The sequence below is a fragment of the Rhodococcus zopfii NBRC 100606 = JCM 9919 genome, from assembly GCF_001895025.1.
In the GTDB taxonomy this organism is placed as follows: domain Bacteria; phylum Actinomycetota; class Actinomycetes; order Mycobacteriales; family Mycobacteriaceae; genus Rhodococcus; species Rhodococcus zopfii.
This window is the reverse complement of the sequence record NZ_BCXI01000040.1, coordinates 1-57,369: the sequence shown is the minus strand read 5'-3', so window position 1 is coordinate 57,369 and position 57,369 is coordinate 1. Positions and strand designations below refer to the sequence as shown.

General features: G+C 66.7%; 50 protein-coding genes. 18 read left to right on the top strand and 32 right to left on the bottom strand.

All coding sequences use genetic code 11. The annotated features are described in order from the left end of the window. The first annotated feature begins 304 nt into the window (after positions 1-304). On the top strand, positions 305-1,717 hold the full coding sequence (locus RZ1_RS22865; RefSeq protein ID WP_072814841.1) for a glycoside hydrolase family 183 protein: 1,413 nt from the start codon (positions 305-307) through the stop codon (positions 1,715-1,717). On the opposite strand, the gene aztD is transcribed toward RZ1_RS22865, so the two are convergent. Beyond that, entirely contained in the window at positions 1,718-2,941 is a 1,224-nt protein-coding gene (aztD, locus tag RZ1_RS22860) for a zinc metallochaperone AztD (RefSeq protein ID WP_072814811.1), read from the bottom strand. 162 nt (positions 2,942-3,103) lie between these two features. Between aztD and RZ1_RS22855 the strand changes: the two genes are divergently transcribed. Further along, the gene (locus RZ1_RS22855) at positions 3,104-4,291 is read left to right on the top strand and encodes a DUF8462 domain-containing protein (protein ID WP_072814810.1); all 1,188 of its coding nucleotides are present in this window, start codon (positions 3,104-3,106) and stop codon (positions 4,289-4,291) included. On the opposite strand, the gene RZ1_RS22850 is transcribed toward RZ1_RS22855, so the two are convergent. Together RZ1_RS22850 and RZ1_RS22845 are read right to left on the bottom strand one after the other, a co-directional pair. Continuing rightward, positions 4,245-4,829, bottom strand: a complete 585-nt coding sequence (locus tag RZ1_RS22850) for a sigma-70 family RNA polymerase sigma factor (protein WP_072814809.1) — start codon at positions 4,827-4,829, stop codon at positions 4,245-4,247. The two genes, RZ1_RS22855 and RZ1_RS22850, sit on opposite strands and share 47 nt — an antisense overlap. 80 nt (positions 4,830-4,909) lie before the next feature. Beyond that, entirely contained in the window at positions 4,910-5,605 is a 696-nt protein-coding gene (locus RZ1_RS22845) for a nitroreductase (RefSeq protein WP_072814808.1), read from the bottom strand. A 178-nt stretch (positions 5,606-5,783) separates the two neighbouring features. Here RZ1_RS22845 and RZ1_RS22840 point away from each other — a divergent pair, with 178 nt between their 5' ends. Further along, positions 5,784-7,745: an aconitate hydratase gene (locus tag RZ1_RS22840; RefSeq protein WP_072814807.1), complete on the top strand. Its 1,962-nt coding sequence runs from the start codon at positions 5,784-5,786 to the stop codon at positions 7,743-7,745. Here the strand turns inward: RZ1_RS22840 and RZ1_RS22835 are convergent. Both RZ1_RS22835 and RZ1_RS22830 read right to left on the bottom strand, forming a co-directional pair. After that, entirely contained in the window at positions 7,725-9,167 is a 1,443-nt protein-coding gene (locus RZ1_RS22835) for a flavin-containing monooxygenase (RefSeq protein WP_238071981.1), read from the bottom strand. The genes RZ1_RS22840 and RZ1_RS22835 overlap by 21 nt on opposite strands. A gap of 91 nt (positions 9,168-9,258) precedes the next feature. Further along, complete coding sequence (locus RZ1_RS22830; RefSeq protein WP_072814806.1) at positions 9,259-10,266, bottom strand: NAD(P)H-dependent glycerol-3-phosphate dehydrogenase; 1,008 nt, start codon at positions 10,264-10,266, stop codon at positions 9,259-9,261. A gap of 225 nt (positions 10,267-10,491) precedes the next feature. Here RZ1_RS22830 and rsgA point away from each other — a divergent pair, with 225 nt between their 5' ends. After that, positions 10,492-11,544, top strand: a complete 1,053-nt coding sequence (gene rsgA, locus RZ1_RS22825) for a ribosome small subunit-dependent GTPase A (protein WP_072814805.1) — start codon at positions 10,492-10,494, stop codon at positions 11,542-11,544. 401 nt (positions 11,545-11,945) lie between these two features. On the opposite strand, the gene RZ1_RS22820 is transcribed toward rsgA, so the two are convergent. The 4 genes from RZ1_RS22820 to RZ1_RS30655 all read right to left on the bottom strand — a co-directional run bounded on the left by RZ1_RS22820 (position 11,946) and on the right by RZ1_RS30655 (position 14,969). Then, positions 11,946-12,590: a dihydrofolate reductase family protein gene (locus RZ1_RS22820; protein WP_072814804.1), complete on the bottom strand. Its 645-nt coding sequence runs from the start codon at positions 12,588-12,590 to the stop codon at positions 11,946-11,948. A 64-nt stretch (positions 12,591-12,654) separates the two neighbouring features. Further along, a complete protein-coding gene (gene gvpJ / locus RZ1_RS22815; RefSeq protein ID WP_072814839.1) occupies positions 12,655-13,029 on the bottom strand; it encodes a gas vesicle protein GvpJ in 375 nt (124 codons plus the stop codon). A gap of 177 nt (positions 13,030-13,206) precedes the next feature. Continuing rightward, positions 13,207-14,766 (bottom strand): hypothetical protein, encoded by a 1,560-nt coding sequence (locus RZ1_RS22810; protein ID WP_072814803.1) that lies wholly within the window; start codon positions 14,764-14,766, stop codon positions 13,207-13,209. A 44-nt stretch (positions 14,767-14,810) separates the two neighbouring features. Next, positions 14,811-14,969 carry a hypothetical protein gene (locus tag RZ1_RS30655; RefSeq protein WP_169918065.1) on the bottom strand — a complete coding sequence of 53 codons (159 nt, stop codon included), beginning with the start codon at positions 14,967-14,969 and terminating at the stop codon, positions 14,811-14,813. 117 nt (positions 14,970-15,086) lie between these two features. On the opposite strand from RZ1_RS30655, the gene RZ1_RS22800 reads away from it, so the two are divergent. After that, positions 15,087-15,827 (top strand): DUF429 domain-containing protein, encoded by a 741-nt coding sequence (locus tag RZ1_RS22800; protein ID WP_072814838.1) that lies wholly within the window; start codon positions 15,087-15,089, stop codon positions 15,825-15,827. A gap of 47 nt (positions 15,828-15,874) precedes the next feature. Here the strand turns inward: RZ1_RS22800 and RZ1_RS22795 are convergent, their stop codons facing one another. From RZ1_RS22795 to benA, 7 genes are all read right to left on the bottom strand, one after another. Continuing rightward, positions 15,875-17,140 (bottom strand): benzoate/H(+) symporter BenE family transporter, encoded by a 1,266-nt coding sequence (locus RZ1_RS22795; protein WP_072814801.1) that lies wholly within the window; start codon positions 17,138-17,140, stop codon positions 15,875-15,877. Between the two features lie 8 nt (positions 17,141-17,148). Continuing rightward, a complete protein-coding gene (locus tag RZ1_RS22790; protein ID WP_072814800.1) occupies positions 17,149-19,833 on the bottom strand; it encodes a helix-turn-helix transcriptional regulator in 2,685 nt (894 codons plus the stop codon). Positions 19,834-19,844: 11 nt separating this feature from the next. Then, the gene (locus RZ1_RS22785) at positions 19,845-21,176 is read right to left on the bottom strand and encodes an MFS transporter (RefSeq protein WP_072814799.1); all 1,332 of its coding nucleotides are present in this window, start codon (positions 21,174-21,176) and stop codon (positions 19,845-19,847) included. A 105-nt stretch (positions 21,177-21,281) separates the two neighbouring features. Continuing rightward, positions 21,282-22,076 (bottom strand): 1,6-dihydroxycyclohexa-2,4-diene-1-carboxylate dehydrogenase, encoded by a 795-nt coding sequence (locus RZ1_RS22780; RefSeq protein WP_072814798.1) that lies wholly within the window; start codon positions 22,074-22,076, stop codon positions 21,282-21,284. Next, positions 22,073-23,683, bottom strand: coding sequence for a benzoate 1,2-dioxygenase electron transfer component BenC (gene benC / locus RZ1_RS22775; RefSeq protein WP_072814797.1), 1,611 nt, complete (start codon positions 23,681-23,683; stop codon positions 22,073-22,075). Before benC ends, RZ1_RS22780 begins: the two co-directional genes overlap by 4 nt. A gap of 32 nt (positions 23,684-23,715) precedes the next feature. Further along, positions 23,716-24,219, bottom strand: a complete 504-nt coding sequence (benB, locus tag RZ1_RS22770) for a benzoate 1,2-dioxygenase small subunit (RefSeq protein ID WP_072814796.1) — start codon at positions 24,217-24,219, stop codon at positions 23,716-23,718. Between the two features lie 14 nt (positions 24,220-24,233). Beyond that, positions 24,234-25,607, bottom strand: coding sequence for a benzoate 1,2-dioxygenase large subunit (gene benA / locus RZ1_RS22765; RefSeq protein WP_072814795.1), 1,374 nt, complete (start codon positions 25,605-25,607; stop codon positions 24,234-24,236). Positions 25,608-25,981: 374 nt separating this feature from the next. Here benA and RZ1_RS22760 point away from each other — a divergent pair, with 374 nt between their 5' ends. Continuing rightward, positions 25,982-27,064, top strand: a complete 1,083-nt coding sequence (locus RZ1_RS22760; protein ID WP_072814794.1) for an ABC transporter ATP-binding protein — start codon at positions 25,982-25,984, stop codon at positions 27,062-27,064. A gap of 43 nt (positions 27,065-27,107) precedes the next feature. Here the strand turns inward: RZ1_RS22760 and RZ1_RS22755 are convergent, their stop codons facing one another. Next, on the bottom strand, positions 27,108-27,788 hold the full coding sequence (locus tag RZ1_RS22755; protein WP_072814793.1) for an HAD family hydrolase: 681 nt from the start codon (positions 27,786-27,788) through the stop codon (positions 27,108-27,110). Then, entirely contained in the window at positions 27,785-28,657 is an 873-nt protein-coding gene (locus RZ1_RS22750) for a DeoR/GlpR family DNA-binding transcription regulator (protein WP_083583856.1), read from the bottom strand. Before RZ1_RS22750 ends, RZ1_RS22755 begins: the two co-directional genes overlap by 4 nt. Positions 28,658-28,969: 312 nt before the next feature. On the opposite strand from RZ1_RS22750, the gene RZ1_RS22745 reads away from it, so the two are divergent. The 4 genes from RZ1_RS22745 to RZ1_RS22730 are packed head-to-tail and all read left to right on the top strand — an operon-like array spanning position 28,970 to position 32,943. Next, entirely contained in the window at positions 28,970-29,932 is a 963-nt protein-coding gene (locus RZ1_RS22745; RefSeq protein WP_072814837.1) for a carbohydrate ABC transporter permease, read from the top strand. Next, complete coding sequence (locus tag RZ1_RS22740) at positions 29,932-30,759, top strand: carbohydrate ABC transporter permease (RefSeq protein ID WP_072814792.1); 828 nt, start codon at positions 29,932-29,934, stop codon at positions 30,757-30,759. Before RZ1_RS22745 ends, RZ1_RS22740 begins: the two co-directional genes overlap by 1 nt. A 52-nt stretch (positions 30,760-30,811) precedes the next feature. After that, a complete protein-coding gene (locus RZ1_RS22735; RefSeq protein WP_072814791.1) occupies positions 30,812-32,194 on the top strand; it encodes an ABC transporter substrate-binding protein in 1,383 nt (460 codons plus the stop codon). Continuing rightward, entirely contained in the window at positions 32,191-32,943 is a 753-nt protein-coding gene (locus RZ1_RS22730) for a glycerophosphodiester phosphodiesterase (protein ID WP_072814790.1), read from the top strand. The genes RZ1_RS22735 and RZ1_RS22730 overlap by 4 nt, the downstream gene beginning before the upstream one ends. An 18-nt stretch (positions 32,944-32,961) precedes the next feature. Here the strand turns inward: RZ1_RS22730 and RZ1_RS22725 are convergent, their stop codons facing one another. The 3 genes from RZ1_RS22725 to RZ1_RS22715 form a co-directional block, all read right to left on the bottom strand. Then, positions 32,962-33,453 (bottom strand): NAD(P)/FAD-dependent oxidoreductase, encoded by a 492-nt coding sequence (locus RZ1_RS22725; RefSeq protein ID WP_072814789.1) that lies wholly within the window; start codon positions 33,451-33,453, stop codon positions 32,962-32,964. Positions 33,454-33,534: 81 nt separating this feature from the next. Then, on the bottom strand, positions 33,535-35,151 hold the full coding sequence (locus tag RZ1_RS22720) for a 4-hydroxyphenylacetate 3-hydroxylase family protein (protein WP_072814788.1): 1,617 nt from the start codon (positions 35,149-35,151) through the stop codon (positions 33,535-33,537). 51 nt (positions 35,152-35,202) lie between these two features. Then, the gene (locus RZ1_RS22715; RefSeq protein WP_072814787.1) at positions 35,203-35,769 is read right to left on the bottom strand and encodes a flavin reductase family protein; all 567 of its coding nucleotides are present in this window, start codon (positions 35,767-35,769) and stop codon (positions 35,203-35,205) included. A gap of 191 nt (positions 35,770-35,960) precedes the next feature. Between RZ1_RS22715 and RZ1_RS22710 the strand changes: the two genes are divergently transcribed. Next, positions 35,961-36,896 carry an AraC family transcriptional regulator gene (locus RZ1_RS22710; protein ID WP_072814786.1) on the top strand — a complete coding sequence of 312 codons (936 nt, stop codon included), beginning with the start codon at positions 35,961-35,963 and terminating at the stop codon, positions 36,894-36,896. Positions 36,897-36,921: 25 nt separating this feature from the next. On the opposite strand, the gene RZ1_RS22705 is transcribed toward RZ1_RS22710, so the two are convergent. After that, positions 36,922-37,716, bottom strand: a complete 795-nt coding sequence (locus tag RZ1_RS22705) for an IclR family transcriptional regulator domain-containing protein (protein WP_072814785.1) — start codon at positions 37,714-37,716, stop codon at positions 36,922-36,924. A gap of 209 nt (positions 37,717-37,925) precedes the next feature. On the opposite strand from RZ1_RS22705, the gene catA reads away from it, so the two are divergent. From catA to RZ1_RS22680, 5 genes are all read left to right on the top strand, one after another. After that, a complete protein-coding gene (gene catA / locus RZ1_RS22700; RefSeq protein WP_072814784.1) occupies positions 37,926-38,777 on the top strand; it encodes a catechol 1,2-dioxygenase in 852 nt (283 codons plus the stop codon). A gap of 103 nt (positions 38,778-38,880) precedes the next feature. Then, the gene (locus RZ1_RS22695) at positions 38,881-40,008 is read left to right on the top strand and encodes a muconate/chloromuconate family cycloisomerase (RefSeq protein WP_072814783.1); all 1,128 of its coding nucleotides are present in this window, start codon (positions 38,881-38,883) and stop codon (positions 40,006-40,008) included. Between the two features lie 37 nt (positions 40,009-40,045). Then, entirely contained in the window at positions 40,046-40,330 is a 285-nt protein-coding gene (gene catC / locus RZ1_RS22690; RefSeq protein WP_072814782.1) for a muconolactone Delta-isomerase, read from the top strand. Positions 40,331-40,358: 28 nt separating this feature from the next. Then, entirely contained in the window at positions 40,359-41,516 is a 1,158-nt protein-coding gene (locus tag RZ1_RS22685) for an alkaline phosphatase family protein (protein ID WP_072814781.1), read from the top strand. Between the two features lie 77 nt (positions 41,517-41,593). Next, complete coding sequence (locus RZ1_RS22680) at positions 41,594-42,571, top strand: alpha/beta hydrolase (RefSeq protein ID WP_072814780.1); 978 nt, start codon at positions 41,594-41,596, stop codon at positions 42,569-42,571. Positions 42,572-42,579: 8 nt separating this feature from the next. Here RZ1_RS22680 and RZ1_RS22675 read toward each other — a convergent pair whose 3' ends face one another. The 10 genes from RZ1_RS22675 to RZ1_RS22630 all read right to left on the bottom strand — a co-directional run bounded on the left by RZ1_RS22675 (position 42,580) and on the right by RZ1_RS22630 (position 54,419). Beyond that, a complete protein-coding gene (locus RZ1_RS22675; protein WP_072814779.1) occupies positions 42,580-43,419 on the bottom strand; it encodes an alpha/beta hydrolase in 840 nt (279 codons plus the stop codon). 239 nt (positions 43,420-43,658) lie between these two features. After that, positions 43,659-45,122, bottom strand: coding sequence for an NAD-dependent succinate-semialdehyde dehydrogenase (locus RZ1_RS22670; RefSeq protein ID WP_072814778.1), 1,464 nt, complete (start codon positions 45,120-45,122; stop codon positions 43,659-43,661). Between the two features lie 169 nt (positions 45,123-45,291). Beyond that, complete coding sequence (locus tag RZ1_RS22665; RefSeq protein ID WP_072814777.1) at positions 45,292-45,702, bottom strand: RidA family protein; 411 nt, start codon at positions 45,700-45,702, stop codon at positions 45,292-45,294. Positions 45,703-45,852: 150 nt separating this feature from the next. Beyond that, a complete protein-coding gene (locus tag RZ1_RS22660) occupies positions 45,853-46,665 on the bottom strand; it encodes an SDR family NAD(P)-dependent oxidoreductase (protein ID WP_072814776.1) in 813 nt (270 codons plus the stop codon). An 81-nt stretch (positions 46,666-46,746) separates the two neighbouring features. Beyond that, complete coding sequence (locus RZ1_RS22655; protein ID WP_238071760.1) at positions 46,747-48,066, bottom strand: MFS transporter; 1,320 nt, start codon at positions 48,064-48,066, stop codon at positions 46,747-46,749. A gap of 197 nt (positions 48,067-48,263) precedes the next feature. Next, positions 48,264-49,079 carry an SDR family oxidoreductase gene (locus tag RZ1_RS22650; protein ID WP_072814774.1) on the bottom strand — a complete coding sequence of 272 codons (816 nt, stop codon included), beginning with the start codon at positions 49,077-49,079 and terminating at the stop codon, positions 48,264-48,266. A gap of 30 nt (positions 49,080-49,109) precedes the next feature. After that, positions 49,110-50,819, bottom strand: a complete 1,710-nt coding sequence (locus tag RZ1_RS22645) for a class I adenylate-forming enzyme family protein (RefSeq protein ID WP_083583855.1) — start codon at positions 50,817-50,819, stop codon at positions 49,110-49,112. Next, positions 50,816-51,787: a phosphotriesterase family protein gene (locus tag RZ1_RS22640; RefSeq protein WP_072814772.1), complete on the bottom strand. Its 972-nt coding sequence runs from the start codon at positions 51,785-51,787 to the stop codon at positions 50,816-50,818. Before RZ1_RS22640 ends, RZ1_RS22645 begins: the two co-directional genes overlap by 4 nt. 22 nt (positions 51,788-51,809) lie before the next feature. Continuing rightward, positions 51,810-53,303 (bottom strand): aldehyde dehydrogenase family protein, encoded by a 1,494-nt coding sequence (locus tag RZ1_RS22635; RefSeq protein ID WP_072814771.1) that lies wholly within the window; start codon positions 53,301-53,303, stop codon positions 51,810-51,812. A 354-nt stretch (positions 53,304-53,657) separates the two neighbouring features. After that, positions 53,658-54,419 carry an alpha/beta fold hydrolase gene (locus RZ1_RS22630; protein ID WP_169918063.1) on the bottom strand — a complete coding sequence of 254 codons (762 nt, stop codon included), beginning with the start codon at positions 54,417-54,419 and terminating at the stop codon, positions 53,658-53,660. A 238-nt stretch (positions 54,420-54,657) separates the two neighbouring features. On the opposite strand from RZ1_RS22630, the gene RZ1_RS22625 reads away from it, so the two are divergent. Further along, a complete protein-coding gene (locus tag RZ1_RS22625) occupies positions 54,658-56,400 on the top strand; it encodes an acetolactate synthase catalytic subunit (protein ID WP_072814769.1) in 1,743 nt (580 codons plus the stop codon). Between the two features lie 12 nt (positions 56,401-56,412). Beyond that, the gene (locus RZ1_RS22620) at positions 56,413-57,204 is read left to right on the top strand and encodes an IclR family transcriptional regulator (RefSeq protein WP_083583854.1); all 792 of its coding nucleotides are present in this window, start codon (positions 56,413-56,415) and stop codon (positions 57,202-57,204) included. The last annotated feature ends 165 nt before the right edge of the window (positions 57,205-57,369 follow it).

Below are 57,369 nucleotides of genomic sequence, written 5' to 3'. Positions count from 1 at the left end.
CAGGAGGCCGGAGTCGGTGGCGAGTCACATCGTCGCACGGATCGGCGGGTCGGCGCCGTGACTCCCGGCGGGGAGCGTCGCCGAGAACACCCTTGTATCCGGTTATCTACCACGTTTCCTAGAATCCGATAGATAGCCGGATGAACGAGGGAATCGGGGGATGCGCCGGGCAGTGGCAGACGCACCGCGTGACGGCCGGACCTCGCCGCTGCACCCGTCGGCCGGCTGTGTCACGATCTCGGACGTGATGCAGGCAGTGGACCGGCGGTCAGGACGGAACCGGCGCGGACTGCCCGGGGCGGTGATGCTGGCCGCGGTGGTCGTTGCAACCGGGCAACCGGTCGTTGCCGCGGCGGACGAACCGGACGGGACAACCGGAACCGGGCCCTGTGCCACCGACACGTGGAGCCACGAGTCGGTGGTGCCGTCCGAGCTGGACATCCCCGTGCCGTACCCGGTGATCACGACCGTGCCCTACCCGGCGCCGGAGCCGGTGCCGGTGCGAGTCGAACCGGACCCGCTTCCGGCGGACCCGTGCGCCGACCCCTGCCCGGACCTGACCGGCGAGCCCGCACGGACCTCGCCGTTGCTGCCGCGCATCGGCCTGATGCCGACCCCCTTCTACTTCGGCGCGCCGGTGCCCGGGCCCGATCCGGAGCCGCCCGCCCCCGAGCCCGGCGGCGCGCAGGCGCCGATCGAACCCGCCCCGCTCGCTCCGGCGCCGCCGGCCCCGAACGTCGTGGACGTCACCACCGTTGCCAAGCAGACCGGCGCCGGTTCGATCAACCGGACCGACAAGCGCTGGCAGGTGCACGGCACCGACCTCGGCGTCATGTGGGAGTCGGAGCCGGGACGGATCGCCGTCGCGTTCGGCGACACGGTCGGCCGGGGCTTTCACCCGCCGGGCGGGCAGGGCGAGGACTGGCGCAGCAACGTCCTCGCATTCAGCACCGACCGCGACCTCGCCGACGGCATGACGTTCGATTCGATGGTGCAGGATTCACGGTGTCACGCGGCCGAGGTCCTGAGCAGCCGCAAGCTCGACAACGTCGAGATCACGGTGATTCCCACCTCGGGGTTCGCGGTCGGGTCGCGTCAGTATCTGACCTACATGTCGATCCGCACGTGGAACAGCATCCCGGCCACCTGGTGGACCAACCACGGTGGCATCGCCTACTCCGACGACGGCGGGTCGACGTGGACGAAGGATCCGCATGCCCGGTGGGACAACATCTTCGGGGTGACGAACTTCCAGGTGGCGGCGGCGGTGCCCGCCGAGGGCTATGTGTATCTCTTCGGCACCCCGAACACACGGCTCGGATCGGTGGCGCTGGCGCGGGTACCCGAGGACCGGGTGCTCGAACCGGACGCCTATCAGTACTGGCGCGACGGCAGCTGGACCCACGTGGGTGGTTACACCGCGGCGACCCCCGTGGTACACGGACCGGCCGCGGAGTTGTCCGTCCGGTTCGACGCCGCCGCGGGGCGGTGGCAGATGGCGTATCTGGACACCGCGAAGGCCGCGATCGTGCTGCGCGAGTCGGACACCCCGCAGGGAGCGTGGTCGGAGAGCGCCCGCCTCGTCGGGGTGGAGGAGCACGCCGAGTTGTACGGCGGGTTCCTCCACCCGTGGTCGACCGACGAGGATGTCTACTTCATGCTTTCGACCTGGTCCGACTACAACACCTTCCTGCTGCGCACCCGCATCGAACGGTGATCAGGTTCCGCTGATCTCGTTGGGGGTCTGCGGCAGGGCGCCGGTGGTGATCGCGCCGGTGGCGAGATCGACGGCGTGCAGCTCGTCGTCGGCAGGGTCGGTGACGAAGACCGTGCCGCCCAGTACCTTCATGGCGGGGCGCGGCTGCTGCCACTCGCCGGGTTCGGTCCACGGATCGACGACGGCGATCTTCCGGATCACCTCTCCCGTGTGCTCGTCGACGACGTGCAGGTTGCCGTCCGTGCCGAGCACCAGGGCCTCACCGTCCGGTCCGCGACCGAGCGACCGGAAGGTGTAGCTGGTGCCGAGATCGACCAGCCGCAGTCCCGAGGTGGCCGTGTTCACCAGTGCAATGCGTTCGGGCCGTTCGAGTTCGGCGTCCGGGTCGGTCTTGTAGTCGCCCAGTACGACCTCGGAGTCCTCCGACCCCGCCTGATTGCCGAGACGTGCATACGGATCGGGAGCGGTCACCTTGGTGATGGTTCCGCCCCGGTAGACGAGCATGCCGTCCTCGCAGCCGACGACGATCGTCTCGTCCCGGGCGGTCGCTTCCCCGTGGACACCCGGGCACTGTTCGTTGCGGACCGTCTCGGTGCCTGCGGCATCGAGGACGGCGATTCCGTTGCGGGAGTCGCTGTTTCCGAGCGTGATGAGCAGGCCACCGTTGGACAGGGGCACTGCGACCCCGTGATGCGCGTCGGGCAGCGTGACCGTCTCGACCTCCGGTGCGCCGTCCGCGAGGCCGGCCGGATCGAACAGCTCGATGCGGCCGGTGCCGTCGTCGAACAGTGCGGTCCGCCCCGCGTGCGCGACGACATGCCCGGGCTTGGTGGCCTCGAAATCCGTTCCGGACCAACGAGGGTCGCCGGCGTAGTGGTGCGCATGGTCGCCGTGCGGCTCCGACCAGCTGCCGGTGTCCAGTGCCCGGAACCCACCGGCGGTCGTGACGAACACGTGGCGGCCGTCGCCCGCGGGGCTGAGGCGATTGAACCCGTCCAACGGCAGGTCCGCGACCACGTCGAGGCTGGTGGCATCGACGACGAGGACGCCGCCGTCGTAGGTGAGGGCCAGCCGTGGTTGCGCCGACGCGGTCTCGGCCGGGGTGCCGGCGGGGGCGGTCGACCCGGTGTCGGTGTCGGTATCGGTCGACGAGCATCCCGCGAGCAGGGTGACGGCGAGTCCGGCGGACAGCGCGGCGACGCCGGGACGGAGGAGGGTTTTCATGGGCACAGATCTACGCGTTAATGGAAACGAATGTCAAAGTCTAGTATGCGTATGTCTGCATCCCGGTGTCCGGCGAAAGCGAGCCGGGGGCGACTCCCCGGGTCCGCGAATCACCGTCCGGATGAACGCGGAATCGCGCCCACCTGTCGTTACCATCGACCGATGGACCCGGTCCGCAACCCGTATGCCCCGGGCGCGGGACAGCGCCCGCCCGAACTCGCCGGCCGCGACAAGCAGCTCACGGCGTTCGAAGTGGTGCTCGAACGTATCGCGCGGGGCCGGCCGGAGCGGAGTGTTGTGCTCACCGGGCTGCGCGGTGTCGGCAAGACCGTGCTGCTCAATCACCTGCGCTCGGCCGCGATCGCCCGCAGCTGGGGCACCGGCAAGATCGAAGCGCGCCCGGACCAGGACCTGCGGCGACCGCTGTCGTCGGCGCTGCACATGGCGGTGCGGGAGATCGCGGCGGCGCACCCGGACCGCGAATCGGTCGACTACTTCCTCGGCGTCCTCAAGTCGTTTGCGCTGCGCGCCACCGCGGACAAGGGCATGCGGGAACGCTGGCAGCCGGGGATCGACGCGCCCGCCGTCAAGGGTCGCGCGGACTCGGGCGACATCGAGATCGACCTCGTGGAACTGCTCGTCGACGCGTCCGGTCTGGCCCGCGACGTCGGGGTGGGCATCGCCCTGTTCATCGACGAGATGCAGGATCTCGGCGCGGCCGACGTCTCGGCGATCTGCGGAGCCTGTCACGAGCTGAGCCAGGACGCCGCACCGCTCATCGTCGTCGGTGCGGGCCTGCCGCATCTACCGGCGGTGTTGTCCGCGTCGAAGAGTTACTCGGAGCGGCTGTTCACCTATCACCGCATCGACCGGCTCGAACGTGCCGCCGCCGACCTGGCGCTCATCGCCCCCGCCGAACGCGAGGACGTCGAGTTCACCCAGGACGCGCTCGATGCCCTCTACGAGACGGCCGACGGATACCCCTACTTCGTGCAGGCCTACGGCAAGGCCACGTGGGACGTGGCGGCGGCGAGCCCGATCACCGCGGAGGACGTGCGGGTCGGGGCACCGGCGGCCGAGGAAGAACTCGCCGTCGGGTTCTTCGGATCCCGCTACGAACGTGCGACGCCCGCCGAACGCGAATACATGCGTGCGATGGCCGACCTGTCCGGTGACGACGGGCCCGTCGCCACGTCGAAGATCGCAGCGGAACTCGGACGTAAACCGGCGTCGTTGTCCCCGGCGCGGGACGGGCTCATCAAAAAGGGGCTGATCTACTCCGCGGAGCGCGGCTTCATCGGATTCACCGTGCCGCACTTCGGGCGGTATCTGCGTGCTCAATCCGATTGAGCTGCAGCCGGATACGATTCAGAGCCCGGTGCTGGGCGATGCGGACCGCGCCCGGCGTGGTGCCGAGAAGTTCGGCGGTGCGTTCCGTGCTGTAGCCCTGCATGACGCGCAGTTTCAGCACGAGCAGTTGCTGTTCGGGCAGCGTTGCCATGAGTCGCTGTGCGGCAGCGATCAACTCCTCGTCGAGCACGGCTTCCTCCGGCCCGGGCGCCGCCACCTCGTGCACGTGCGGCGCGGACCGGGCCGCGCTGCGGCGGGCGTCGGCGATCTTGCGGGTGGCGATACCGAACGCGAAACGCAGCACCGAGGTCCCCCGGTCGCGGTAGCGAGGCAGCGCGCGGGTCAGTGCGAGGCACACCTCCTGGGCGAGATCCTCGACCGGGGTGTGGGCCCGGGTGTGCGCGTCCATCCGTGCGTCGCAGAAACGCATCACGTGCGGATGGACCGAGCGCACCACCACGCCCACGGCGTGCGGTTCACCGGCGACGGCGCGCGGAACCCAATTGCGGAGCAGTGCTTCGGTTTCGGTGTCGGTCACGGTGGTTCCTCTCGGGGCGGTAATTCGACACCTCGAGCCTGCGCCGCCGCAGCGTCACGAAACAGCACCCCTGGGGGTGGTCAGTCCTCCACCCACCGCACGACGTCGCCGAGCTCGGCCCGGTCGGTGCGGCACGTGTTCGCCGGATGGGACTCGTCGGCGTAGCCGAACGAGATGGCGCACACGATGTCGCGCTCATCGGAGATGTTCAGCTCGTTGCGCAGCGCCGTCGCGGTCATCGCGACGGCGGCCTGGGGGACCGCGGCGATGCCGAGGGCCTGCGCGGCGAGCAGCAGGGTGGCGACGTAGCCGCCGCAGTCGACGGCGCCGTACGTGCCGAGCTGCTTGTCGGTGGTAACGATCGCGACGTGCGGGGCGCCGAAGAACCGGTAGTTCTCGAGCATCTGCCGGGTGCGCTCGGGATAGTCGTCGCGGGCGATGCTCAGTGCGTTGTACAGGGCGTATCCCGCGTTGCGCCGGCGCTCGGCGTACTCGCCGCGGTACTCGACGGGACCTGCGATGTCCGGGTCGAGGAGCCCGGAGGCGGCCTGCTCGTACGTGGCCGCCCGGAGCCGGTCGGTGGCGTCCCCGCTGGTCACGTGCACCTGCCACGGCTGCGAGTTGCACCACGACGGGGTGCGCTGGGCCATCCGCAGCATGCGTTCGATGTCCTCGCGCGGCACCTGCTTGGACAGGAACGCACGGCAGCTGTACCGGGCGTCGAGCAGCGTCGACAGCATGGTCGCGTCGGAGTTGGTCGCGTCGGAGACGGTCATGACCTCACGATCCCACACCCGAGGAGTTAGCGCTCGTTCAGGGTCTGTCCGTCCAGACCCGCCCGGTGGTGGCGGGCGCGGTAGTTCTCGCGATCGAACCGGCGCATGCTGGAGGTAACGAAATCGACAGCCGCCGCCCGGTCCGCCGTCGGCGCCCCGGGCGCGGACGGGAGCCACCATGTCGGAGAACGTTGCGTGCAAGCTCATCGGAGACCATCTGATGTCCGGGGAGATGGTCCCCGGCGAGGAGATAGCGATCCGGATCGACCAGACCCTCACCCAGGACGCCACAGGAACCCTGGTGATGCAGGAACTCGAAGCGCTGCATCTCGATCGCGCGCGGACGGAGGTCAGCGTCCAATACGTCGACCACAACCTGCTGCAGGCCGACGAGAAGAACGCCGAAGACCACGAGTACCTGCGCACCTCCTGCCTGCGGTACGGGCTGTGGTTCTCCAAGCCGGGCAACGGGGTTTCACACCCGACGCACATGCAGCGGTTCGGGATACCGGGCAAGACGCTGGCCGGATCCGATTCGCACACGCCTGCGGCCGGCTCGCTCGGCATGCTCGCCATCGGCGTCGGCGGACTCGAGGTGGCGCTGGCCATCGCCGGCGAGCCGCTGAACCTGCGGATGCCCGAGATCTGGGGTGTGGAGCTGACCGGCGCTCTGCCGCCGTGGTGCTCGGCGAAGGACGTGATTCTCGAGATGCTCCGCCGGCACGGCGTCAAGGGCGGAGTCGGGCGGATTCTCGAATATCACGGGCCTGGACTGGAGACGCTGACCGCGATGGACCGGCACGTGATCGCGAACATGGGCGCCGAACTCGGTGCGACCACCACCGTGTTCCCTGCCGACGACGCGGTGCGCGAGTTCCTGAGGTCGGAGGGCCGGGAGAAGGACTTCGTCGAGGTCGTCGCCGACCCGGGCGCGGGATACGACCTCGTCGAGCACGTCGACCTGTCTTCCATCGAACCGCTGATCGCGAAGCCGTCGTCGCCGGGCAATGTGGTGGCCGTGCGTGAGGTCGCCGGGGAACCGGTCGCACAGGTCGTCATCGGATCGTCCGCGAACCCCGGACTGCGCGACTTCGCGATCGCGGCCGCGATGGTCGCCGGACGGCAGACCCTCCCGGAGGTCAGCTTCGACATCAACCCGTCCTCGCGGGAGATCTACTCCGACCTCACCCGCATGGGTGCCACGCTCGACCTCGTGACCGCCGGAGCCCGCATCCACCAGTCCGGATGCATGGGCTGCATCGGCATGGGGCAGGCCCCCGCGACCGGGCGGAACTCGTTGCGCACCATGCCGAGGAACTTCCCCGGTCGCTCCGGTACCCGGGAGGACTCGGTGTGGTTGTGTTCGCCGGAGACCGCGGCAGCCTCCGCACTGACCGGTTGCATCACCGACCCGCGTGATTGGGCCGCGCAGGCCGGCATGGACTACCCGACACTGGAGTTGCCTGCGGCCGCGTCGGTGAACACCGCGATGCTCGCCGCTCCGCCGCCGGAGGAGGAGGCACGAAACATCGAACCGGTGAAGGGACCGAACATCTCGTCGCTGCCCGATTTCCCGCCCTTGCCGGACCGGATCGAGGCTCCTGTTCTGTTGAAGGTCGCAGACAACATCTCCACCGACGAGATCTCGCCGGCGGGAGCTCGGGCATTGCCCTTCCGGTCCAACATCCCCAAGCTCGCGCAGTTCACCTTCACCCAGGTCGACGAGACCTATCCGGAGCGGGCCGCGGCCACGCACACCTCGGGACACATCGTCGTCGGCGGGGAGAACTACGGGCAGGGATCGTCGCGTGAGCATGCTGCCATCACGCCGCGGTATCTCGGTCTCCGCGTCGTGCTCGCGAAGTCGTTCGCGCGGATCCACTGGCAGAACCTCGCGAACTTCGGTGTCCTCGCTCTCGAATTCGAGAACCCGGACGACTACGACGCGATCGAGCAAGGCGATGTGTTCGTCCTCGACGGGCTGCGTGACGCGCTCGTGGCCGGGCCCGATCTGTCGGTGCATGATTCGACCCGTGAGGTGGACATTCCGGTGCGGCACAGGTTGTCGCCCCGTCAGCTCGAGGATGTGCTGGCCGGCGGCATCATTCCGAAACTGGCACTACGGGAACGAGGCCGGTGACGGCTCGATCACGGATGCCGGAACCCGGTAGTTCTCGCGGTCGAATCGACGAGTGCGCAGCCGGTACCGCCACGCGCAATCGGGCCACAGCGATCGGTTGACGCCGTCGCGGTCGAGGTACCAGCTGTCGCAGCCGGACGTCCACGCCGTTCCCGCCGACCGGTCGGCCATCTCGGCAGCGAACCGGGCCGGTGCCTGCTCGTCGACCTCGAGCGCGTCGACGCCCTCTTGGTCGGTCGCGTCCATTGCTGCCGCGGCATAACGGAACTGGGATTCGAGCATCGTGAGAACCGAGGTGTGGGCCAGGCCGGTGTTGGGACCGCCGAGGACGAACGCGTTCGGAAACCCCGCGACGGTGATACCCAGGTGCGCCTGCGCACCCTCGCGTGCCCACTGCTCGAGGAGGATCTTCCCGTCCCGCCCGGCCACCGGGACCGATGCGAGCGCACCGGACACGTGAAACCCCGTGGCATACACCAGAACATCGGCGCGGTGCTCGCGACCGTCCGCGGTGACGACGGAGTCCCCGGCGAGCCGTGCGAGCGGTGACGGGACCAGTTCGACGTTCCCGCGACCCAACGCGGGGTAGTAGTCGTCGGAGAACAGCAGCCGCTTGCATCCGATCCGGTAGTGCGGGGTCAGTGCCTCGCGCAGGGCCGGATCGGCGACCTGATCGTGCAGGTGCCGCAGCGCACGGGCCTCGAGCCGGTCCGGTGACCCAGTGAAGGCGCTCGATCGGGCTTCCGCGCGCCAGTATTCGAGTGTCCGCCGGACCGGGCGCGGGAGCGGTAGCCGGGGGAGGGTCCGCGGCAGGATCCACGGCGCGGTGCGCTGGACGACGGTGACGCGAGCCGCGACCTCGGCAACCTGGGGGACGACTTGTATTGCGCTGGCACCCGTTCCGACGACCGTGACGTGCCGCCCGGTGAGATCGAGCGCGTCGTCCCATCGGGCGGTGTGAACGGCGGGACCGTCGAAGGTGCCGGCCGGGCGGGGGATCCGGGGTACGTTGAGCGCGCCGACCGCCACGATGAGGAAGCGCGACTCGTAGCTGGTTCCCCGGTCGGTGGTGACGTGCCAGCGCTGCGTGCGTTCGTCCCAGCGGCACCCGGTGGCGGCGACCCCGCACGTGATGCGCTCGCGCAGGCCGGGTGCGCCGGCGAGGTCGTGCAGGTGCGCGAGGATCTCGGGTTGCCCGGCGCGGCCGCGTGCCCACGTCGCCTGCGGTGCGAACGAGTACGAGTACAGCGCCGGCGGGATGTCGCATTCGCAGCCCGGGTAGGTGTTGTCGCGCCACGTCCCGCCGACGGAATCCGCGCGTTCGAGGACCCGCACGTCCCGGCCGAGACGGTGCAGGTGCACGGCCGCGCCGAGCCCCGCGAATCCGGCGCCGATGATGAGGACTTCCGTGAACGACAGCACTTGAACAGTGTTCAAGTCAGCCCGTGAACAGTCAAATCGGGAAATCTCTCGATGTCTGGGATAAATCCGAGAAAGCCGGATACCCGGCTGATCAGACGAGGTCCTCCTCATCACCGGGTGCGCGGCGCCGCAGCCCGCGATAGGCCTCGGTGGGGGTTCGACGCCCCGCAACCACCGCCTCGACCTCGGCGGCGATCGGCATCTCGACGCCGTACTCACGGGCGAGTTCCATCACCGTCGGAGCGGTCTTGACACCCTCGGCGACCTGCCCCAGTTCGGCGACCGCCTCCTCCACGGACAGTCCGCGCGCGATCGCCTCACCGACCCGGCGGTTGCGCGACGCCGGGCTCATGCACGTGGCGATCAGATCGCCCATGCCGGTCAGGCCGGAAAAGGTCCGTGGCTGCGCGCCCATCGCCACGCCGAGCCGGATCATCTCGGCGAGTCCCCGCGAGAGCACCATCGCGCGGGTGTTGTCGCCGACCCCCAGTCCCTCGGCCATGCCGGCCGCGATCGCGACGATGTTCTTGAGGACCCCACCCAGCTCGCAGCCGAGTACGTCGGTATTGCGGTAGACGCGGAACACCTTCGACGCGAACAACGGTTGCAGCGCGCTCGCGACCGACTCGTCCTGCATCGCCACCACCGACGCGGCGGCCAATCCGTCGGCGATCTCGCTGGCGATGTTCGGTCCGGCGAGCAACCCGACCGGATGCCCCGGCAGGCACTGCGAAATCACCTCGGTCGGCCGCAGCCGCGTGCCCGGCTCGAGACCCTTCGCGAGCGAGACGACCGGTACCCAGGCGCGCACCTCGTCGGCGATCCGGTCGAGCGTTCCCCGCACCGCGTGCGAGGGCACCCCCACGACCAGCACATCCGCCTCGTGCGCGGCCTCGATCAGGTCGTCGGTGGCCCGCAGGTCGGCGGGGAGCTCGCGGTCGCCGAGGTAGCGGCTGTTCCGGTGCTCCTTGTTGATCTCCGCCGCGGTGTCGGAACTGCGCGACCACACCAGCGTCGGCGTGTTCTGGGCCGCGAGCCCCGCGACCGTGGTCCCCCACGAGCCGGAACCGAGAACGACGACGCGAACCGGACGTGCCATCTGCGATCACTCCTACCTGGTCTGCCAACGAGCCCTACGGATCCTCAGCGTGTCAGGTCGCTGGATGCGGCGGGGACATTTCGGGCGGTCGGGAACCGAACAACCCTCGATCCTTGCGCACATCCGGAGAAATTCGATTGCGGTGCGAGGTCGGCGGGTTCACCATCGGAACCGGTCGAAGCGGGACAGGAACCCGCGCGTCACCGCGAATTCAGGAGCACCACCGTGAACGTCGATGTCCCACCCGGAATCGAATCGCTGGCCGCGTACGGCTGGACCCCGCAGATCGCAGAGCGATTCGCGGGCAGTGATATTCACGGATCACCCGGGCGGATCGTGCGTGTCACCCGGGGCTGCGGCGAGGCCGTCACGTCGGCGGGACCGCTCCGAGTGCGGCCGTCCGGCCACCACGTGTGCACCGGCGACTGGGTGATCGTGCGCGAACCCGCCACCGAGGGCGACACGATCGGTGCGGTCTGCGCGGTGCTGCCGCGGGTCGGGGTGATCCGTCGTGCCGACGCATCGGGACGTTCGGAGGAACAGGTCCTCGCCGCCAATGTCGATACCGTCGTGGTGACGGTGGCAGCGGATACCGCGCTCGACCCGGGACGCGTGGAACGCCTGCTGGCACTGGCCTGGGACAGCGGTGCGCAGCCGGTCGTAGCGCTGACGAAAGCCGACCTCGCGACCGAACCGGTGTTCAGCGGGATCTCCGCGGTCGCACCCGGGGCTTCGGTAGTGGAGGTGTGCGCGCCGAACGGATCCGGCCTGAGCGAGTTGCGCGACCGGATCCACGGCACCGTCGTGTTCGTCGGCGCATCCGGCGCCGGGAAATCGACTCTGGTCAACGCATTGTGCGGGCGCGAGATCCAGGCGACGGCACCGGTGCGACAGCGCGACGGCAAAGGCCGTCACACCACCACCGAGCGGGAGATGTTTCCTCTGGGTGACGGACTGACCCTCATCGACACACCGGGGCTGCGCGGCGTCGGGATGTGGGAGGCGGGTGCCGGTATCGCCGCGGCCTTCCCCGAGGTCGACGAGCTCGCGCAACACTGCCGATTCACCGACTGCGCGCACGAGAGCGAGCCGGGATGTGCGGTCCGCGCCGCCGTCGAGGACGGCGACCTCGACGCGCGGCGGGTGGAGAGTCATCGCAAGCTGCGGCGCGAGAACGCCTGGGTTGCGGCCCGCTCGGATGCTCGGTTGCGGCACGAGCGTACCCGGGAGGCCAAGGTGATGAGCCGAGCGATCCGGGCGTACTACCGCGACCGCTGAGAGGCTGCGCCTGCTCCGGTCCTGGGGATCGCCTGCTTCACGGTCCGGGGGGAGGGTCCTCGGGCACAACCGGAGCAGTGTCATCAGGGTGCGAGTCTCGAAAGAGGCACCCGGGGAACGATCCTGGTCAGATCGCCCATGCGGAGCAGTACCCGTAGCGGCTGTGACGGCGGTGATCGGGTCGGCGCGACTATTCGCTTGCTGCCCAGGCAAGCCGCGATCGGCGTTCGTGTGTTTCGGCGACTACCTCGAGTCGCCCACCACGTCGAGCGCGGCGCTACTGGATCGATCGATCCCGGTGCTGTCGTGGAGATCCTCTGCCGCACCGGCATGTCACGCCCATGCACCTCACCGGGTAGCCGAAACGGCCGGACAGGCAGGCCCGTCTGGCGGACGCCGCTTCAGTCGCTCCGTCCGACACCGCGATCGGGTGCGCTCATGTCTCCCGTCCCCGGCGTGCCGCCGGCGAGCCCATAGCGCAGGAACACGACACCCTTCGGGCCGGCCACGGGCGGTTCGAGGAGGGTGACGTTCGTGGGCACCGCGCCCCCGTCGAACACCTTCTTACCGACGCCGAGCACGATCGGGTGCACCCAGAGGTCGAGCCGATCGAAGAGTTTCTCGCGCAGCAGGGTCTGCACCAGATTCAGGCTCCCGACGACCTTGACGTGCTCGTGCCGGTCACGGATCTCGCGCACCGCGTCTGCCAGGTCCGGGCCGAGCTGCGTCGTCCCGGACCACGAGAGGTCGGGCCTGCCGCGGGAGGCCACGTACTTCGGGACGCTGTTGAAGAGCGTGGCAATGTCGTTGTCCTCACCACCCTCCTGGTACGGCCAATAGGCGGCAAAGATGTCGTACGTCCGCCGGCCGAGCAGGAGAGCGTCCGTGCCCTCGTATGCGGCACCGACCTGCGCTCCGGTGACCTCGTCCAGCAGAGGTGCTTGCCAGCCGCCGAACCGGAACCCCACCGGGTCCTCGTCGGGGCCGCCGGGCGCCTGCCCGACGAGGTCGACGGTTGCGAACAGTTCGATGTGGATGAGGCCCATTCCCTGCTCCCGGTTGGTCGGTTTTCTCGGTCTCCGATTCCGCGGTCGTCGTCCTGACCGGGTGTCACTGCTGCCTGCGCCTGGGGCGCGGGGTGCTCCGGCGCTGTTCGGAGACGTCGTCGAGGAACCTGAGGATCTTCTCGGCCGCCGAGTCCAGGGCACTGTTGGTCTTGTGCTTGGCTGCGCTCTCGACGGCCTTGCCGCCGACATCACCGACGATGTCGGGCAGGCCCTTCGGTTCGGTCTGGGAGATCTCGAGCCGATTGACGGCCTCGGCGAAGCGCAGGTATGTGTCGACACTGGCGACGACGATGCGGGCGTCGATGGTAACGAGTTCGATGCCGACGAGAGAGACCCGCACGAACGCGTCGATGACGAGGCCCTTGTCGAGAATGGTGTCGATGACGTCCGCGAGGCCCGACGAGTTCGGGCGGGCCATCGTCGCGCCGCCGTTCTCGCCGCCGGCGGGTTGAATCGATGTCATGACCGTTGCTCCTCATCGTGTGGCGCTCACGGGGGCGCTCAGCCGTAATGTTGCGGCGCAACGTCATTTGCCAGGGAGCCGGCCGAGGGAACCGAATCGCATTTTTCGGGCGACGCAGGTGTCACGCCTCCATCATGCTCCTTCGGCGGTCCCTCGCGTCGGCGATCCTCGGCGTTGTCGCCGTGCCTGTCCCGAGGGCACTCCGAACGGCCGTACGGCCACGGCGCCCCAGTCCCGCCACGGCGGGCACGGTGGGGGAGGGCGGCCGTTCAGGAAGCGGATCGTCGCGTCCTCGAATGCTGCCGATGTGGGCAGGTTCGGGTGGGCGACGCGCGCCGGGCACCCGTTTCGTTCGACATCGAGCCGCCGGCCGTCCGCGATCAAGGGCAGGTCGGTGGCCGCGGGCAGGCTCAGAGCGCGCACGCTTTGTGGAAGTGGCTGAGCAAGAATGGATTCCGCAGCTCCCTTCGTGCCGAGCAGTTCCCGCGCGGCGGGGGAGTCCGGGTCGAAGTGGAAGCGGACCAGGTCGGCGGCCGGTGCGGCGACCCGCAGCAGGTCGCCCAGGACGCGGCCGGGCTCGTCCACGTGCGGTGGGGGGTAGCCGGTCGGGGTGCTCGGAAACGCGCCGACCAGCAGCAGCGTGTCGACGTCGACCCGCCCGGTGGCGACGGCTTCCCACACCACCCAGACGGCGTGCGAGTGCGCGGCGACCACGAGTGGTCGAGGCAGTGCGGTCGCCTGCTCGGCGAACAGATCGACCTGCTCGTGGAACGGCCGCTGGGTGTCGTCCGGCCCGTAGGGGGTTCCGGTGCGAATCGGGCAGGTCGCATCTCCCTGCGGCTGCCCGTCGCCCGGCCCGGCATACGAGAAGTAGTACACCTGCTCGCAGCGATAACCGAGGCGGTGCACGTCTGTCGCGTAGATACGGCCCCGGCCCGACGCCGAGTTGATTCCGGACAGGATCAGCAGCGAACCCGGTTGTGGTGGGCCGGGTTCCGGCTCGGTATACCCGGGGGTCGCGACGAACGCGACCGACGCGGCGGTGAGCACCGCGGTGAGCGCGGCCAAGGCCGCCCCCGGCCGGCGCAGCGACGGTCGGTCCATCGCCCGGATCGTCAGGCCGGTCGCGACGGCCGAGACCGGCACGAGCGGCACGGTAAGGACCGGGAGTCTGTCGGCCACGGCACCCAGCGCCAGGATCACCGCGCAGTACGGCAGCATCACCTCCAGCCGCAGCCCCCGTCGCCAGGTCAGCGCGACGGCCTCGGACAACTTGGATCCGCCCTGCCACGGCACCGGGCCGAGGGTGAGTACCAGCACCCCGATCAGGGCGACGGCGGGCCAGAACAGCCGGGAGTACAGGACCGCGTACGCGGAGGCGTCGGCCATCGCCGCCAGCAGTACCGGTCCCGACGCGATCGTGTAGAACAGGGCCGCGAAGCGCAGGCGGCGGGTGTCGAGGCCGCCCAAAAGCCATGCCATGAACACCACCCGGGCTGCGGTCACGCCGGCGAGCAACGTCAGGAACACTGGCCACGACGACGCCCGCGACAGCAGGAGCCGCAGGTCGGTGAACTGATCCAGCGGCGGCAGTGCCACCAGGTGGATCAGCCCCGGCCAGGTGGGGATCGCGTTCGTTGCGGCGAGCAGCACGACGAGCGCCGCAGCGGCCGCAAGAGGCCACCAGCGCATCCACCGTCCCCCTCCGGCGCGACCGGATCGCGGACCGGCTCCGGTCAGGGTGTCTTCGTCCGTCTGTCCACTTCCTTCTCGACGGCGACGGCGAGGTCGTGGACGACCCTGGAGTGCCATTGCTTGTGCGCTTCGAGGTCTGCGGCGAGTGCGTGGCAGTCCGGGCATTCCTGCGCGGCGCCGCTGGGCTGGGTGTGCTCCATGGTGTTGCACCTCCTGGAAGGAATCTCCGCCTCCACCGTGACACGAATGCGGAACGTAAGCCACGTGCCGGCGCCGAGGGGGACACTTCGGGGTGCGCAGCGGATACCGTGACGTGGGTGCAGACGGTAGGAGTCGACCTCGCGGCGGAGCCGGCGAAGACGGCGGTCGCCACCCTCGCCTGGGAACACGGCACCGCGACCGTTCTGGAGTTACGGCTCGGCGCCACCGACCGGGACGTCGTGAACGCGGTGGCCGCGGCGGACCGGAGCGGCATCGACGCACCGTTCGGCTGGCCCGATGGGTTCGTGGACTTCGTCGCCGCGCACCACCGCCTGGAACACTCGCGCGAACGCGTCCTGAGCAGCCGCTCGGGACGCCTCCCGTTGGTCCGGCGGTCGACGGACCGCGTCGTGCATGCCGAAACGGGAATCGTCCCGCTGAGTGTGTCCGCGGATCTCATCGCGCATGTGGCGCTCCGGTGTGCGGGCCTGCTCGCAGAACTCGAGGCCGTCGGGGTGGATGTCGACCGGGTGGACGGGGCCGTGGTCGAGGTGTATCCCGCCGCTGCGCTGCGGGGCTGGAACCTGCCCTTCAAGGGCTACAAGAGCGCGAAGAACTGTGAGGCGCGGGCCGCATCGGTGGCTGCACTGGAACGAGCCCTTCCAGAACTGAGGCTCGGCGGCTTCCGGGATCTCTGTGTCGCCTCCGACGACGCGTTCGATGCGGTTGTCGCCGGCCTTGTCGCCCGAGCTGCAGCGCTCGGAAGAACTACCCGGCCCGATGCGGCGCAGCGGGCTGTAGCGGCCCGGGAGGGCTGGATCCATTTGCCGCTGTGCGTAATCGGTGAGCTGCTATGACTGCCGCTGGGCAGTGTCCCGTCGGTCCGAGGGTCTGACAGGGCCTCTCACAGTCGTCGCTCGGTCCAGTCGCCGCGCTCGAGCAGCCACGACATGGCGACGCCCGCGACCAGCCCCCAGAACGCGGCGCCGATGTTCCAGAACGCGACATTCGATGCGGTGACCACGAACGCGACCAGTGCGCCCATCGTGTGGGTGCGACCGAACCCGGCGGCGAACGCGCCCTGCAGCGCCCGCAGCATCGCCAGCCCGCCCAGTGTGGCGACGAACGCGACGGGTGCCGCGGTCATCCACCGCACGAACAGCGGTGCGAACGAACCGAATACGATCGCCAGCGCCCCGCACGTCACCGTGGCGGTGTACTGGCGGCTGTGGTCCCCGGAGGACACCAGCAACGCGTTTGTCGGACCGGTCAGGCACGTGGAGACGGCGCCGACGGCCGCCGCCGCGAACGACCACACCCCGCACGCGACCGTCGCGACGTTGATCGGCGGGTGGTGCCCGGCGCCCCGCAACACCGCCACACCCTGACCGTTCTGTACGACGAGCACCGTGATGGCCAGCGGAACAACGAGTTCGAGAATGGCCGTCCACGTGAACACCGGCGCGGTGAACACGGGGGACGCGAAGACCCCGGCATCGTCGCCCGCGGGGTCGAACCGGCCCGACACCCCGACCGCGACGACGCCTGCGAGCAGCGCCCCCAGGATCGGCGGCATCCAGCGGCCGAGGGCCGGAACCGCGCTGAGCGCCAGGAACACCAGGACCATCGGCACCGCGATCGCGACATCGGCGTCGAGAGCCCGCACGAGGTCCACCCCGAACTTCAGGAACACCCCGGCGACCATCGCCATCACGATCGGCATGGGCAGGGCCGACATCGCGCGCCGGACCAGGCCCGAAAGCCCCAGCAGCAGAATCAGTGCGGACGTGACGACGTAGGCGCCGATCACCTCGGGCCAGCTCAGGTGCGAGAGCGATTCGCCGACGACCACCGTGCCGGGAATGGTCCAGAAGAACCCGAGCGGCTGACGGTACGCGAGGCTCATCGCGATCGTGAGAATCCCGTTGAGCACAAACACGCCGAATATCCACGACGCGAACTGCGACGCACTCAACCCGCCGGCGGCGCCGGCGGCGAGGATCACCGCGACCGGGCCGGTGCACGAGAAGATCAACCCGACAAGGCCGTTGGCCGCATAGCCGGGTCCGAGATCACGGCCGAACCGGCGCAGCGTCGTGCGTGGTCGCGCGGGGCGTTCGAACAGGAGGCTACCGGTATCGGGCCGGGTGTCCTCGTCGACTGCGGTCATCGATACAACTACTCCTGTTCTCGGAATCGGGCTGCGAGTTCGCTCCGGGACCGGATGCCGAACTTCGCGTACACGCGGGTCAGGTGGTACTGCACGGTCTTGACCGACAGGAACAACTCGCCGGCCACTTCCTTGTTGGTGTGGCCGGCAGCGACGAGCGCCGCGACCGACTGCTCCTGCGGGGTGAGGGCGACGGCATCGGCCGTTCGCTCCGCGGTTCCCTCGCCGGCCTTCAGGCCGCCGGCCTTGAGTTCACGATCGCAGCGCTGCACGTAGCTGGTCGCGCCGAGCGTCGAATACAGTTCCCGGGCCGAACGCATCACCGCATCGGCTTCGCGTCGCCGTCCCGCCCGGCGCATCGTCTGCCCGTATGCGTACGCCACCCGGGCCCGGTCGTAGGGCAACGGCAGCGGCGCCAGATCTGCGAGTGCCGATTCGAAAGTATCGCGGGCCCCGTCGATGTCGCCGCGCGAACCCTGGATCCGGCCACGCACGAACCCGAGCCGTGCCCGCGCGGATCGGTGCCCGCGTGCGGCGGCGCGCTCCTCGAACGGTCGCAGGAACGCGTCGGCATCGTCCACCTGCCCGGTCATGACGAGCGCATTGGCGTACAGGTCCGGCCAGGGCCAGAAACCCGGTTCGTCGAGCCCCTCCCGGTGCTGCACGGCGACGAGTGGTTCGAGATGCCGCAGCACATCGTCGTACTCCGCGGCGACCTCGGCGCACTGCGCCGCCGAGATCGCCGACGGTGCCAGCATCATCGCGTAGTCGTTGGTGCCGGCGCGGCCCCGCAGCAGATGTTCGCGCGCTCTGGTGCGGTCCCCGCGCAACGCGTGGATCTGCGCGCCGGTCCAATGAACCAGGGGCCGAAGAAGATCCAGTCCGGTGCGGTCGAGTTGCGCTGTGGCGCGGTCGACCGTGCGGATCGCATCGTCCCACTCGCCGAGCGCGAACTGGGTCCGGGCCAGCCATGCCTGCGCCCACAACGAGATTCGCAGCGAACCTCCGCGGAACACGGTGGGTTCGGCGGCTTCGAGTTCCGACCGCGCCCGGTCGGGGTCGTCGAGCGCCAGGGCCAGCCAGCCTTCCGCCATGCGGACACGCTGGCTCTGGGCGCCGAGCCGCACGTGATCGGACAGTGTCGCGTACGAGGAAACCGCCTCGTCGACATGTCCGGTCATCGCGAGACCGAGGCCGCGAACGGCCGCGGATTCGACGGCGGCCGGAGTGTCCCGCGGCACCAGATCGGCGGCGCGGTCGGCCCACTCGACGAGTTCGTCGCCGCGCAGCCGGGCCAGCGAGTGCAGCACCATGCGCTGGCAGATCCGCGCGGCGAGCTGAGGGTCCGCGGCCGGGTCGCCGAGCGATGTCCACGCGCGGGTGAGCAGTTGATGTGCCTCGGCGGCGCGCCCGCGCTGGACCGCCAGGTAGCCGAGCACCGCGTCGCGCATCGGACCGTCGGGGGCGCTTTCGATCTCGGGCAGGAACGTCTGCGCCTGCGGGAGGTCGGCGGCGCCGGTGAGCGCGTCGACGCCGCGGATCAGGCGCTCGGTGCGCAGCTCCCGGTCCGGGGTGATCCGGCTGGAGATGATGAGGGCTTCGGCCGCGTCGGACCACGCTCCGTCGGACGCGCGTGCCTGCGCGTGCCGATCGAGGTGGTCGGCGAGGTCGGCGTCGGCCCGGGGGGTCGCGGAAACCAGGTGGAACAGGGATGCTCCCTCGTTGTCGACGACCTCCGCGGCCCGGGCGTGCAGTTCCTGCCATCGCGCCGGGCCGAGTCCGTCGGCGACGGCGGCACCGGTCATGGGCTCCGGAAACGACAGCGTGACGACGCCGCGCTGCTCTCGCATCGTGAGCAACCCGGCGGAGTGGGCGTCGTCGAGAGCGGCCGTCGGGTCGTCCAGACCGGCGAGGGACGCGGCGTGCGCGAGGGAGCAGTCGGTGCCGAGGATCGCCGCGGATTCCACGAGCGTGCGAGCCGGAGCGGAGAGCCCGGCGAGCCTGCGGCGCACCATCGCGGCGTGCTGTTTCGGTGCGGGGAACCGGTCCTGCCAGCGATGCCACTGCGACCGCGGGACCTCGTCGATGACCTGTAGGGTCGGGTGCGGACTGCCGAGGGTGTGTTCGTGCAGACGCCGCGCTGTCCACGCCGACAGGTCGATGCCGGCACGTGTGAGGGCCAGTTGCGCGATGTCCGCGGGCGTGAGCGGGCCGACGTGCACCGTGACGGTGCGGTGCATGTCGAGGATCCGGGCGATCTCGTCGGTGACGGTCTCGGGCAGGACATCGGGGATCAGCCACAGCATGAGCAACGGGCGACCGTGCGCGCGGCGCGCCAGCGACGACAGTGCTTGCAGCGATTCGGGATCGGACCGATGCGCGTCGTCGACGACGATCACCGTGGGGCCGGTCAGGTGCGCGAGTATCTCGTGCGCGACGTCGACCGGATCCGTCGCCGTCACCGGCGCGTGCAACAGTTGCTCGGCGACGGACCACGGGCGGTGCGACTCCCACTCCGCGCAGGTTGCGCCGAGAACCGTCCAGCCGGACAGTGATTCGACGAAAGTTCGCACCAGAATGGTCTTTCCGATGCCGGGTGGACCCCCGACGAGGGCGAGACCGGGGGTGCCGGTTCGCGCCTCGTCGAGGATCCGCTCGAGCTCTGCGAGCTCGCGGGTACGTCCGACCAGCATGGAAGGTCCCGTCACGCCTCCACCGTAGCCGCGACCGCGGGCTCCGGTTCGGCGTTCGGGGCGGCCGGCCGGGGCGGCACGAAGAACGTGACGACTGCACCGGCCAGCGCGATCCCGGCGAAGATGTAGAAGTTCACGTTGTTGCTCAGACCGGCACCGATGAGCAGGCCACCGATGATGGGTCCGAAGATCCCGCCGAGGCGACCGAACCCGGCGCACCACGCGACCCCTGCAGCCCGGGCCCGGGTCTCGTAGTAGTTGGAGACGAATCCGTAGACGAGGACCTGGGTGCCGATCGTGCCGACACCGGCGATCGCGACCGCCGCGAGGAGCACCGGCAGCGGGAACCCGAAGGTGAGCAGCACCAATGCGAGGGCCGCGAGACCGAAGGTGGTGACGACGACGGGCTGGGGTCCGCGCCCGTCCGCGACCCGGGAGGCGAGCAGGCCACCGATGATCGCGCCGCCGTTGAGGACGAGCAGGAACGCCAGCGAGCCCTTCGCGTTGTACCCGGCATCCGCCATGATCTTCGGAAGCCACGTGTTCAACCCGTAGGTGAGCAGCAGTCCGGCGAAGCTCATGAGGCCGAGAAGTGTTGTACCCCAGGCATAACGGTGAGTGGCCAGGGCGGCGAACCCGGCCTTGTCGACGGTCGGTGCCGACGGTGCGGGCATCGGGATGCCGAACTCGGAGCAGACCGTGGTGGCGTCGTCGGTACGACCGCGCGAGATCAGCCACTGCGGCGACTCGGGGAGTTTCACCACGGCGAGGGGCAGCAGGATCACCAGGGGCAGCGCGCCGATCAGGAACAGGCCGCGCCAGCCGATCGCGTCGCGCAGCACGATTGCCAGCAGCGATGCGAGGACCCCGCCGGCGGGGACACCGCTGTAGACGATCGCGTTGTAGAGATTGCGCTTGCCTGCCGGTGCGAACTCGGCGACGACGGCACCGGCGGTGGCGACGAGCCCTCCGACACCGATGCCCGTGAAGAACCGCAGTGCGCCGAACATCGCGAGGTTCGTCGACAGTGCCGCGGCGGCCATGCCGACGGAGAACCAGACGATGTGCAGGAGCATCATCTTCCGGCGACCGACGCGGTCACCGAACGCACCGGTGGCCAGCGCGCCGACCATGACGCCGACCAGCGCGTACGAACCGAGCGCACCGCCCTGTTCCGCCGAGATGTGCCCGAGCTGGCCGGGATCGGCCATCAATGTGGGCAGGATGGTGCCGTAGACGACCAGGTCGTATCCGTCGAAGACGATCGCGAGCGTCGCGAGGGCGACGATCCAGAGGACGGAACGGCGGTGCTGCGCACTGGCCCATTCGGTGGGCTGGGTCATAGTCACTCCAGTTGGTGAGGGGAATCACAGAACGATCGGAGGAGAAAAATGGGCCTCACCGTCGGGGCCGGATGCGGCCCTGTCGGCGAGGCCCGGGGCGGTGGGCTAGCCCAGATCGCCGCCGGCGACGGGCAGAACCGTCCCGGTGATGTACGAGGCTTCCTCGGATGCCAGGAATGTGATCGCGGCGGCCTGTTCGTCGAGGGTGCCGTACCGTTTGAGCAGCGACGAGCCGACGGTCTGGTCGACGATCTGCTGATACCAGGTCTTCTCCTGGTCGGTCTGCGCGGCCGGTCCGCGCGCGACCCGGCGGACCGGGGCGTCGGTGCCGCCCGGGGCGGTCGCGACCACCCGGATCCCGTATTGCGCGACCTCCAGTGCCAACGCCGCGGTGATCGCGTTGACGCCGCCCTTCGCGGCCGCGTAGGGGACCCGGTTGACGCCGCGGGTCGCGACCGACGAGACGTTGACGATCGTGCCCGAATTCCGGGCGATCAAGTGCGGCAGGACCGCGCGGCACGTCCACAGCGTCGGGAACAGTGAGCGCTGCACCTCGGCCTGGATCTGCTCGGGCGTGTAGTGCTCGTACGGCTTGGCCCAGATGGCGCCACCGACATTGTTGACCAGCACGTCGATGCGACCGTACTGCTGTCGCGCCTCGTCGAGTGCGGCCTGCGCCCCGTCGAACGTCTCGAGGTCGGCGGTGACGGAATGCGCGCGGGCACCGTTCTCCCGCAGTTCCTTCGCGACGTCGTGGACGAGCTCGGCGCGGTCGATCAGGACGACGTCGCCGCCCTCAGCCGCGATCCGGGTCGCGACCGCGCATCCGATGCCCTGCGCGGCGCCGGTCACGACGACCGCGCGGCCGTCGAAACGGCCTGGAAAGATGCTGGGGCTCATGCGATGTCCGCCTTCGCGCGGTCCTCGATGGCGTGCCGCATGGTCGCCTTCGCGTGCTGGGCATGAGAGACGATGAGATCTCGTGCCGCAGCCCGGTTGCCGCGCTCGAACGCCTCCACGATCTTCAGATGGTCGTGCGGAACCTGCTCGTCCACCCACTGTGCGGTCCGCAGTACGCGCTGCATCAGCTGCGTGACCTCGAGCCGGTTGTACGCCTCGAGGAGGACCGGGTTGCCGCAGCAGCGGAACAGGAACTCGTGGAACGCCGCGTTGGTGTCGGTGAACGCCGCGGCGTCCGTGAAGCGGTCCCGTTCGATCGACGCGGTCGACGTTTCGGCCAGGAAGCGGAACTCGACGAGCTGGGCTTCGGTGAGCCGGCCGATCGTCAGCTCGAGCGCGCCGAGTTCGAGTGCCATGCGGGCGTCGAACTGGGCGTCGGACTCGATGACGGGCGGATGCTCTTCGCCGATCTCGTAGTTGTCCACGGCGGGGATCGCGGCACCGAGAGAGACCGGCAGACCCGTTTCCGCGGAGGCCTTCTCGGCTGCCGCGCGTTCGGCGTCGGTGGGCTCGATGACCTGTTCGGAACCGGCCGCGGAGTTGTTGAACTTCTCGAAGTAGAAGTTGGCGGGGGTGAGGCCCTCGTTCGCGAAGTGGGTGCGCACCGCCTCCACCATCGGGGGCGGGCCGCACAGGTACACGTCGACGTCACCGTCGTTGAGGTTCTTCGGCTCGAACAGCGAGGTGACATAGCCCTTGTGTGGCGCGGTCGAATCCGGATCCGAGACGCAGTACTCGAACGTGAAGTTCGGCAGGGACTTCGTGTACGCCTCGAGGGTGTCGAGTTCGACGATGTCGCGGTCGAAGGTGGCACCGTAGATCAGGTGCACGGGCAGGTCGCAGTCCTGGTCCTGCATCGTCGCGAGGATCGCGAGGATCGCGAGAATCGGGGCCAGGCCGGTGCCGCCGGCGAGCAGCAGCGCGGGGCGCTTGCGTTCGCGCAGGAAGAAGCTGCCGAGCGGGCCGGTGAATTCGAGGGTGTCGCCGACCTGCGCGCGATCGCGCAGGTATTCCGACATGAGGCCGCCTTCGGTGATCTTGACCAGGAACGACAGGTGCGCGTCGTTCGGGCCGGTGCTGAACGAGTACGAGCGGCTCTGGTCGGATCCGGGCACCCGGATGTTCACGTATTGGCCCGGCAGGAACACCAGGTCGTCGCGGTTCGGGATCTCGACGGTGAAACCGACCGTGCTGTCGGAGAACCGGCGGATGTCGGTGATCGTCGCCGAGTATGTCGTGGCGGCGGTCTTGGCGACATCGGAGGTGGTCGCGATCTGGAGCACCAGATCGGTCTCGGGGGTCATCTGGCACGGCAGGCAGTAGCCCTGTTCGGCCTCGTCGTCGGTCAGCGCCTCCTCGATGTAGTCGCCGCCGTCGTAGCTACCGGATTCGCACAGCGCCTTGCAGGTACCGCACGCGCCGTCCCGGCAGTCGAGCGGGATGTTGATGCGCGCCTTGTACGACGCATCCGCGACCGTTTCGCTCGGTCCGCACTTGATGAAGCGGGTCACCCCGTCCTCGAAGCTCAATGCCACCTGAAAACTCATGACATGCGCCTCCTTTCGTGAATCAGGGTGAATCAGACGACGTAGACGTCCACGATGTGGTGGATGTAGTCGTTCTTCAGGACGATCTTCTTCTTCCGGATCACCGGCTCCGGCCCGGAGACGTCGAGGGTGACGAAGTTCGTGCCGAAGTACGTGTCGGTCGTGTTGTACCGGTAGTACAGCGAGAGCCAGTTGTGGCGCAGGTCGATCTCGCTGCCGCGGCGCTCGAGGATCTCGACATTGGTGATGTTGTGTCCGGTGCGGGGTTCGGGCAGCGACGTCGCCGACGAGCGGTCGGTGCGGATGCGGAACACCCGGTCCTCGAGCCCGCCGCGGTTGGGGTAGTACACGAGCGAGATCTCGCGTTGCGGATCCTCGGTGAGTTCACCGTTGTCGTCCCATGCAGGCATCCAGTACTCGGCCTGCGGGTGGTAGCACTCGAGCCACTTCTCGAACTCGCGGTCGTCGAGCAACCGCGCTTCCCGGTAGAGGAACTGCTCGATGGCGGTCTGCGTCAACTCTGTTGCAGTGGTCATTGTTTCGCGGTTCCTCAGCGCTCGTTCGTGGCGGTGGACTCGGCTTCGGCCTCGGTGGCCTTGCGCATCGTCTCGAGCCAGTAGCTGTGCTGGATCGGGTAGAGGCCCTCGTCCTCGGTCTTCACACCGCTCGACAGCACGTTGTCCATGCCGAGGTCCTTCGCGACCTGGTCGGGGCCGTTGAGCACGTGGGTGGCGCCGCGGCTCATGTCGTTCCACGGTGCGGCGGTCGCGAGGTACGTCTTCTGGCAGGACCGGAACTCCTCGAGATCGTCCGGGGTGGCCATGCCGGTCGCGTTGAAGAAGTCCTCGTACTGGCGGATCCGGTTGGCGCGGGCCTCGGCCGGCTCGCCCTTGGGGGCGATGCAGTAGATCGTCACCTCGGTCTTGTCCACCGAGATCGGCCGGAAGTGCCGGATCTGCGACGAGAACTGGTCCATCAGGTACATGTTCGGGTACAGGCACAGGTTGCGCGATGCCCCGACCATGAATTCGGCTTTCTTCTCCCCGAATTCGGCGGCCAGTGCGTCCTTGCGGGGGTAGAGGGGGCGGTCCTGCGGGTTGCCCCACCACATCCACAGCAGGAGGTGGCCGTTCTCGAACGAGTGGTAGCCACCACCCTGCTTGCCCCACGTGCCGGCGTCCATCGCCTTGGTCTCGTTGGCCGATTCCCCGGCGGTGCGTCGGGCGGTCGTGGCCGCATAGTTCCAGTGCGTCGCGGACACGTGGTAGCCGTCGGCACCGTTCTCCGCCTGCAGTTTCCAGTTGCCGTCGTAGGTGTAGGTGGAGGCACCGCGCAGCACCTCGAGTCCTTCGGGGGACTGATCGACGACCATATCGATGATCTTGGTGGCGTCACCGAGATGATCCTCGAGCGACGCGACGTCGGCGTTGAGGCTGCCGAACAGGAACCCGCGGTAGTTGCCGAATCGGGCGACCTTGGTCAGGTCGTGGCTGCCGTCGGTGTTGAACTGTTCCGGGTACCCGGCCTCGCGCGGGTCCTTGACCTTGAGCAGCTTGCCGTTGTTGCGGAACGTCCAGCCGTGGAACGGGCAGGTGAACGTCGTGCGGTTGTCGGTCTTGCGCCGGCACAGCATCGCGCCGCGGTGGCTGCACGCGTTGATGAGGCAGTGCAACTCGCCGTCCTTGTCGCGGGTGATGACAACGGGCTGGCGTCCGATGTAGGTGGTGAAGTAGTCCCCGGCGTTGGGCACCTGACTCTCGTGCGCGAGGTACACCCAGTTGCCTTCGAAGATGTGCTTCATCTCCAGCTCGAAGATCTCTTCGTCGGTGAAGATGTCGCGCCGGACCTGGTAGCGGCCGCTCGCTGCATCCTCGACGAGAGCGCCGTCGAGATGGGAACGCACGTGGTCGATGGTGTCGGTCATGGAATCTCCAATGTGGCGTCGTACCGGGGGCGATGCGGAGTTCGGCTCGGTGCCGGCGGGCGGCTGTGCCGTGATGCCTCCACGATGCCAGGCTGTGTCTCCGGTCACACCGGGCAAATACCTAGGGATGTCTAAGACCCCGGATTGTTCGGGCCGAAATGCCCTGGACACGGCCGATCCGCATCGGTGGGATATCCCGGTCCTGCCTGGGACGCCGGTACCACCTGGGACCCCGGGGCGACCGGTCGCGTTCACGGCTCGTTCGGGCCGGCAGAACCGGTCATTCACGTGACGACGGTGAACTGACAGCGACGGATGTTCGTCCGTTCACTTCGGATCGTCGGGCACGTTCCTGCCCGTGGAAGGAAATATCCATGGCCACCGTCACATTCGACAAAGCCACCCGTCGCTACCCAGGCTCCGACCATCCCGCCGTCGATGGCCTCGACCTCGACATCTCCGACGGCGAGTTCCTCGTCCTGGTGGGTCCGTCCGGCTGCGGCAAGACGACCTCGCTGCGGATGCTCGCCGGGCTCGAGGACATCGACAGTGGACGGCTGCTCATCGGTAGCACCGATGTCACCGACGTGGATTCAAAGGATCGTGACATTGCCATGGTCTTCCAGAACTACGCTCTCTATCCGCACATGTCGGTTGCCGAAAACATGGGGTTCGCGCTGAAGATCGCGGGGGTCTCCAAGGACGAACGGCAACGGCGGATCGCTGGGGCTGCGAAAATGCTCGATCTCGAGCAGTATCTCGACCGTAAGCCCAAGGCGTTGTCCGGTGGGCAGCGGCAACGTGTCGCGATGGGGCGTGCGATCGTGCGGAACCCGCAGGTGTTCCTCATGGACGAACCCCTGTCCAACCTCGACGCGAAGCTGCGGGTCCAGACGCGTACAAGCATCGCGCGCCTGACGCGCACGCTCGGCGTCACCACTGTGTACGTCACCCACGACCAGACCGAGGCGATGACGATGGGCGACCGGGTGGCAGTGCTCGACGGTGGCCGGTTGCAGCAGATCGACACACCGCGAAATCTGTACACGCGGCCGGCGAATCGATTTGTGGCCGGTTTCATCGGTTCCCCCGCGATGAGCTTCCTCGATCTGCCGGTGGCCGACGGCGGTGTCGATTTCGACGGATACACGGTCCCCGTGGAGCGGGAGGTGCTCGGCCGGGCGCGCGCCGGATCGGTCACCGTCGGCGTGCGGCCGGAATCGTTCGTACTGAGTACCGACGACAGCGGGATCGAGCTGCGGGTGGAGGTCGTAGAGGAACTCGGTGCCGACGCGTTCCTCTACGGCTACGTCTCTTGCGGGGGAGCGCGCCACGAACTCACCGTTCGCGCGGACGGTGACAATCCACCGCCGATCGATTCGGTCGTGCGCATCCGCCCGGTGACGTCAGCGGTGCACGTATTCGACTCGGACAGTGGTGTGCGGCTGAGCGCATGATGTGGCCGGTGGTGGCCGGAATGATCCCCGGCCACCACCAGGATCAACTGCCCTGCAACAGTTCATGCAGGTGTATCACCGTCCGGCCCTCGAGTGTCGGCCACAGCGTGTGGCCGGGATCGTCGGGCAGGTCCACGACATTCGGGACGCCGACGGTGACAAGCCCGGCAGCTTTCGCGGAGGCCAGACCGGGCAGTGAGTCCTCGATCGCGACCACCCGGCCGTGCTCGATATCACCCCAGCGGCCCCGGAGTCCCTCGACGGCACGCAGATACGGTTCCGGGTGGGGCTTGCCGTGCACAACCATGTCACCGGTGACCAGGAACTCGAAGGTTCCGTCCGGAAGTAGACCGTCGATCTCCGCAGCGAGTGGCCTCTCGCTCATCGTCACCATCGCGCACGGAATGCCGACATCGCGAACGGCGGTCAGCAGTTCGCGCGCACCGGGACGCCACGGCACCTGCCGGCGCACCTGGGCGATGACGGATTCGAGGAGGGTGTCGATGATCTCGCGGACGTCGAACGGAATGCCCGCCGCGCGCAACACCGCGGCGGAAGTGGGCAGCGAGTTCCCCACGAGCGCAGCGGCCTGCTGGTGGCTCCATGGAATATCGTGCGCTGCAAGAAGATCTGCTTCCGCACGGAACCAGTACGGTTCGGTGTCGACGAGCGTTCCATCCATGTCCCAAAGTACGGCTTGCACTCCGGTGTCCACCTGGGTCACGCATCCTCCTGTTCGTCGTGGGTCGGCGACCGGTCGAGCGGAGCGGCAGGGAGTGTTTCCTCGTCCGACGTGCCGGCACCGTTCTCGGGGGTGACCGCCGTGACGCGGACGCCGCGGTCGCGAATCGTGTCGAGTAGTTCGGCCGGGGCACCGGTATCGGTGATCAAATCGTCGATCGACTCCCAACCACACACCAGATGCAGTGACGTCGCACCGAGTTTGGCCGAATCGGCGAGCAGCACCCGCCGTCGCGCCGACCGGATCATTTCGGTCTTGACGGCGACGATCGATTCCTCCTGATGGTACGTGCCGTTCGCATCGGCCGTCGTCGTGGACACGAATGCAGTGTCGACTCGGACCGCTCGGATTGCCGCGACCGCCCCGACGCCGAGGAACGATTCGTGCCCGGGGACGTAGGTTCCCCCGATCGCGGTCGTCCCGGCGGTGCCGGCTCCCGCGATCCGGTTGAGGACGGGCAGGTAGTTCGTGACGATGTGCAGGTCCTCGATGCCGAGCACGTGGTCGAGCATCGACGCGGCGGTCGTGGAATCGTCGAGCAGGACGGCCTGGCCCGGTGAGACGAGCGTGGCGGCGGCCGCGGCGATCGCGCGCTTCTGGGGTACGGCCACGAGTCGTCGCAACGGCGCGGCGATTTCGTAGGTGCTCGTGCGCTGGACGCTGACACCCCCACGGAATTTCCGTACGATTCCGCGGCTCTGGAGTTCGTCGAGGTCGCGGTGCATCGTCATGAGGGAGACGTCGAATCGCGCGGCGAGTGATTGCGCTGAGGCACCCTCGTCGGCGATCAGACATTCGAGGATGGAGTCGAGTCGATCCTGCCGGGAACTCCTGATCGATCTCTTGCCCACGCGCACTCCTGCCTCTCGGATTGGTAGATCGTCCAAGTTATATCACTTTTACTGTGATTAACGCCCGGTGAAATCAGTGGGAAGAGTTGACTCCCGAGAGTCGAATCCGAGCTGAAACGGCCCGGCCGGCAATGAGTACGAGTTGATCGAAATATGTTGTTGTAAAGCAATATTGAGCGGATCAGGAGTCCTCGGTCGAGCTCGGGAAGGTCCATTCGGCAGTGTTTGACCTCCGTCGATCCTGGGTGTCAACATGGTCGCGTTTGAGGCCCTACTTAACAGTTCATTGATATCTGAGAAAGGACGGTGGATGTGTCACTGACAGTCCAGCGCCCCGTGCCGGCGCCGAGAGCGCCGGCGTCGCAGCGTCGGGTGCCGTCGCCGTCTCCGAGCGGTCCGAGCCGGCGCCGGCGGCGCGAGTATCTGCTGTTCGCGTTGTTCGCGCTGCCGAACCTCGCACTGATCGCCGTATTTGCCTATTGGCCAGTGATCGGGAACGCCTATCTGAGCCTGACCCGATGGGACATGATCGCGCCCAGCCCGACTTTCGTCGGTCTGGACAACTACCTCACGCTGTTCACCGATCCGTCGTTCATTCGGGTGCTGTCGATCACCCTGGTGTGGGTGGTCGTGGTGGTCGGGGTCAGCATCGTCGGTGGGCTCGCGCTCGCACTGCTGTTCGCCTCGAAAGCACCCGGACGGAGGGCGGTATCGGCCCTGGCCTTCTCGCCGCACATTCTTTCCGGCGCCGCCGTCGCCGCGGTCTGGCTGTTCCTCTTCGACCCGAACTACGGCCTGTCCCGGGCGGTGTTCTCGCTGTTCGGGCTCGACTCGCCGCACTGGACGACCTCGAGCCAATGGGCACTACCGGCGTTGATCATCGTCGCGGTCTGGAAAGGGGTAGGTTTCGTTGCAATAGTCTATCTTTCGGCGATCCAAGCGATGCCGCAGGACGTCCTCGAGGCGGCCCGGATCGACGGTGCGAACCGCTGGCAGATCCTCCGGCACGTGAAATTTCCGCTGTTGTCTCCGACGACTTTCTTTCTCACCGTCACACAGGTGATCGGCGCGTTCCAATCCTTCGACCTCATTGCGATGATGACCGCGGGCGGACCCGCGGAGGCCACGACCACACTCAGCTGGTTCATCTATTCGGAAGGTTTCCGTCAGTTCAAGGCGGGCACCGCCGCGGCCGGCGCGATGATCATGTTCGTACTGCTCATGGCCGTGACCGTGGTGCAGATGCGGTACGTCGAGAAGAAGGTGCACTACTGATGCTCACCGCTGCACGCAGGCACCCGTGGTCACTATTGGGGCTGATCCTGGTCGGCCTGGTGTTCCTGGTGCCCTTCTACTGGATGCTCAGCTCGGCATTCAAGCCCGAGGAAGAGATCTATCGCTGGCCGCTGCAATGGGTTCCGTCGGCCTTGGTCTTCGATCACTTCGAGCGCGCCTGGGAGGCCGTGCCGTTCGGGCAGTTCTTCGTGAATTCGGTCGTGGTCACCACGGTCGGCTCGACCCTGAAGGTGCTGCTGGCGGTGTTCGGCGCCTACGCCTTCGCGTTCCTCCGCTTCCCCGGCAAGAAGTGGATCTTTGTGGCGGTGCTGGGTGCTCTCATGGTGCCGGGCCACGTCACCCTCCTCGTGAACTATGTGACCATCGGCAACCTTGGCTTGATCAACACATATGCAGGCATCTTCCTGCCCGGACTGGCCAGCGCATTCGGCACGTTCCTGCTCCGCCAGCACTTCATGTCCCTGCCCAAGGAAGTGCTCGAGGCCGCGGAACTCGACGGCTGTGGACACCTGCGCCGTCTCGTCCACTTCGTGCTGCCGATGTCCAAACCCGCGATCGTGACGGTGGCGCTCATCGCCGTCATCGACGAGTGGAACGACTTCATCTGGCCGCTGCTCGTGACGAATTCGCTCCAGGCGCGCACACTTCCGATCGGTTTGATGTTCCTGAAGGAAACCGAAGGCGTCGACCAGTGGGGGCCGATCATGGCGGGCACCGTGATCGTGATGCTTCCGATGCTCCTGCTGTTCCTCTTCGCGCAGCGCTACATCATCGCCGGACTCGCCGGTGCCGCCGTCAGGCGCTGACGTACAAGCTCTTCCGCTCCCGTTCCCCCTCCGCACCCCCCGAGGAGAAGCCATGTCCCTGTTCGATCGTCAGCGTGTGACGCCGCCCCCGGCGCTCACCCGGCGGCGCTTCCTGACCGTGGCGGGTATGGCCGCCACCGCGGTGCCGATCTTGGCCGCGTGCGGATCGCCGTCGTCGGGTTCGTCGTCGGGAGCATTCGCGCAGCCGGACGTCAACGTGCCCGGCCAGTTCGCCGGCCGTACCAACGTTGTCGTGTGGAGCCCGTGGTCCGGCACCAACGGCGAGGCGTTCACGACTTTGGTGAATCGGTTCAACGAGTCCCAGGGCGACGCATACGTCGAGGTCCAGCAATTCCAGGGATACGACGGGGTCACCGAGAAGCTGTCTGCGGGCCTGCAGGCCCGCCAGATCCCCGAGATCGCGGTCTTCTCCGACGTGTCGTGGAACAAGTTCTTCCTGTCGAGTCAGGTCGAGCCGCTCGACCAGTACTTCACCGGAAGCTGGAACAGCGCCACCTACCACGACCGCCTGTTCCAGGAAGGTGTCGTGCGCGGGTCGTCGTACTGGGTTCCCTTCGGCCGGTCGACCCCGTTGTTCTACTACAACAAGGAGATCTTCGCCGATGCCGGCCTGCCCGATCGTGCACCCGAAACCTGGGACGAGTTCCGAGACTGGGGCAATCGGATCACCGGCCGCGCCTACCGCGGCAACACCTTGAAGATGCGTGCCTACACGGGTGGCGACGACTGGTATTTCCAGGGTCTGCTGTGGAACCACAACGGCGCGATCTCCGACGGACTCGACGTGGTTGTCGACAACGACCGGGCCATCGCGGCGGCCGAGTTCGACCGTGCCTGCGTCAACGACGACAAGATCGGGTATCTCGCACAGGAGATCAACACCGATTTCACGAACGGACTCGTTGCGTCGATCACGAATTCGACAGGTTCCCTCACAGGCCTGACCAAGGGAGCCGATTTCGAGATCGGTGCGGGATACCTCCCGGTCGCCGAGGACACCGGTGTTCCGACCGGTGGTGCCGGGCTGTCTATCCTCAAGCATGCCGATCCCGAACGCAAGGCAGCGGCCGCGAAGCTGATCGAATTCCTCGCCCAGGACCAGCAGGCCGCCGACTGGGCCGTGGATACCGGCTATCTCCCCGCCACCAAGGGCGCGACCGCATCGCCGATCGTCACAGCACGTATCGCCGAGAATCCGAATTACGGTCTCGCCGTGGCCCAACTCGATCGTGCACGTCAGCCCGACGCCGCGCGCCGGTACGTGTCCTCGACGATTCTCGAGATGCGCGGAGTCATCCAGAAGCTCTACACCGAGAACGCAAACCCGGCGGCCGTGCTGTCCGCCGCCGCGAAGGTCATCCGGAAGGACGCCGAGGACATCCGGGCCCAGTACGAGGAGTTGGTTGCCGAATGAACGCACGCATCACCCCCTATGCCGTTGTCGGGCACCGCGGCGCGATGGCGCTCGCACCGGAGAACACACTGCCGTCCTTCCGGTTGGCCGAGCAGATCGGGGTCCATGAACTGGAATTCGATGTTCGACTGACTGCGGACGGGATTGCGATCGTCCTGCACGACGCAACGCTCGACCGCACCGCGGCGGACGAGTCCGGACGTGGCTTGGGCCCGGTCGCCGACCTGACCTACAAGCAGATTCGGGCCGTCGACGTCGGTGACGGCAATCATGTACCGACGTTCGAGGAGGTCCTCGACGCGACGACGGTGTCCCTTCAGGTCGAGATCAAGGCAGGCGAGGTCGCGGAGCAACTCGCGCACGTCGTCTCGGCTCGTCCCGCCGACGCCGAGCGAATCCGGTTCACGAGCTTCCAGCCGGAGGCACTGCGGCGCATGCGCGAACTCGCACCGGATATTTCGCGCGGGCTGATCACGATGGGATATCCCGATCGGGAACGGCATCCCGGTGGAATCGAAGCGGTGCTCGCGGAGACGGGAGCATCCGCGTTCTACTGCGGCTGGGACGGACTGACCGAGGAACTGGTGTCGCGAATGCACGACGCGGGGTACGAGATGGGTGCCTGGCCGGTGCGCAGTGTCGACGACGTGCGGCGCGGTCTCGAACTCGGCTTCAACGGCGGAACGGTCGACGATCCGCGCGCAGGCTGCGACTGGCTCGCGCAGGCGATCGCGGAGGCCGCTCATTGACCGGTCGGAGTCGTTCCATTACAGGAGGTTACGGGGGACCGGGCGGTCGAAGGTCACCGCGTCGAGCCTGTTGATGAACGCCGCAGTCGGCCGGGCCTCGATGTAGTCGAGAACGTTCGTGCGCATGTGCCCGACTAATCGGCACACGGACCCGACCGGATCGGGTGTTCCGGAATCGCCGAGGCGGAACAGATTCGGATATCCATGCACCACGAGCCCGTCGGCGTCCTGGGCGAGGGATCGTCCTCGACGCCCCTCGACCAGGATCGTCCCGGAGGATTCAACGACAATCTTCGCCCGGGCCGCGACGCCACCGGCCGTGTCGATCTCCCATCGGTGGTTCACCTCGTCGTACCGGGCGGCTTGTGCATCGGGGGATTCGGTGACCGAAAGACGGAGTTCGCGCCGCAATCGTTCGGCCGCGCGCAGGGACGCGAAGGAGCGCCCGACGACTGCCACATCGAACTCCGGGATGCAGGGGGGTCGGGAATCCGGCTGTGCCAGGAACATCGGGCGCTCCTTCGCTGGGGGAGTGGATCGGGACCGCGCGCGGGCAGGTGGGGTGCTGCTGCCCGCGCGCGGCAGACTGGGCTACTTCTTGTAGAGGGCGCTGACGTCGGCGTTTCCGATGAGATCCGGAACCGTCCACCCGTCGAGGTCGTACTCGCTCATGAACTGCTCGGCGAAACCCTTCATGGAGGCGACGTCACCGCGTCCTTCGGCGGCGAACAGCAGTTCTGCCTTGACGTTCTCGTGGTTGCCGGCGTAATTCCGCTCGTACAACTCGTGGCGGCCACCGAACTCGGAGCCGATCGAATCCCACAGTGCCTTCATCACTTTGACGCGATCGACGGCCTGGATGCCATCCGAGCCGCGGACGTACTTGTCCAGGTAGGGCCGCACATCGGGGTTCTGGAAGTCGGCGGCCGAGGACGGCAGGTAGATCAGGCCGGACGCGACATCCTGTTCGATGATCTCCTTGATCCGCGGGTAGCCCTGCATCGCGAACATCCGGTAGGTCAGGCCGTATTCGAGCTTCGGGATGACGGTGTCGCCGAGCCACGGCTCGGGGTTGTTGACCATCGCATCGCTGAGCGACCAGAACAGGTTTCGCCAGCCGATGACTTCACCGACGCGGGTCTGCACGCCGCGGAACCCGCCGGCGCCGGTCGCGTCGAGGGCCTTCATGAGCAGGCCGGCGATGAAGTCGAGCTTGACCGCGAGACGCGTGCAGCCCTGCAGCGTGAAGCGCTGGAGGAAGCCGGACCCACCGAGGAAGTTGTTGATCTTCTCCACGTCCCCGTACATGAAGACGTTCTCCCAGGGCACGAGCACCTTGTCGAAGATGAAGATGGCGTCGTTCTCGTCCATGCGCGAGGACAGCGGGTAGTCGAACGGCGAGCCGACGACGTTGGCGTTCTGCGAGTACGAGGCGCGGGAGATGAGCTTGATGCCGGGCGCGTCCATCGGCACCGTGCAGATCAGCGCGAATTCCTTCTTCTTGATCGGCAGGCCGTAGTGGGCGATGAAGTTGTAGTTCGTGATCGCCGAACCGGTCGCGACGACCTTGGCGCCGGAAACGATGAGGCCGGCGTCGGTCTCCTTCTCCACCTTCATGAACACGTCGCCGACCTCGTCCGGCGGCAGCGACCGGTCCACCGGCGGGTTGATGATCGCGTGGTTCCAGTACAGGACCTTCTCCTGCGATTCCCGGTACCAGCGCTTCGCGTTGTCCTGGAACGGCGAATAGAACTCGTCGTTGGCGCCGAGGGTGCCGAGGAACGACGCCTTGTAGTCGGGGCTGCGGCCCATCCAGCCGTAGGTCAGTCGTGCCCACGTCGCGATGGCGTCACGGTCGGCGCGCAGGTCGTCCGCGGACTTGGGGGTGCGGAAGAACGGCATGGTGACTCCACCGTTGCCGGTGTCGGTGGCCGTGGTGAGCGTGTCGACGTGCTCGCCGGTGTGCATCGCGTCGTACAGGCGGGCCGTCATGCGGATCGAATTGCGGAAGGCCGGATGCTCGGTGTAGTTCTTCACCCGCTCTCCGTGCAGGTAGATCTCCCGGCCGTCCTTGATCGACTCGATGTACTCGGCCCCGGTCATCGGGCGGCTCGCGAAGTTCTGCTGATGGTTGGCCGCGCAGTCGGCGGCGACGTTGACCTTGGAACGGTCGAGCGTCTCGGTGGGGCGGGGCTCGGTCGTGGTCATGTCATCTCTCCTGGGGACGGGGAAGGTGAGGAAGAAGAACGGACGGTCGGGTCACGCGGTGGGCACTGCGACGCGCATCGGCGTGAACCGGGTGGATGCGTCGAACCATCCGCTGTGCGGGTCGTCGAGCGATCCGTTCCACGCGGCGGACGCGCTGGGGTCGCCGATGTCATGGAAGGTGCTGCGGTAGAACAGAAGTGGCTGTGCATCGGCGCGGGCGGTGGCGTCGATGATTTCGCCGATGTAGATGATGTGGTCGCCGCCGTCGTACTCGCGCCACGGCACACACGACAGGGTGGCCGCGGTGCCGGCGAGGACCGGCGCGGTCGGGCCCTGCTCCCACACGGGTTCCGGCGACCGGGGGCGTCCCGCGAAGTGCAGGGCGGTGTCGACCTGGTCGTCGGCGAGGATGTTCACCGCGAACGGCGCACCGGAGAGGAAGCGGCACGCCTTCGATGTGCGGGTCAGGGTCACCTGGCACAGCCGGGGTTCGAGCGAGACCGCGGTGAACGCGGTGACGGTGGCCCCGTGCGGAGTGCCCTCGTGATTGCTGCAGGTGATGACGGTGACGCCACTTGCAAACTGCCCGAAGATGTTTCGAAGTTCTCGCTGCTCCATGTCGGAAGCCCTCCGGTCGATCCGTCGCGGTGTGATCCAGACCATATGCGGACTCGGGAGGGGTGTGCGATCCGCTGAGCGCGGTCGCTATCCACCTTGCGCGACGGAGTGACCGTCGGCCTTGTTTGCGGCGGGTAGTGTTGCTCGTCACACTGTGACCAAAGACCCCGAGGACGATCCGAGGAGGGTGAATGCGCACCGACGACGGGCGGATCCCCGGCAATTGGGAGGAAGCGGAAGTAGCGGTTTCGGATGCCTACTTCCCGCATTCGCTGCGTCCACTCGACGCGATCACAACGCCCCGGGTGACGCTGCGCAGGGTCGATCTGGGTCCGTTGCGGCTCGCCAGGGTCGGCTGGGGGGCCGAGGTGTCGGTCGAGTCCGATCACCCCGGTGCCTATGCCGTGAACATCCCGCTCGCCGGACAGATCGAGTCGGTGAGCGAAGGACGGGAGGTTGTCTCCCGGCACGGTTACGCCAGTGTCTTCCGCCCGGACACCGCGGCAGCGATCACGCGATGGACGGCGAGCTGCGAGATCGTCGGAATCAAGCTCGACCGGGACTACCTGCATCGGGAGATGGCCCGCGTTCTCGGCCGGCCGGGGCTGCAGCTGCCGCCGCAGGTGGACCTGACGACCGACGCCGGGAAGAACTGGCTGTCGATGCTCGGCGCAATGGTCGGGAACCTCGAATCGGGCGACTCACCCTGGACCAATCCGGTGGTCGCCGATCAGCTGTCCGGCGCCATCACCTCGGCGTTCGTTCTCGCCGTGATGCGGGACGCCGACCCCGGCACGGTCGCGCGACCGCGCATCATCAAACGGGTTCTCGATCGGCTGCACGCCGATCCGTCTCTGGCCTGGACCAGCGCCGACATGGCCGAGGTGGCCGGGGTCAGCGTGCGCCGGCTTCAGGAGGGATTCCGGGAATACCTCGGGGTCTGCCCTCGCGAATACCTGCTCGACCTGCGCCTCGAGCGCATCCATGCCGCGCTCTCCGAGGGAGATCCCGCGGCGGTCTGTGTCACCGACGTCGCGCTCGAGTGGGGTATCACCCACACCGGCCGGTTCGCTGCGGCATACCGCCGCAAGTACGGGGTCGCGCCGTCCGACACGCTGCGTTCGTGAATCGTATTCGTCGCGTTGCTGCAGGTCAGGGTCGGAAACCGAGGTTCCGGCTCAGAGCGTCGGCGGCGTCGACCACGGATGCGGCAGCGGCGTCGCGGAACGAATCCGGGGTGTGCCGGCCCGCGGACGTCGAACACGCGACGACACCGACGACCGTGCCCGCGGCCTCGCGCACGGGTGCGGCCAGCGAGATCAGTTCGTCCTCCAGTTCCGCCGCCGCCAGGGCGAAGCCGCGTGCCCGGACCCGGGCGAGCTCGGCCCGGAGATCCTCCTCTCCCGTGATGGTCGACGACGCGAGCTGCTCGAACACGGTGTCCGCGACGACCCGGTCCACGACCTCGGGCCGTGCCCACGCGAGCAGGGCACGTCCCATCGACGTCGCATACGCGGGGACCCGGGTGCCGACCGCGACGTTGATGCTCATGATGCGGCGGACCGGCACGCGTGCGGCGTAGACGACCTCGGTACCGTCGAGCACCCCGAGCGAGGCGGATTCGGTGGTGCGTTCCGAGAGTTCGACCAGGTGCGGCATCGCGGCCTCGACCAGGGTGTTCGCGGCGGAGTAGTGCCGGCCGATGCTGAGCACCCGGGGGGTCAGCGACCACCGGGGGCCGGTGTCGGTGACATAGCCCAGCTTTCGCAGGGTCAGCAGGATGCGGCGAACGGCGGGCCGGGACAGGGCTGTGGCGCCGGCGAGTTCGGCTGACGTAGGAGTCGGGCCGACAGCGCCGAACGCGTCGAGAACCGCGAAGCCGCGCTCGATGCTCTGGATGAAGTCGCGGTCCGTACCTCGGGTATCTACCTGGTCCTCGCTAGGCATCGATTCTCCTACCTGCAGTTATGTCGGTCGTGTCCCGGAATGTGATTGACAAGCGATGTGACAGCGCGCACAGTATCCAACGTACGCATTGCGTGTCGCTTGTACGCAGAGCGTACTTCGTCTAGGGCCACCGGTCAGCCCCCGCATGTGCCCCCACCAGCTTTCGCGACTTTCGCGGCAGACAGTTTCGACCCTCACGAGGAGTGTCCATGACCACTACGGAGAACCCCACCGCCTTCGGATCCGGCAACGCCGCCACCGACAAGTTCAAGAGCGAGCGCGTCTCCTCCGACACCTCGGTCGAGCGGGCCGGCGCGATCATCAAGGATGTTCTGCGGTCCCTCGCCGACGTCGTCCACAAGCATCAGGTCACCTACGACGAGTACCGCGTCCTCAAGCAGTGGCTCATCGACGTCGGCGAGTACGGCGAATGGCCGCTGTGGCTCGACGTTTTCGTCGAACACGAGGTCGAGGCCGTTCACTACGACCGCAACAACTACTCGGGTACCAAGGGCAGCATCGAAGGCCCCTACTACGTCGAAGGCTCCCCGAAGCTGCCGTCCAAGTGCACGATGCCGATGCGCGAAAAGGATGCCGCGGCACCGTCGCTGATCTTCAAGGGTCAGGTCACCGACCTCGACGGCAAGGGTCTCCCCGGTGCCACTGTCGAACTGTGGCATGCCGACGAGGACGGCTTCTACTCGCGGTTCGCTCCTGGCATCCCCGAGTGGAACCTGCGCGGCACGATCGTCTGCGACGACAACGGCTTCTTCGAGATCACCACCCTCAAGCCCGCGCCGTACAAGATCCCCGCGGACGGACCGACCGGCTGGTTCATCGACTCCTTCGGCGGCCACCCCTGGCGGCCGGCGCACCTGCACCTGATGGTCAAGGGTGCCGGACACCGCTCGATCACCACCCAGCTCTACTTCAAGGACGGGGACTGGGTCGACAGCGACGTCGCCTCCGCGACGAAGCCGGAGCTCATCCTCGACCCGCAGCCGAACGCCGACGGTATCGCCGAGGTGACCTACAACTTCGTGCTCGACCCCGAGGCCTGACCGGCACCCGGCGCTCGTGCGTGGTTCCGGTAGCCCCCGCTACCGGAACCACGCACGGGCACGAGTCCACCGCCGGCACCCGACCCGAATGCGAGTTCCCTCGATGTCCGACAAGGACCTGAAGATCGTTTCCGTCGAGACCACGATTCTCGACGTCCCGCTGATCCGCCCGCACAAGTTCGCGACCACGACCGCCGAAGCGCAGCCGATCCTGCTCGTGGCGATCACCACCGCCGGCGGCGTCACCGGCTACGGCGAGGGGGTCGTGCCCGGCGGACCGTGGTGGGGAGGCGAATCCGTCGAGACGATGAAGGCGATCGTCGACCGCTACATCGCTCCGTTCATCACCGGACGCGGCGTCGACGACATCACGGGCATCATGGTCGACCTCGAACGCATCGTCGCGAACGCGCGGTTCGCGAAGGCCGCCGTCGACGTCGCGCTGCACGACGCGTGGGCCCGCAGCCTCGACGTCCCGGTGCACACGCTGCTCGGCGGCGCGTTCCGCACCGGTGTCGACGTGCGCTGGGCTCTCGGCGCCGCCCCTCTCGAGGAGATCGTCGAGGAGGTCACCCACAAGATGGAGCAGCGCCTGAACTTCGCGTTCAAGCTCAAGATGGGCGCCCTCGATCCGGTGGTCGACACCGACCGTGTCGTCAAGGTCGTCGAAGCGTTCGACGGGAAGGTCGGATTCAGCATCGACGTCAACGCCCGGTGGGACCGCTTCACCGCACTGCGTCACGTGCCGGAATTGGTCGACGGCGGCGTCGAACTCATCGAACAGCCCACCCCCGCAGACCAACTCGATGTTCTCGCCGAGATCAATCGCAGGGTCTCGGCACCGGTCATGGCCGACGAATCCGTGCAGACACCGCACGACGCCTACGAAGTCGCCAAGCGCGGCGCCGCCGACGTGGTCGCGCTCAAGACCACCAAATGCGGTGGGCTGCAACGCAGCAAACAGGTCGTCGCGGTCGCGAAGGCAGCCGGGCTCCGGTGCCACGGCGCCACCTCGATCGAAGGCCCGATCGGCACGGCGGCGTCCGTCCACTTCGCGTGCGCCGAACCCGGCATCGACTACGGATCCGAACTCTTCGGTCCGCAGTTGTTCGCCGTGGAACTGCTGAAGACACCGCTCGACTACTCCGACGGCCAGGTGCACCTCCCGCAGGGGCCCGGCCTCGGTGTCGAGCTCGACATGGACGTCGTCAAGCACCTCGCCCGCGACTGACCCGACCGACCAGCCACAGATCAGGAGATAACCGACCATGGCGCTGTTCCACGTTCGCATGGACGTCGACATCCCCCGCGACCTCGACCCCGAGGTCCGCGCCGACACCATCGCGAAGGAGAAGGCGTACAGCCAGGAACTGCAGCGGAAGGGCAAGTGGCGGGAGATCTGGCGCATCGTCGGCCAGTACAGCAACATCAGCATCTTCGATGTCGACTCGGCGGACGAACTGCACGAGATCCTGTGGAACCTGCCGCTGTTCCCGTTCATGAAGATCGAGATCATGCCGCTGACGCGGCACGGATCCGACATCAAGGAGTAGACCGGCGTCGGCGGTTCATACTCGACATATGAGTCTGCCGCTCCGAGACGTCTACGAACAGCCGACCCTCGCGGACCTGCTTCCGTCGGTGATCGCATCCGCGGGTGCCGCCGGAGAACACAACCGGCTCGAGCTGACCGACTGCGCCCGCACCGTCGTACTGCTCGTCGACGGAATGGGATGGAACCTGCTGCAACGCAACAGCAGTGCCGCACCCTTTCTGACCGGGATGACGGGACAGCCGATCCGTGCCGGATTCCCCACGACCACTGCGGTGAGCCTCGCGTCGCTGGGAACCGGCCTGCCGTCGGGGCGGCACGGCGTCACCGGTTACCAGGCGTATCTGCGCGAGCTCGACAGCGCGTTCAACTGGTTGCGCTGGACGCTGGCGGGCACTGCTGTCGACCAGCGCACCCAGCTCGTCCCCGAACTCGTGCAGGCGCACCCCACCGTCTTCGAACGCGCCGTGCGGGACGGGATCGCCGTCACCACGGTCGTGCCGCGAATGTTCGAAGGCAGCGGACTGACACGCGCCGTGCTGCGCGGCGGCACATTCGTCGGCGTCTCCGCCTACGGCGACCTGCTCGCCCGGATCGTCGCCGCCGTCGGCTCCGCCGAACGCACTCTCGTCTACGGCTACCTCGGTGAGGTCGACACCCTCGGCCACCTCTACGGCCCGGAATCCCCGGCGTGGCTCGCGCAGCTCACCGTCGTCGACCGCTTCGTCGAACAACTCGTGGATGCGCTGCCGGAGGGAACGCGGCTCGTCGTCACCGCCGACCACGGAATGGTCGACACCAGCCGCGGGCGGCGCATCGACTACGACCACTGCGCAGGACTGTCCGAGGACGTCACCTTCATCGCCGGGGAACCACGCTGCCGCCACGTCCACACCGAACGGCCGGACGCGGTCCTCGAACGGTGGCGCAACGAACTCGGCGACGAGATGTGGGTGGGCACCCGCGACGACGTGCTCGCCGCCGGGCTGTTCGGACCGGAACCGTCTCCGGACGCCGCGAGTCGCATCGGCGACGTCGTTGCGATCGGGCACGGCGAATCGTCGGTGATCCGCACGGACGGGGAACTCGTCATGTCCCGGCTGCCCGGACAGCACGGTGCGCTCACCGAAGACGAACTCCTGATTCCGGTGCTGTCGCCGGATCCGATCCGGCGTCGTACGGCATGACCCGGGCGACTCCGGGGGTGGATCTGTGAGCGACGGTATGTCGCCGTGGCCGCCGCGCCCGACTTATCGTGGCGTGTATGCGCACCCACGGAGCGACGGTCTGGCACTGGTCGGTCAGCGTCAAGGCCTGGCTGATCTTCTGGATCGTCCGGATCATCGTCAAACCGATCATGACCTGGTGGCCGGCCACCGACCGCGGTATCTCCGCTTTGAGCAGGCTCGACCGGCAGGTCGACAAGCTGCTGCCCCGGCCGCGGGGCGTCGACATCGACAGCGTGACGCTCGGCGGAGTGCCCAGTGAACGGATCGCGCCGCCGCGTCCGGCCACCGACGCCCTCGCCGGCGCGACGATTCTGTACTTCCACGGCGGCGCGTTCGTGTTCTGCGGACTCGCGACGCACCGCACGGTGTGCTCGCTGCTCGCCGCCCGGTCTGGAGTGCCCGTCTACTCCGCCGCGTACCGGCAGCTGCCCGTAGGCTCGATCGGCACGTCCGTGATGGATGCGATGGCCGCGTACAGCGCGGTCCTCTCGGTCGCCGACGACCCGAACCGCATCATCCTCGCCGGTGACTCTGCCGGCGGCTACCTCGCGATGAAGGTCGCGGAGATCGCGGCGCTGCGCGGCATGACCCGCCCGGCCGCAGTCATCGGTTTCTCGCCGCTGCTCAACCTGAACCTCGAATCCCACGACCCCGACTACATGAAGCGCGACGCCTACCTGCCGATGCGGCAGCTCGAGAAGCTGCGCGACAAATGGCTCGACGGTCCCGACCACATCGAAGGCGCCCAGTCGCCCGTCGACGCCGATCCCACCCTGTTCCCGCCGGTGTTCTTCTCCGTCGCCGAATACGAGATCACCCGGCCCGACGTCGAGATCGTCACCGAAGCGATCGAACGGACCGGGCGTCCGATCGAAACCCACATCTGGGCCGGGCAGGTCCACGCCTTCCCGGTCGTCGGCCAGACGTTACCGGAGGCCCGCGCCCTGCTCGGCCTCAGCATCGACTTCGCCCGGCGGGCCGTCGCCACCGAAGGCAGCAGCCGCTCCGCCTAGCGGGTCGGCTACGCCGCGAGGCGCGGTTTCAGCCACTCGGTGAGATCGTCGAGGACTTTGTCCTTCTCGTACTCGTTGAAGATCTCGTGGTACAGGCCGTCGTACATCTTCAGCGTGATGTCGTCCGAACCGGCCAGGTCCGCGACCAGCCGACTGCCCGACGGGTCGGTGAGTTTGTCGTCGGTGCCGTGCTGCACCAGCACCGGCACCGTCAGCGACGGCAGGCGCTGCGGGTAGGACTGCTCGCCGAGCACGAGGGCACGCGCGATGCCCGCGGGGACCAGACCGTGGTGCACGAGCGGGTCGGCGTTGTACGCTGCGACGACCGCGGGATCACGCGAGACGTGATTCGAGTCGAGCTTCTGCACCGGCACGTCCGGCAGGAACCGGCCGATCAGTTTGCCGGCCTCGACGATCACGCCGGGCGTGCCCGCGGTGACGACGACCGCGGGACCGGACAGTGCGAGCGCTGTCAGTTCCCCCGGATGGTCGAGTGCGTAGCTCAGCGCGATCGCACCACCCATCGAGTGCCCGAGCAGGAACCGCGGCAGACCGGGATGCGCCTCGTCGGCGACGGCGAACAGCCGGCCGATGTCGTCGGTGAACTCGCTCATGTCCCGCAGGTGCAGGCGCTTGCCACCGGACCGTCCGTGACCGCGGTGGTCCGGGGCATAGACGACGAGGCCGATCTCGGTGAGCCGTTCCGCGACGTGGTCGTACCGCCGGGCGTGCTCGCCGAGGCCGTGGCACAACACCAGGACACCGCGCGGGTCGCCTTCGGGGGACCAGACGTCGTAGACGATCCGGGTTGCGGATCCGCCGGTGAACGAGGATTCGGAGTGCTGCATGGCGTCTCCCTGCCGTGGACTCGACGTGCGTGACGACCGCATCCTTGCACGAGACGACGCGGCGTGTGTCCGGTACCCGCGGACCGGGCCGGCCGGGGTGGCCGGAAAAGGCGTGGATCGGAGATCGACGGGGTGAAGAGGTCGCCGTCGCTTCGCCGTCTTCCACGCCGCGTCGGTCTCCGAACAGGGCACCTCCGTCGAGGGCGATCGAGAAGGTGATTTCGGTTTGCAGAACCGGCTCAGACGGCGAGGCCTACATACTTGGTGTCGAGGTACTCGTCTATTCCTTCCGGACCGCCTTCTCGACCGACACCCGATGCCTTGATTCCTCCGAATGGCGCTGCAGGACTGGATACCAAGCCTTGATTGAGTCCGACCATCCCGGTCTGGAGTCCTTCGGCGAGTCGCACTGCGCGCGTGATGTTCTCGGTGAATACGTACCCCGCCAACCCGTATTCGGTGTCGTTGGCCAAAGCGAGTGCCTCGGCGTCGGTGTCGAACGTTGTGATCGGAGCGACCGGGCCGAACGATTCCTCGGACAGGATCTTTGCTGTTTGCGGAACGTTCGCGAGGACAGTCGGGGGATAGAAGTAGCCGTGGGTGCGAGTCGCTATCGGAGGGGCGATGGCCGTAGCTCCCAGCGCGACTGCGTCATCGACGAGCCGCGTGACCTTGTCCACTGCCGATTGGTTGATCAGTGGGCCGAGCTGCGTGGCAGGATCGGCGCCGTCACCGACGACTACGGCGCACATCCGGTCGGCCAGCCGGGAGGTGAATTCGTCCGCGACCGACGAATGGACGATGAAGCGGTTGGCTGCGGTACAGGCCTCGCCATTGTTCCGCATCTTCGCGAGCAACGCTCCGTCGACGGCTCGATCGATGTCGGCGTCATCACAGACGATGAAGGGAGCATTGCCGCCGAGTTCCATCGACACACGCAGAACGTTCTCCGCGCTTTGCCGGATGAGGCTGCGCCCCGTCGGGGTAGACCCCGTGAAGGTTATCTTGCGCAGCCGACTGTCCTGGACCAGCGGTTCGCAGAGTGCGGCGGCGTTCGATGTGGTGACGATGTTGACCACCCCGTCGGGTACGCCGGCCTCCATGAGAATCTCGCCGAACGCGAGTGTGGTGAGTGGGGTCAATTCGGACGGCTTGATGACGACGGTGCAGCCGGCCGCGAGGGCGGGGCCGATCTTGCGGGTACTCATCGCCAGGGGGAAGTTCCACGGCGTGATGGCCAGTACCGGCCCGACGGGCTGTTTCATGGTGATGAGCCTGGTATTGCCGGTCGGGGCAAGGGCATAGCGGCCGGCTACTCGCACTGCTTCCTCCGAGAACCAGCGCAGAAACTCGGCCGCATAGGCGACCTCACCGCGGGCTTCGGAGAGCGGCTTGCCCATTTCCGTGGTGATGAGGACTGCGAGATCGTCGGATCGCCTGTTCATCAGGTCGAATGCGTCGCGCAGTATGTTCGAGCGATACCGAGGATCAGTTGCAGCCCAGTGTGTTTGGGCGTCGTCCGCGGCAGAGAGGGCGGCGAGCCCATGTTCGGGGCCGCCATCGCTGACCTCGGCGACGGCGGCCCCGGTGGCGGGGTTCTCGACGGTGATCGTGTTGTCGGTCGCGACCCATTGTCCTCCGATGAGAAGCTGCTTGGGCACGGAGTCGACGATCGAAGCGGATGTGGACGTGGCTACGGGCATGGGTGAGGGATCCTTGGGTACGTGGGCGTGCATGTCTGCCGAGAAGTAGCGCTACGACAATCGCCGTTTCGGCACGGGGACACGTCCGTGCCGAGGGTCCCCGCGGGACTGCACCGGTTAGATGTCCGGTGCATTCGCGGAGACCAGGTCATGGCATGACTCGGCCGGTTCAGTCGACGACGGCGATGGCCTCGACCTCGATGAGAAAGTCGGGCTCGGCCAGTGCAGCGACACCGATACCCGTGAGTGGTGGCAACGGGGCGGCGATGCCCAGCTTGGCGGATGCCCGCGCAACGCCTTCGATGAATCGGCCCATCTTGTCGGGGGTCCAGTCGACAAGGTAGACCGTCAGTTTGACGACGTCGTCGAACGACGCCCCGACCGCGGCCAGCGATGTGGCGACATTCAGATAGCACCGCTCGGCCTGCGCGATGAGGTCACCGGTGCCGACGACACCGCCGCTCGCGTCGACGGCGACCTGGCCGGCCATGAAGATCAGCTTCGATCCGCCGGCTACCGATACCTGCCGATAGAGATCGACCTCAGGTAGTCCTTCTGGGTTCACGAGATCGACGGCCATGTGTACTCCTTGGTTCGAGAATCCTCGGACCGTGCTGTATTTGCCCGGTGAGGGTCCGAGGACGGATGGTCGAGGCGGCGATTGCCGCTGATCCGAGCTGGATCTGTGGATTCGGAGGCTCGGGACCGGGATATCGGCCGCCGATCGTCGCTACGAATACGTCAGACCCCCATCCACCGGGATGATTGCGCCGGTGATGTAGTCGCTGAGGTTGCCCGCGAGGAACTCGATGACGCCCGCGCAGTCCTCCGGCGTTCCGTATCGGCCGAGCGGAATATTCCCGAGCAGCTGCGCGTCTCCGATCGAGTTCAGCAGCGGAGCAAGGCGTCCGGTCGAGATATAGCCCGGGGAAACGCAATTCGCCGTGATGCCGAACGGTCCCAGGTCGCTCGCCAGATACTGGGTGTACTTGGCGACTGCGGCCTTCGCGGCGCCGTAATGGGCATAACCACCGTTGCTTTCGACCCGATGGCCCGCCTGGCTGCCGACGGTGACGATCTTGCCCGACCGCTGCTCCTTCATGGGCCTGGCCACGGCTCGGCAGGTGTTGATCGTGCCGGTGAGGTTGCGGGCGAGGACGATCTCGACGAGATCATTCTCGACGGTGGATGCGCGAGTTTCCTCGGGTGATCCCACGCCGCCCCCCGCGTTGCAGATCGCGATATCGAGCCGGCCCCACTCGCCGATGATCTGTTGAACTGCCGCGTCCACGGCGGTCGAATCGGTGATGTCGACCTGTAAACCGATTGCGCGCACTCCTATTTCGCGTATCTCGTCGACCGTCGTGTCGCCGTGCATTGCCTCTGCCTCGAGTTGGTAGTCCTTGTACGAGTGCAGATCTACATCCAGCACTGCGACGTCAGCGCCGCGATCCGCGAGTCTGAGCGCGTAGGTGCGGCCGATGCCGCGTGCTGCTCCGGTAACCAGCGCGACCTTGCCGCGCAGAGGCAGGTTGTCCGTCATGCTCGAAATCTCCCTCGAGTTTCATCGATCGTTCCGGTCGATGCGGGTGGCGTGTGATGCAGGTCCTCGGATTCAAAGCTCTCACGTAATATCTTGCAAAGAAACACCTTTGGTCTCTCTCCAGGTTGAAACGACGGCCATGCCGATGAGGCAGAGCACGATGATGTACACATTGAACGCCCAGCCGAGTCCCTCGCCGTAGAGCCACTGGTTCAGGTACGGGGCCGTTCCACCGAAGATCGCAACCGCGAGCGACAGGGAGAAGCCGAGCATTCGGGTGCGGTACTGCGTGGGCAGAAGTTCGGAGAGAACCGCGGGCTTTGAACCTGCTACGAGGGCGATGAAAACCAAGGCGATCGACTGTGCGATGAAGAGGGTCCAGGGTTCGTCGGTGATCATGCCCATGAGCGGGAAGATGCCGATGATGAAAGCGCTGTAGAAGATGAGGGTCACCGGTTTGCGCCCCCACGTGTCGGCCAGGAACCCGCCGATCGGGATGGCGGCAATGTAGATCAGTTGTGCGAAAACGCTCGCCAGGAATGCGCTCGAGGGGTTCATATCATGATACGTGATCGCGAATACCGCGGCGAACGAGGTCCACGTGTAGTAGACGACATTGGTACCGCCTTCGTACAACATCAGTTTGAGTCCACGGACGATGAGGGTTCGCCGGGACAGCTTCGGTGTCTCGGTGGCAGGGGTTCGCTCCCCGGTCGCGGCGATCTGTTCCTCGTACACCTCGCTCTCCATCATCCCTCGACGAAGGAACAACGCGACCACGGCGAGGCCCGCGCCGAGGAAGAACGGGATGCGCCAGCCCCAGCCGGCGGCGTCCGCTTCGGGTAACGCTGCCGAGATTCCGGCTCCCAGAGCAGTGGCAAACAGAGTGCCGACTGAGACGGAAACGAACACAGCGCTCGACCAGAGTCCGCGGTGCCGGGGAGGAGCAATCTCGGAAACGTATGCGTAGGAAGCGGTTGTCTCTCCGCCGTGCGCGAGTCCTTGAAGAAGACGGGCCACCACGAGGAGCAACGACGCAAACCCGCCGATCGCGGCATAGCTGGGTGTCACGGCGATCAGAAGGCTGCCCGCCGCCATCAGCAGCATCGTCGTGATCATCGTGGTTCGACGACCGACTCGGTCGGCGAGGGTGCCGAACAGGATGCCCCCGAGCGGACGGAACGCGAAGCCCACAGCGAAGACTGCGAGGGTGCTGAGGAGAGCCGATGTGGGATCGGAAGGATCGAAAAGAGCTTTCGCAATGAACGGTGAAAACACCGCATAGATGGTCCAGTCGAACCATTCCAGGAGATTACCGACACTGCTCGCGAGAAGCGAGCGCCGACGCAACTGCAATGTGGCGCCGTGTTCCTTGGGGTTTGCGGTCAGGATTGAATTCACGATTCACGACTCGTCTCGTCTGTAAGTTGTCCATGTATTTCGAATCTCCGCCGTGCGAGCGGGTTCGGGTCGTCCTCGGCGATCACGTCGGTGTGTTTCTCGACGGGCCCGCGGTCGCGTCGAGAACAGCGCATGGTGTCCGCGCGCTCGGAACCCGAATTCGAACCATTGCGACGCGACCACCGAGGAAGGGCGCGTCAGGCCACGAAGAGATCCTTTACCAGGGGCGTACCGGGCACGACTTCGTACTCGCGAAAGTCGGTGCGCCCACGCTGCCGCAACAGGTCCTCATCGATGAAGAAGTTGCCGGTGACTTCGGAGCTGGGGCTGGTCACAATGGCATGTGCTGCATCGGACATGATCTCTGTCGTGCGGCATCCGGCAGCCTCTACGCCGATGACCGAGCTCGCGGCGGTTTCGATCATCGTCTGGGGCCACAGGCCGTTGACTGCGACGCCTCGATCACGAAACTCCGCCGCCATCCCGAGTACGGTCATGCTCATCGCGTACTTGGACATGGTGTATGCACAGTGGGCGGCAAACCATCCGGGATTCAGGTCCAGTGGTGGCGACAAGGTCAGAATATGGGCGTTCTCGCTGTGCATCAGATGAGGAAGGCACGCTTGCGAGACCGCGAATGTGCCTCGCACGTTGATGTCGAAGACGAGGTCGAATCGACTCATGGGTGTCGAGAGTGTTTGCTCGAGGAATATTGCACTCGCGTTGTTGACGAGCACGTCTATCCCACCGAACATGGCAGCAGCCTTGTCCACGGCGCCGGCGACCTGGTCGTCGTTGCGGACGTCGACAACCAGGGGCAGTGCGCGGCCACCAGCGGCAACGATCTCGTCTGCAACCGAGTGGATGGTCCCGGGCAATTTGGGGTGAGGTGTGTCCGTCTTCGCAGCGATGACGACGTTGGCGCCGTCAGCCGCCGCGCGCAGCGCGATCGCGCGCCCGATGCCCCGGCTTCCGCCGGTGATGAAAACTGTTCTGTCTCTGAGCGTTGTCATGGAATCTCCCCGCAGAGCGGCGTCGACGAATCATTGATCGAGCTTGGATGTGTACTCGCTGCTTTCGCGGCCGGTGCGGCTGGTGGATAGCTGCTCCGTGGCGTTGGCTGTATGCGTGCGCAGATTCTCGAGATATCCGTCGCGGAGGACGAACTTCTGGATTTTTCCGGACGCGGTCTGCGGCAGTTCGGTTCTGAATTGCCACACCCGCGGGATCTTGAACGAGGCGAGGTGGGCTCCGCAGTGCATGGCCAGATCGTCCTCGGTGAGGTGCATTCCCTCGGCCGTAACGATGAAAGCCGCCACGATCTCCCCCCATTCGGGGTCCGGAAGCCCGACCACGGACACTGCGCTGACCGCTGGGTGAGCGTAGAGGATGTCTTCGATCTCACGAGGAAAGATGTTCTCCCCGCCCCGAATGATCATGTCCTTGAGTCGGCCTCGGATCGTGACGAATCCGGAAGCATCGATGGTGCCCAGGTCACCTGTGTGAAGCCACCCGTCGGCGTCGATGGCCTCCGCGGTCGATGCGGGATCAGAAAAGTACTCCGTCATCACACAACTGCTCCGGGTGCACACCTCGCCGAGTTCACCGACATCGATCACGCCGCGAGAATTCAGGTCGACGATCTTGACCTCGATCCCGGGAAGCGGCCGGCCGACGGTGGTCAGCGTCTGCTTCTGCTGGTCTCCGCTCGCGGTGTGGGTGATGTAGGGCGACGATTCTGTCTGTCCGTATCCGATACCCACCTCGACTCCGAGGACACGGCGGGCACGCAGCGCCAGATCGAGCGGAACAGGCGCTCCGCCGAGCGTGGTCAGTCGCCAGCTCGACACGTCACGTGGTTTGTCTTCCTGCCGTTCAAGTATCCGGATGAGCATGGTCGGCACGCTCAGCATCACGGTGCCGTGCTGGGTCTCGAACAGGTCCAACATGAGGTCGGCATCGAAGCTCGGTGGGATGATGTGGCAGCCGCCGGTCTGTAGCGCACCCAACGTCACGAGACCGCAGCCAGCGGTGTGGAACAGCGGCATGGGATTGATCCATACATCGTCCGGGCGCGCACCGATGACGGTCGCGTACCTCCGACCGTTGGTGGCCAGACCACGGTGGCTCAGGAGAGCGCCTTTCGGCAGGCCAGTCGTTCCCGACGTGTACTGGATCTGTGCCGGGTCCTCGGGGCGGACCGTCGGCAAAGGTCCGAGCGGTACGCCGAAATCTCTTCCATCGGAAACGAACTCGTCCCAATCTCCGAAGGAGATCACCTCGCGGACCCGGGTGCCGTCGAGTGCAGCAGTCACGATCGGTAGCAGATCCCGGGACCGGAAATGCGGTTGCACCACGATCCCCACCGCCCGAGATTGACGCAGCACATACGCCAGCTCGGCCTGCCGGAAGGCCGGGTTGACCGTCACCAGCGTCAGTCCCGCCAGCGCGGCACCGAACTCCAGCTGGATCCACTCCGGGCTGTTGGCGGCCCAGACTGCCAGGTGCTCGCCAGGGGAGAACCTGAGCAAGAGAGCCCGAGCGACGTGGGTGGATGCCTCCAGCAGTTCGCCGAATGTCCACCGGCGCGCATCGTCACCCAGAATGCCCTCAACGAGGGCCGTTCGGTCTCCCCATCGAGCGGCGGCTCGGATGAGAGCATCCCCGATCGTGCTGTCCGAATCATGCGGATCGGTCTCTGCGTTCCAGATCGATGCAGACAGAGGTAGACGATTGCTGCTCGTCACTGTCATCGCCTCGCTCCGGCGAAATGTCGGTGTGGATTGGAGACAAGGATGGTGTCGATGTCTTCTTCGGTGACTCCCGCATCGAGCAGAGCCGGAATCACGTCCTCGGGGATGTGACGGTAGTTCCACTTCGGGCCGATCCGGTCCCGGGATTCGACGGCGACGAAGTCGAGGAAACAGGACGCGTCGTGTGAGATGACGATGCTCGCGGTGTAACCGCGGCGGACGAGTTCGACGAGGGTGTCGATCCGCTCGTTGAACGGCAGGAAGGCGTCGGCCCCGAACCGATCGAGTCCGAGTAGGGATCCTGCGTCAGCGAGGCGGCACAAGTAGTCCACGTCGGTGGTATCGCCGGCATGCCCGATGATTACCCGTGTCAGATCGACACCTTCCTCCGCGAGGACCCGCTGGGCAACGAGGCCGGATTCCGATCCGGCATGGGTGTGAACGGTGATCGGCGCACCGGTCTCGACACTCGCCTGACCGACCGCGCGCATGGTTCGTTCGACACCGGCGGTCAGTCCGGGATCATCTATGGCGCACTTGAGGAAGGCGGCTCGCACACCGGTGTCACCGATGCCTTTCGTCAGATCTCGGATGAACAGTTCGGTCAGCGGTTCCTCGGTGTCGATCATCAAGCCGGGGCCGCGATACGCGAACTGAGGTGGAAGATCGTTGAAGGTGTACAAGCCGGTGGCGACAACGATATTGAGGGACGTGCGTTCCGCGATGCGCTGAATCCGCGGGATGAAACGGCCGAGTCCCAGCACGGTCGGATCCATGATGGTGTCGATGCCGAGACTCTCGAGCTCGCTCAGTTCGCGGACCGCCTGCTCGACCTTCTCGTCCTCGTCCCAGTCGTCCTGGTAGTTCAGCCGGAATTCTTCGCCGAGCACGAAGACGTGTTCGTGGACGAGGGTTCGTCCGAGTTCACCGGAGTCGATGGGTCCGGTCACTGTCTGCACTTCGGTCATGGTTCTTCCTGGGGTCGTTTCTTCAGAGCGCGACGACGACGGATTTGGTTTCCAGATATTGTTCGAGCACTGCATCCCCCTTCTCTCGGCCCCAGCCGCTCTGCTTGTAACCGCCGAAAGGAAGCTCGGCGGCGAACACGTGGTAGGTGTTGACGTGCACAGTTCCGGCTTTGAGTCGCTTCGCCAGCAGGTGCGCCTTCGACAGGTCGGAGGTCCACACGCCCGCGGCGAGTCCGTAGATCGTGTCGTTGGCTTGCCGTGCGAGATCGTCGATGTCGCTGAACGGAAGAGCGGTGACCACCGGTCCGAAGATCTCCTCCCGGACGATCGGATGATCTCGGTCGGGACGGGCAATCACGCTCGGCTCCACGTAATATCCGTCCCGGTCCAGTACGCTGCCACCGGCCACCGTCCGGCCGCCGGACTGCTTGCCCAGATCGAGGTAGCGGCTGACACGTTCGAAATGCTCCGCCGACACCAGCGGACCCATATCGGTGTCCGGGTCGAGACCGTAGCCCACCTTGATGCCACGAGCATGCTCGGCGAGGCCTTCTACGACGCGGTCGAACTGCGACTCGTGCACGTAGAGGCGGCTTCCGGCCGAGCAGACCTCGCCCTGGTTGTAGAAGATCGCGAGGGCGGCGCCTGCGATGGCAGCGTCGACGTCCGCGTCGTCGAGGACGATGTTCGGGGACTTCCCGCCCAGCTCCAGCGATACCCGCTTGAGGTTGCCGGCGGCGGCGCGCACGATGCTGCGTCCGACCTCCGTCGAACCGGTGAAGGCAATCTTGTCGACCCCGTCGTGCGCGGCAAGGTGTGCTCCGGCACGCTCCCCGAATCCAGGGACAATATTGACGACACCGTCGGGGAGACCGGCTTCGAGCAGGAGTTCACCGATCCGCAGCGCGGTCAATGGCGTCTGCTCGGCGGGCTTGAGGACGACGGTGTTGCCCGTGGCCAGGGCTGGGGCAAGCTTCCACGCAGCCATCAGAATGGGAACGTTCCAGGGAATGATCTGGCCTGCGACACCCAGGGGTTCGCGGGTCGTGTAGGCGTGGAACTCTGCGCCGGGCATGTAGGGAACGGATGGTGTCACTGACGTCCCGGTGATTCGGCGTGCCGCACCGGCCATGTACCAGAACATGTCTGCGGCGAGCGGGAGTTCGACGGCGAGCGCTGCGCTCGCCGGCTTACCGCTGTCCAGCGATTCCAGCTCGGCCAACTCCTCGGCATGCTCGGCGACCAGATCTCCGATCCTGTGAACGATGCGACCGCGCTCGCTCGGCGACATCTTCGACCACGGACCCTCTGCGGCGCGGCGTGCCGCTTCCACCGCGGCGTCGATGTCGCGTTCCGAACCCTCGGACACCGTGGCGAGGACTTGTCCTGTACCGGGGTCGATGGTCTCGAATGTCCGGCCGTCGACAGCATCGACGAACCGGCCGTCGATGAGCAGGCCGTGACGACGGTCCAGGAAGCCTTTCGAGTGCTTGGGTGCCATTGCAGCTGTGGTCATTTCGCCTTCTCCATTCTTGAAGGGCTCGGTCTGATAGGTGATGCGGAATCTGCGACGGTGACGTTGGTGTCACGTCGGCTTTTCGCTGTCCATGGGGCGCATTCGGCCGGCGAGCAGTGCACGACGCGGATCGCCGCGTTCCGCGTCCGTAGCGAACGGAGGGGTGTGCCTGGATGTAGCGCAGCGCCAGTCGCAGTGACCGAGGGGCGATAACGGAGGTCCTGAGTGAATCTTCGATTTGCCTGCGCATTCGAATCGGCCATGGCGTGGGCCTGTAGTGGAGCGTTCACTATCGAGGGCACACAAATGACTGCCCCCTAGGCAATTTCGGCAGCGTCAGCCGCCCCGGGGGATCTATGACGACCGGTCGTCACCGTGCTGACGACGGGACAGGAACTCGAGGACGAAAGGAATGACGATGTCCGGGGCCTCGATGAGTGGGCTGTGACCCGCGCGCTTGATCCGCCAGAGTTCGGCATTCGGGATCGCGTCGAACATCTCGTCGGACCACGCCGGCGGGCGGGCATGGTCCTGGGTTCCGGAGATGACGAGAGTCGATGCCGTGATCTGCGGCAGTAGCGCCACCGCACTTTCGCGCTGAACAACACCCCGAGCGGCATGTGCCAATTTCGGTGACAGCTCTTTGAGGCGTCGACTCCACAGGTCGTGGACATCCTGACGTTCCGGGTCCTCGAGAACACTTGCCGCAAAAAGAATGCCCTTGACGATCTCCACGACTTCGTCGGTGAAGCCGTCCCGTTCGAACATGTCGACGAACGCGCCGAATTCTTCCAGATGCTCGACCGATTCTCCGCGCGCGGATGAACCCATCAACACCAGTTTGTCGACAAGATCGGGCCTGCGGCTCGCGATTCGGACCGCTACGTCCCCGCCCATGGACTGACCGATGATCGATACCTGGCGCAGGCCGAGCCTGTCGACCAGCGCCAGAACATCATCGCTGCACATGTCCATGGTCACGGTCGACCCGGCCTCGTCCAGACGGCCGGCCTGCCCGAGGAACTCTGGTGCGATGAACCTGAACCGCCCCGCGCCCGCAGCAGCGAGACTGTCGAACGATCGCGGGTCGAGAAAGAGCGAGTGCAGGCAGAGCACCGGGCTCAGGTGCGGTTCACCAGTGTCGAATGTCATCAGATCTCCCTCGTGTCCAGGTGCTTCGGTGTACGGGAGGGCCATGTATGTGACGTGCCGCACACGTTGTTTGCCTGACGGTATTCGCTCCGGTCGCCGATGTCAATAAACGCAATCGAGTTCGAATAATGAAAATTTCGATAGTTGACATGTACTTCATACTTTGAAACCGTAGGCGACCTATCGCGAGGAGGACGTAGGAATGAATGGGACAGTTGCCGATGTCATCGCAGGCGCCTTGGCCAGGCACGGGGTGAAAACAATTCTGGGGCAAAGTAATCCGACTGAGCTGATGCTCGCTGCGGAACGTATCGGGATCCGTCAGGTGCTGTATCGCACCGAGAATGCGGCTGGTGTCATGGCCGATGGATTCTCCAGAATCTCGGGTCGAATCGCCGTCGTCGCGGCACAGAACGGACCGGCCGCCACGTTGATGGTCCCGCCGATGGCCGAGGCCATCAAGGCCTCGGTGCCGATGCTGGTACTGGTGCAGGAGGTGCCGGCCGGAAACCGCGACCGCAACGCTTTTCAGGAAATGGACCACTTCGGGCTTTTTGCGAGCGTCTCGAAGTGGACCCGGCGAATCGACGACCCGGCGCGAGTCGACGACAACATCGATCTGGCGATGACGATGGCCAACAGCGGGCGGCCGGGTCCGGTGGTCCTGCTCATCCCGCGCGATGTACTCGGAATGCCCGCCGCAGTGAGTCGATTCAGCAGGACGGCAGACCTCGGGGCGTTCCCTCTCGATCGTCCGCGTCCGGATGCAGCCGCGGTCTCGAAGGCGGCTGAACTCATCGCACGAGCACGATCACCCCTGGTCATCGCGGGTGGTGGGGTTCACAGCTCGGGTGCGGTGGCAGAACTGGGCGCGCTCCAGGACCTCGCTCAGTTGCCGGTCGTAACGACGAACATGGGTAAGGGCGTAGTCGACGAAACAGGTCCGCTCTCACTCGGAGTTGCCGCAAACGTGACGGGGGAGCGGGGGCCCGCTCACTTCCATCTCCCGATGATCGCTGACGCAGATGTCGTGCTGTTGGTCGGGACGCGGACGAACGAGAATGGAACCGAGGGCTGGACGCTCACATCGCCGGATGCCACGTATATCCACATCGATGTCGATGCCCTCGAGGTGGGGCGAAACTACGAATCGTTGCGACTGGTGGGCGATGCGCGAGCCGCGCTTGCAGATCTCACGGAGGCTCTCGCTGCCACCGACCTCACGATCCGCCGGACGCTGGCCGACCAGCTCCGCGCGAACATTGCAGCCGGACGGAACAGGCATGTCGAGACGGTTGCACCGCTGCTCGAGTCGGGCAATGCCCCCATTGCCCCCGAGCGACTTTTCGCCGAACTCGGCAAGGTTCTGAACCCCGACGACATCGTGGTTGCCGATGCCAGCTATTCCTCGTTCTGGATCGCCAGCTACCTCCGCGCGGTGCAGCCCGGTCAACGCTTCCTCATGCCCCGAGGGCTGGCGGGGCTCGGGTGGGGACTGCCTCTCGCCATGGGGGCGAAACTCGCGGCGCCGGATCGCCGCGTCATCGCGGTCGTCGGCGACGGAGGCTTCGCGCATGTGTGGTCCGAGCTGGAGACCGCGGTCCGCGAGAACCTGCCCGTGATCGTGCTCGTGCTCAACAATTCGATCCTCGCCGCGCAACGGCATGCCGAGAACGCCGTGTTCGGCGAAACCACGAAGGGTGTGGAGTTCGGAGCGGTCGATCACGCCTCGATTGCAGCCGCGGTCGGAGCCACGGGGATCGTCGTCGAGCATCCGGACAACATCGAGACGGCTCTTCATGAGGCCCTGGAATCGCCTGGCACGGTGGTCATCGACGTGATCGTCGACCCTGACGCCTACCCTCCCGTTCGTGCATGGGACGCCTGCGTCGACCGGATCAACACTCAGCTCCATCGCGACAGGCCAGTCTCCGCGTCGCGGTGATAATTTCATATAGTGAACAGAACGTCGCGCACTCAAGGGCAACCCACGTTGCAGACGGTCGAGCGGGCATTGAGCTTTCTCGAGTACGTAGCCGCCGCCGATACGCCACCCACGGTGCAGCAGGTGTCGGCGGGCCTCGGCCTCAACATCACCACGTGCTATCACCTGATGCGAACACTGCTGTCCCGGGGCTACCTCGAGCGCCGGTCCGACGGAAAACTACGACTCGGCGCCAGCGTCGGCGCGTTGTTTCGTACTTATCAACTCGGATTCAACGTCAACGAGCAACTCTCCGCCATCGTCACGGACCTGGCGGAATCCACCGCCGAGACGTCGTTTCTGTCGACACTCGACGATCGGAACGTGATCCTCAAGGTGCTGGTCGAAGGCTCGCAACCTCTTCGGGTCGGAGGGCTCTACGTCGGGCTGGCAGGCAACGAACCACGCCGCGCGGCCGGAAAGGCAGTACTCGCACACCTCGAGGCCGGGCTGAAAGACGAGATCATCGAGCGCAACCTCGCTGACCTGAACCCGACTGCCCGGCGTCGGTTCCGCTCGATGCTGGAACGAGAACTGGAAGACGTCCGGGAACAGGGATGGTCCGCGGACATCGATACCAGTCCCGGCATCACCTCGATCGGCTCGCCGATCTTCGGCGGGGACGGATCCATCGTTGGAGCCATAGGCTTAGTTGCACCTACTTCACGTTTTCAGGAAGGCCGGGACAACTTCCTCCAGGCCGTGATGGATGCAGCACATCTGGCATCGGAAACACTGGGTCGCGTAACGGACGGAGCGTTGTGAGAGCTGGGATGAACGTGGATGTCTTTGACTGATTCGAATCGTTCCGGAGGCGCAGCCGGCGTGCTGGAGGCCCGTGCGCTCTCGATGCGGCACGTAAACATGCTCGCCGCGCGATGGGCGAGAGGGGAAACGTCCGTGAAGGTCCGACAGGGCCGGAGCCTGTCC

Excerpts from the sequence above, each read along its gene's own strand:
- RZ1_RS22730 (WP_072814790.1), top strand. The coding sequence starts at position 32,191 with ATGAACGCACGCATCACCCCCTATGCCGTTGTCGGGCACCGCGGCGCG.
- RZ1_RS22660 (WP_072814776.1), bottom strand. The coding sequence starts at position 46,665 with ATGACGGACAACCTGCCTCTGCGCGGCAAGGTCGCGCTGGTTACCGGA.
- RZ1_RS22715 (WP_072814787.1), bottom strand. The coding sequence starts at position 35,769 with ATGGAGCAGCGAGAACTTCGAAACATCTTCGGGCAGTTTGCAAGTGGC.
- benC (WP_072814797.1), bottom strand. The coding sequence starts at position 23,683 with ATGAGTTTTCAGGTGGCATTGAGCTTCGAGGACGGGGTGACCCGCTTC.
- RZ1_RS22720 (WP_072814788.1), bottom strand. The coding sequence starts at position 35,151 with ATGACCACGACCGAGCCCCGCCCCACCGAGACGCTCGACCGTTCCAAG.
- RZ1_RS22785 (WP_072814799.1), bottom strand. The coding sequence starts at position 21,176 with ATGACCCAGCCCACCGAATGGGCCAGTGCGCAGCACCGCCGTTCCGTC.
- gvpJ (WP_072814839.1), bottom strand. The coding sequence starts at position 13,029 with ATGGCCCGCCCGAACTCGTCGGGCCTCGCGGACGTCATCGACACCATT.
- RZ1_RS22645 (WP_083583855.1), bottom strand. The coding sequence starts at position 50,819 with ATGACAGTGACGAGCAGCAATCGTCTACCTCTGTCTGCATCGATCTGG.
- RZ1_RS22685 (WP_072814781.1), top strand. The coding sequence starts at position 40,359 with ATGAGTCTGCCGCTCCGAGACGTCTACGAACAGCCGACCCTCGCGGAC.
- RZ1_RS22760 (WP_072814794.1), top strand. The coding sequence starts at position 25,982 with ATGGCCACCGTCACATTCGACAAAGCCACCCGTCGCTACCCAGGCTCC.
- RZ1_RS22680 (WP_072814780.1), top strand. The coding sequence starts at position 41,594 with ATGCGCACCCACGGAGCGACGGTCTGGCACTGGTCGGTCAGCGTCAAG.
- RZ1_RS22675 (WP_072814779.1), bottom strand. The coding sequence starts at position 43,419 with ATGCAGCACTCCGAATCCTCGTTCACCGGCGGATCCGCAACCCGGATC.
- RZ1_RS22705 (WP_072814785.1), bottom strand. The coding sequence starts at position 37,716 with ATGCCTAGCGAGGACCAGGTAGATACCCGAGGTACGGACCGCGACTTC.
- RZ1_RS22740 (WP_072814792.1), top strand. The coding sequence starts at position 29,932 with ATGCTCACCGCTGCACGCAGGCACCCGTGGTCACTATTGGGGCTGATC.
- RZ1_RS22795 (WP_072814801.1), bottom strand. The coding sequence starts at position 17,140 with ATGACCGCAGTCGACGAGGACACCCGGCCCGATACCGGTAGCCTCCTG.
- benA (WP_072814795.1), bottom strand. The coding sequence starts at position 25,607 with ATGACCGACACCATCGACCACGTGCGTTCCCATCTCGACGGCGCTCTC.
- RZ1_RS22725 (WP_072814789.1), bottom strand. The coding sequence starts at position 33,453 with ATGTTCCTGGCACAGCCGGATTCCCGACCCCCCTGCATCCCGGAGTTC.
- RZ1_RS22640 (WP_072814772.1), bottom strand. The coding sequence starts at position 51,787 with ATGACCGAAGTGCAGACAGTGACCGGACCCATCGACTCCGGTGAACTC.
- RZ1_RS22710 (WP_072814786.1), top strand. The coding sequence starts at position 35,961 with ATGCGCACCGACGACGGGCGGATCCCCGGCAATTGGGAGGAAGCGGAA.
- RZ1_RS22865 (WP_072814841.1), top strand. The coding sequence starts at position 305 with ATGCTGGCCGCGGTGGTCGTTGCAACCGGGCAACCGGTCGTTGCCGCG.
- RZ1_RS22625 (WP_072814769.1), top strand. The coding sequence starts at position 54,658 with ATGAATGGGACAGTTGCCGATGTCATCGCAGGCGCCTTGGCCAGGCAC.
- RZ1_RS22635 (WP_072814771.1), bottom strand. The coding sequence starts at position 53,303 with ATGACCACAGCTGCAATGGCACCCAAGCACTCGAAAGGCTTCCTGGAC.
- aztD (WP_072814811.1), bottom strand. The coding sequence starts at position 2,941 with ATGAAAACCCTCCTCCGTCCCGGCGTCGCCGCGCTGTCCGCCGGACTC.
- catA (WP_072814784.1), top strand. The coding sequence starts at position 37,926 with ATGACCACTACGGAGAACCCCACCGCCTTCGGATCCGGCAACGCCGCC.
- benB (WP_072814796.1), bottom strand. The coding sequence starts at position 24,219 with ATGACCACTGCAACAGAGTTGACGCAGACCGCCATCGAGCAGTTCCTC.
- RZ1_RS22790 (WP_072814800.1), bottom strand. The coding sequence starts at position 19,833 with ATGCTGGTCGGACGTACCCGCGAGCTCGCAGAGCTCGAGCGGATCCTC.
- RZ1_RS22665 (WP_072814777.1), bottom strand. The coding sequence starts at position 45,702 with ATGGCCGTCGATCTCGTGAACCCAGAAGGACTACCTGAGGTCGATCTC.
- RZ1_RS22845 (WP_072814808.1), bottom strand. The coding sequence starts at position 5,605 with ATGACCGTCTCCGACGCGACCAACTCCGACGCGACCATGCTGTCGACG.
- RZ1_RS22650 (WP_072814774.1), bottom strand. The coding sequence starts at position 49,079 with ATGACAACGCTCAGAGACAGAACAGTTTTCATCACCGGCGGAAGCCGG.
- RZ1_RS22735 (WP_072814791.1), top strand. The coding sequence starts at position 30,812 with ATGTCCCTGTTCGATCGTCAGCGTGTGACGCCGCCCCCGGCGCTCACC.
- catC (WP_072814782.1), top strand. The coding sequence starts at position 40,046 with ATGGCGCTGTTCCACGTTCGCATGGACGTCGACATCCCCCGCGACCTC.
- RZ1_RS22855 (WP_072814810.1), top strand. The coding sequence starts at position 3,104 with ATGGACCCGGTCCGCAACCCGTATGCCCCGGGCGCGGGACAGCGCCCG.
- RZ1_RS22820 (WP_072814804.1), bottom strand. The coding sequence starts at position 12,590 with ATGGGCCTCATCCACATCGAACTGTTCGCAACCGTCGACCTCGTCGGG.
- RZ1_RS22810 (WP_072814803.1), bottom strand. The coding sequence starts at position 14,766 with ATGCGCTGGTGGCCTCTTGCGGCCGCTGCGGCGCTCGTCGTGCTGCTC.
- RZ1_RS30655 (WP_169918065.1), bottom strand. The coding sequence starts at position 14,969 with ATGGAGCACACCCAGCCCAGCGGCGCCGCGCAGGAATGCCCGGACTGC.
- RZ1_RS22695 (WP_072814783.1), top strand. The coding sequence starts at position 38,881 with ATGTCCGACAAGGACCTGAAGATCGTTTCCGTCGAGACCACGATTCTC.
- RZ1_RS22670 (WP_072814778.1), bottom strand. The coding sequence starts at position 45,122 with ATGCCCGTAGCCACGTCCACATCCGCTTCGATCGTCGACTCCGTGCCC.
- RZ1_RS22840 (WP_072814807.1), top strand. The coding sequence starts at position 5,784 with ATGTCGGAGAACGTTGCGTGCAAGCTCATCGGAGACCATCTGATGTCC.
- RZ1_RS22780 (WP_072814798.1), bottom strand. The coding sequence starts at position 22,076 with ATGAGCCCCAGCATCTTTCCAGGCCGTTTCGACGGCCGCGCGGTCGTC.
- RZ1_RS22830 (WP_072814806.1), bottom strand. The coding sequence starts at position 10,266 with ATGGCACGTCCGGTTCGCGTCGTCGTTCTCGGTTCCGGCTCGTGGGGG.